We start from the raw sequence: 51,341 nt of genomic DNA on the forward strand, positions 1-51,341 counted from the left end.
GTCGGGGTGCCTCCGGGGAAGTCGGGCAGGTTCCAGCCGCCGCCGAGGATCCACTCCGCTCCGCTCTCCCGAGCCGCGTACCCGGCGACCGTCGCCAGGTGCTCGGCGGGCGACCCTCCCGCTCCGAGCCAGCAGCGCAGCAGCGCGGCGCCGCCCCAGACCGGGTGCACGTGGGCGTCCTGGAAGCCGGGGACGAGCATCCGGCCCTCGAGGTCGACCACCTCGGTGCGCGGCCCGATCAGGTCGGAGGCGTCGGCGCCGACCGCGACGATCCGCCCTCCGACGACAGCGACGCCGTGCGCTCGGGAGCGCACGGCGTCGGCGGTGAAGACGGCGCCGCCGGTCAGGACGAGATCGGCGGCGCGCACGGGTTCAGAAGCCCGCGGGAGCGAAGGCCTGCGTCATCTGGGAGAAGAGCGACACCGTCCAGCCGATCGCGATGAGGAACGACACGACCACGACGCCGAGGAAGACCCAGAGCGGGAGGAGTCCGCCGCCGGTCACGCGCTTCACGACCACGCTTCGGCCGATCACGTAGACGTAGGGAGCGGCGAGGAAGGCCCACGCCCAGTGGAACGGACGCTGCAGGCCGGCTCGCTTCAGCTGGCGCCAGTCGAGGAAGGCGAAGACGACCTCCGCCGCGTAGATCAGGAAGCCGACGACCTGGAGCACGCCGAGGCCGACGAGGTAGGCGGTCGACATCCCCATCGAGGAGCTCGGCCCGTAGGTCGAGGCCATCGACGAGTCGACGATCGCGCTCGGCGGGAGGAGGAAGATCGACAGCGCCGAGAGCAGCGGCAGGAGGACCACCACCCAGATCCACGGGGTGGACGTGACGATGCTCGTGTCGCGCTGCTGCACGAGTGCTCCGGGAGCCGCGGCGTAGGCCGGGTACTGCGGCTGCTGCTGGTTGTAAGGCTGTTGCTGCTGCTGGCCGTAGGGCTGCTGGCCGTACCCCTGCTGGCCGTACTGCTGGGGAGCCTGCTGGCCGGAGGGCTGCTGCGGCTGCGGCTGCTGGCCGTACCCCTGCTGGCCGTAGCCCTGCTGCCCGTAGCTCTGCTGCGGGTCGGCGGACGACGGCTGCTGCGGATACCGGCCCGAGGCCGACTGCCCGTAGCTCGTCGCCGCTCCGCTCGACGTCTCCCCGTAGGCGGGACGCTCGGCGGGCGGCGCGGGCGGAGTCGGTGCGGTCGGCGGAACGGGAGTCGCGGCGGCCTGCGCCGACCCGCTCTCGGCCGGGGCGGTGGGAGTGGCCGCCGGCGCGTCGCGGAGCGACTCCGTCCAGCCGGTCCCGTCCCACCAGCGCTGACGGGACGAGCCCGCCGGGTCCGGGTACCACCCGGCGCGGGGTCCGGAGGCCTCGCCGCCCGTGCTCGCGCCCTGGTCCGTGCCGGTTCCGTTGTCGTCCGTCATGGCGTCCTCCACTCCCCTCCGGGCGTCTGCCCGCGATCTCGGACCACCGTAGCGCCGCGACACGATGCATGGCCTGAGGGCGGGCTGATCGCGCGCTGTCCGAGCGCTGTCCGCACCGGCAGGCGTCGGAGGCCGTCGACCGCCAGGATGGACGCATGCCCCACCTCCTCCGAGCCCGCGCCGCCCTCTTCGACATGGACGGGACGCTCGTCGACTCGACGGCCGTCGTCGAGACCATCTGGGGTGCCTTCGCCGAGCGCTTCGCTCTCGACCACGACGCGGTGCTCGGCGCCGTTCACGGTGTCCGCGCCGCCGACAGCGTCCGCCGCTTCGCTCCGGCCGGCAGCGACGTCGACGCGATCGTCGCGGAGCTCGACGCATACGAGCTCGAGCACACCGAGGGCACCGTCGAGATCCCCGGCGCGACGGCGTTCCTCGCCTCACTCCCCCGCGAGCGCGTCGCCCTGGTCACGTCCGCGAGCCCGGCACTGGCGGCCGCCCGTCTGGCCGCGGCGGGCGTCCCCTCCCCCGACACCGTCGTCACCGCGCACGACGTCGCGAACGGCAAGCCTGCTCCCGACGGCTACCTCGCCGCCGCGGCCCTGCTCGGCGTCTCCCCCGAGGACGCGCTGGTGTTCGAGGACGCCGAGGCCGGCATCCGGGCGGGTCTGGACGCCGGCATGCGCGTCATCGTCGTCGGGAGCCACGAGAGTGCGAGCACCCGGGGGCTGCCCCGGATCGCGCACTACTCCGACGCGCACGCCGCGCTCGAGGGCGACGAGCTCGTCGTCACCCTCGGCGGGCCTCAGTAGCGGATCGCGTCGATCACCTTCACCCGCACGGCGACGATCGCCGGCACCAGGCCCGCGAGCGCGCCGACGAGGGTCGCCGCCCCGAGCCCGAGCAGCGCCGCCTCGGCCGGGAAAGGCGGGATGTCGGCGATCCCGTTGTCCTGCACGAAGGCCACCGTCCACGGGTTGGTGACGAGGATGACCGCGACCGTCACGCCGACCACTCCCGCGACGACGGTCGCCACGACGCTCTCCATCATGATCGAGAAGAAGATGCGGCCGGAGGAGGCGCCGAAGCTGCGTCGGATGCCGATCTCGCGGATCCGCTGCCGGACGGTGACCAGGGCGATGTTGAGCAGTCCGAGCGCGCCGAGCGCCAGCACCAGGCCCGCCACGCCGCCGATCACCCAGGTCAGCACGCCGAAGGGGTCGGAGTCGTAGACCAGGTAGTCCTGCCGGTCGACCGACACCTCGAAGTCGGATCCCAGGGCGCCGGCCACGTCGCGCTCCACCGCCGCGGCGAGGGGCTCGGCCAGGTCGAGCGGCACCCACATCTCGTAGTTCGGCACGCCCTGCCCGCCGTACTGCGGGTCGGCGTCGCGGGCGACCGCCGGGTAGGCGTCCGCGAGCATCATCATCGACGGATCCGTCTCGAACTGCGAGGAGGGAGTCACGCCGACCACCACGCCCGTGACGTCGCGCTCGGAGCCGAGCAGGGTGACCACCGGGTGGGTGCGCAGATCCGGGCTCCCGATCCGCTCCCAGAAGCGCTCGTTGACGACGAGTGCGGGAGCGAGGCGCTGGGAGTCGCGGGCGGTGAACCAGGAGCCGTCCACGATCTTCAGCCGGTGCATCTCGGCGAAGGGCTGGTCGACCGCCTGCACCGCGACGTCGACGGCGCCGTCGGCGAACTGAACGCGCGCGCTGCCGTAGGTCGAGCGGCTCGCGTAGGTGATGGAGTAGCGCTCGAGCGCACCGGTCCACGCGGCCTGGAGTGCGTCGGCATCCACCTCGGAGGTGCCGGTACCGGAGGGGTAGGCGGAGAGGAAGAGGCTCGCCGGGCGCCCGCTGGAGCGCTCGGCCTGCTCGATGCTGGCCTGGCGGGCGATGCCGCCGGCCGCGACGACCGCGGTCAGGGCGGCGACGGCCACCGCGACTCCGATCAGCGAGAGGAGCACGCGTCCGCGGTGGATCCGCAGCTCGGTCCACGCCTCGACGATCGCGCCGGCGATCCCGACGAGCGCGCGCATCAGAGGACCACCGCCTCGGCGACGGGGCCCGCATTCGCAGTCGAGCCCAGGCGGCCGTGGTCGAGCCGGTAGTGGCGCTCGGCCCGCGCCGCGATGGCCGGGTCGTGGGTGATGGTGACCAGCGCGGAGCCGGACTCGCGGGCGATCTCGTCGAGCAGGCCCATCACGCTCTCGCCGGTGTCGGTGTCGAGGGCGCCCGTCGGCTCGTCGGCGAGGATCAGCCGCGGTCGGCGCACCAGGGCGCGGGCGATCGCGATCCGCTGCTGCTCGCCGCCGGACATGCGCCCGGGCATCGAGTCCACGCGGTGCCCGAGGCCGACCCGCTCCAGCATCTCGGCCGCGAGGTCGCGGCGGCGCCAGAACTCCGATCCGGTCGCGTAGAGCAGCGGCGTCATCACGTTCTCGCGGGCGGTCCGCCCCTCCAGCAGGTTGAACTGCTGGAAGATGAAGCCGATGCTGCCGCCGCGGATGCGCGCGCGGGCCCGCGAGGACAGGGTCTCGGTGGGAGCGCCCTCGAGCAGCATCCGCCCCTCGGTGGGCTCGTCGATGAGTCCGAGGATGTTGAGCAGCGTCGACTTGCCGGAGCCGCTGCGCCCCACGACCGAGACGTGGTCGCCCTCGCCCACCTCGAGATCGACGCCGTCGAGGATCGTCAGCGGCGGTGCGTCGGGCAGCGGGACGACCTTGCGGATCCCCTCGAGCCGGAGGATCGTCACGAGCAGAAGACCGAGCCGTCGGGCTGCGCGATGCAGTCGCCGCCCAGCTGGACGTCGGGAGCAGCCTCCTCCGCGCCCGGCACGAACTGCAGGAGCTCGGCGCCCTCCTCCACTCCGCCGGTGATCTCGACGGAGCTGCCGTCGGTGAGTCCCAGCGTCACCGGGACCTCCTCGGTGCTGCCGTCGTCCGCCCGGCGGAACACGACGCCGGACTGGGCGGTGCCCTCGACCGCGGTGGTCGGCACGACGAGGACGTCCTCCGCCTTGCCTCCCGCGAGCGTCACCGAGGCGGCGAGCCCGGGGAACACGGTGACCTCCGTCGGCACCTGGCAGGTGAAGCTCGTGCCGGAGCCGCCGGTGGAGGTCCCGCCGCCGCCGTCCGTCGCGCCGCCGGTCGTGCCGCCCTCGCCGGCTCCGGCGAGAGGGGTGCTGATGGTGAGGTCGGTGCAGGTGAAGCCCGCGGGCCCGCCGGTGATCGCGACCTGCGCCTCCGTCGGCCGGTTCTGGATGCGGTAGAGCTGCTGCGCGTCGATCGTGCCGGTGACGGCGTAGCTCGGCGGCGCGACCTGTCCGGTCACCTCGCCGACCGTGACGGCCTGGTCGTGGATGACGCCGAGCGCGCTGAGGGTGCCGCCGGTCGCGGCGTAGACCCGCTCGAAGCGCACGGAGGGCTCCTGCTGGGTGAGGGTGACGGCGCCGTCCGGGCCGGTCGTCTCGACCGGGTCGCGCGGAGTCTCGACGCGGATGTCGTAGATGAGATCGCCCGACGCGACGGCCGCGCCCTGCTGCACGTAGACGTCGTCGACCGTTCCGGCCGCCGTCGCCTTGAGCGGCACGGCGGGGTCGGCGGCGACGGTGCCCTGGAGGGTGAGGTCGTTGGTGACCGTGCCGCGGGCGACCGTGACGGTCGGCTCGGTGATCTCACCGGTCGGCTGCGTCGGATCGGCCTCGGCCGCGCCGTCCGGGAAGAACGCGATCTTCACCAGGGCGATGCTCGCCGCTCCGATGATGACCATCCACACGATCGGGAACACCCAACGCCGAACCGCACCCATCAAGTCCCCCGACTCCGCTTCCAGAGCGCTCCGCCGTGGGGCGCCGGAGGCAGCCTATCCGGCGACGAGGTGGCGTCCCGGACCGTGGCGCGCCCGTCAGCCGACGAGCGCCGCGACGATCGAGGCGACGCGGCGCGCCCTCGTCTCGGCGGCCTTCGCGCCCTCGACCGACGTGACGTGGGCCTTCCGCGCGCTGGGCGAGAGCGCGGCGAAGCGCTCCGCAGCGCCCGCCGAGGCCAGCGCGGACGCCAGGTCCTCCGGCACGACGACCTCGCGCGGCACGGTGTCGAGCTCGATCACGACGTCGATCGCGTCACCGCCGGCGAGCTGCGTCTCGCGGCGCTTCTCGGCCGAGAACGGGATGAGCGCGCGTCCGCCCATCGCTCCGACCGTGCTGGTGAAGCGGTAGCCGTTCACCGTCACCGCGACGGCGGGACGCTTGCCGCCGCCGAGTGCCTCGAGGACCTCGGGCGGCACCTCGATGCCGGTGTTGTTGCCGATCCGGAAGAGCGTCGTCGTGAACTGCACGAGGCGATGATGGCACGGACTCCCGCGTGTCGCGCGGCCGATCGCCGGACTGACGCGGAGGGCCGTCGACTCGATCCTCGTCGACCTCCCGTTCACGGATCCGGAGCGCTCGAGGGCGATCTCCCCGGCGCTCGGCCGGACCCTGGATCCTCTGCTCAGCCCTGAATCCGCTGTTCAGCGACGACGCCGCCTGCTCCGTCGCCTCCGAGCACGTGTCCGCGATGCTCCTCCCGCCCCCCTCCTTCTCGACCTCCAGATCGAAGGAGATCGTCGACGCGCGCTCCCGGGTGCAGGGCCTCTTCGCGGTGAGCGTCGGCAGCAGGGAGGAGGTCGGCGAGGTGCTCGGGAACGGGCCGGCCTCCGGCGGCGCCGAGCCGGTCGCGGTGCAGGACCTCGGCTCCATGCGGGCGCGGCCTCGAGGACCCTGACGGGCACGTCCGGGAGTCCCTGTACATGAATTCGGCCGCGGCCGAGGCCGGTCCGCCCCGGGAGCGAGGGGTCGGTGCGCTCAGCAGGAGCGGGTGTCGGGGTCTCCGAGCGAGGAGCGCACGGCGTCGACCGTCATCCTGCCCTCGGGGTCGAGCCGGGCGAGCATGCGCGACATGATGTCGGCCAGCTGCGGGATCTGCTCGGCGTCGAGCGGATCGATGACGTCGGCCAGCACGGTCGCGACGTGACCGGGCGCCGTGTCGACGATCTTCTGGAGGCCGGCGTCGGTGAGCACCGCGTTCGTGGCGCGGCCGTCGGAGGCGCAGGGGCGGCGCTCGAGGTAGCCGCGGGCGACGAGGCGGGTCACCACGTGCGAGAGCCGGGGCAGGGTCGCGTTGGTGCGGGCGGCGAGCGTGGTCATCCGGAGGGCGCGGTCGGGCGCCTCGGACAGCATCGCCAGCGTCAGGTACTCGAAGTGCGTGAGCCCCGCGTCGCGCTGCAGCTGCGTGTCGAGGGCGCCCGGCAGCAGTTCCACGACCGCGATGAAGCGCAGCCAGGCGTCGAGCTGATCGGGCGTCAGCCAGCGTGTCTCGGGCGCACTCATCCCCCCACCCTACCCACTACTTGCCGCGACAAGTAAGTCCCCCCGCGCCTCGTTGAGCCGCGTCCCGGGGCTCCGTCGGGAGGCCGACCAGCGCCAGCCTGATCTCACCATCGTCGCGAGCACCGCCCCCGAGGCGAACCAGCGATCCGCGTGCGAGCGGATCGCTGTAGCCGAACGTCCCCCGCTCCACAGAACGCACCCCGTCGAGAAGCCGACCGCGCCCCGCCCGATCCACACCATCCCCGCGAGCAGCGCCCCCGAGGCGACCCAGCGATCCGCGTACCAGCGGATCGCTGCAGCCGAACGCACCCGGCCCTGCAGAACGCACCCCGTCGCGAAGCCGACCGCGCCACACAGAATCCACACCATCCCCGCGAGCACCGCCCCCGAGGCGACCCAGCGATCCGCGTACCAGCGGATCGCTGTAGCCGAACGCACCCCGCTCCTCAGAACGCACCCCGTCGAGAAGCCGACCGCGCCACGCCCGTCAGGGACGGGCGTGGAATCGACTACAGCACGTCGTCGCTCAGATCGATCGGGTTGCCGAAGCGGTGGTTCGTGATCGAGATCGCCTGCTCGCGGAGGAAGGGCAGCAGTTCGACGCGGCCGGCGGGGGTGACCGGGTCGGCGTAGACGGCGGTGTCGAGGGCGCCGCCGAGGGCTTCGGCGAGGGCGGTCGCGAGGGGGACGCGGGATCCGTCGGCGCGGGTGAGCGGGACCGGCGTGCCCGTGCTGCCGCGGGTCATGCCGGCGACGACGTCGGTGAAGGAGCCGGTCGAGTCGGACGATCGGCGGACGACGGCCTGCTGTCCGTGGGTCGGACTGCCGGGGGCCTGCGGGCCCGCGTAGCCGTCGACGCGGTCGGAGACGATGTCGCCGATGATGCGGATGCGCGGCGCCGTGATGCGGCCGGCCGCGGCGCGCTCGAGCCACTGGGCATCGGTCTCGACGACGATGCGCGGGACGAGGCCCGCCATCTCGGCGAGCTCGTCGCCGCCGAGCATCTCCTGCACCCGCGGCGGGAGCGGGAGGGACGTGGAGATGTCCATCCGGGAGCGGGTCAGCAGGCCCGCGGCGATGACGCGGAGGAGCTCTCCGAGGTCGCCGCCGTCGGCCAGGCGCAGCGCGATCGGCACGCGGAGGTAGCGGAACAGGTTCCGCTCGACGCCGACCTTCGAGATGTCGGTGACGACGCCGAACTCGGTCGCCCAGGCGAGCTGGTCGGAGAGGGCGGAGCGGCGGAGCAGGTCGAACTGCTCGAACCGGAGCGAGGACTGGGCCGCCTCGATGAACTGGCGCGCGCGGTCGTCGAGGCCGCGCAGGTGCAGCGTCGAGGAGGAGCGCGCGGGCGAGGGCTTCCAGGAGCCGAGGCCGATGAGGTGGTTGGGTCCGCCCGCCTTCGCGCCGCCGCCGACGGACGAGCGCTTCCATCCGCCGAAGGGCTGGCGCCGGACGATCGCTCCGGTGATGCCCCGGTTGACGTAGAGGTTGCCCGCCTCGACCGAGTCGATCCAGAGGGCGAGCTCGTCGGCGTGCAGGGAATGGAGCCCGGCCGTGAGCCCGTACTCGGTGCCGTTCTGCATCCGGACGGCGTCCTCGAGGGTCGCCGCGTGCATGATCCCGAGCACCGGGCCGAAGAACTCGGTGAGGTGGACGTAGCTGTCCTCGGTGACGCCCTCGCGGATCCCGGGTGACCAGAGCGTGCCGCTCTCGTCGAGGCGCTGCGGCTCGACGAGCCACGACTCGCCTCCGCCCAGCGTGGTGAGCGCGTGCAGGAGCTTGCCGGTGGGCTCCTCGATGAGCGGCCCCATCACCGCCGACGGGTCGTCGGGCCGGCCGACGCGGAGCGACGTGACGGCGTCGACCAGCTGGGCGCGGAAGCGCTTGGAGCGGGCGACCGAGCCGACCAGGATCACCAGGGAGGCGGCGGAGCACTTCTGGCCGGCGTGCCCGAAGGCGCTGCGGACGATGTCGGCGACGGCGAGGTCGTAGTCGGCGTGGGGAGTGACGATGATCGCGTTCTTGCCGCTGGTCTCGGCCTGCAGTGCGAGGCCGGGCCGCCAGGAGCGGAAGAGGCGGGCGGTCTCGTAGGAGCCGGTGAGCAGCACGCGGTCCACGAGGGGGTCGGTGATCAGCGCCCGTCCCAGCTCCTCCTCGTCGAGGTCGACCAGGGCGAGGAGCTCCTGCGGGACGCCCGCGTCCCAGAGCGCCTCGACGAGCACAGCCGCCGAGCGGCGGGCCTGGGGCGCCGGCTTCACCACGACTCCGGAGCCGGCGGCGAGCGCCGCGAGGATCGATCCGGCCGGGATGGCGACCGGGAAGTTCCACGGCGGAGCGACGACGGTGACCCGCGCGGGGACGAAGGTGGCCCCGGTGACGGCGTCGAGCTCGCGGGCGCGGGTGGCGTAGTAGTGGGCGAAGTCGATGGCCTCGGAGACCTCGGGGTCGGCCTCGGCGATCGTCTTGCCGGTCTCGGAGGCCATCACCTCGATCAGGCGGTCGCGGTTCGCGGCGAGGACGAGGCCGGCGCGGTCGAGCACGGCCGCTCGGTCGTAGCCCAGGCGCTCGCCCCAGCGCTCCGCGCGGCGGGACACCGTGCGCAGCACCTCCTGGAGCTCCGCCTCGGTGCTCACGCGTGCGGCGTCGGCCGTGCCCGCTCCGATGGTCGACCCGGCGATGCGCTCGGTGATCAGGCGCGCCCAGCGGCGGTTGCCGGGGAGGGCGGGGTCGGTGTCGGGCTCGTTGTGGAAGCCCGCGGTCGCGGCGGCGGCGCCGGAGCCGCGGCTGAGGCCGAGGACGGCCTGGGTCAGGCCCGCGGCGGCCGGGTCCTGCGCCCGCTCGCCGGCGCGGGCGTGCTCCTGCACGAGGCGGCGGCCGGAGCCGGAGGACCACTCCCGCAGGCGGTCCTGCGTGCGGTTCGGCGGCGGGACGGAGTCGTCGAGGGCCTCGAGCGAGGCGCGGAAGCGGCCGAGCTCCCGCTGCAGCACCTCCTCGTCGTCGAGGCGGAACGCGGCCGAGAGGAAGTTCTCGGGGCTGCTGTTCTCCTCGAGCCGGCGGATGAGGTACGAGATGGCCACGTCGAACTCGTGCGGGTGCACGACGGGCGTGTAGAGGAGGAGGCGTCCCACGTCCTCGCGGACGGCGCGCGCCTGCCCGGTCGCCATCCCGAGCAGCATCTCGATCTCGACCGCGCCGGTCACCCCGCGCTCGGTCGCCGTGAGCCACGCCCAGGCGAGGTCGAAGAGGTTGTGCCCGGCGACGCCCACGCGCACCGCGTCGACGCGCTCCGGCCGCAGTGCCCGGTCGAGCAGGCGCTTGTAGTTCGTGTCGGCCTCCACCTTGCTGCCGACCGTCGCGAGCGGCCAGTCGTGCAGGGCCGCGTCGACCCTCTCCATCGCGAGGTTCGCGCCCTTCACGACGCGCACCTTGATCGGGGCTCCGCCGCGGGCCCGGCGCTCCTGCGCCCACCCGGTCAGCTCGTCGAGCACGCGGACGGAGTCGGGCAGGTAGGCCTGCAGGACGATGCCCGCCTCGAGGTCGAGCATGCCCGGCTGCTCGAGGAGGCGCCGGAACACGGCGACCGTCAGGTCGAGGTCGCGGTACTCCTCCATGTCGAGGTTGATGAAGGTGGGGTCGGCTCCGGACGCGGCGGCCTGGTAGAGCGGGGTGAGACGCTCCACGACGCGGTCGACCTCCTCCTCGAAGGCCCACATCGACAGCTGGCTGACGACGCTCGAGACCTTGACGCTGACGTAGTCGACGTCCGGCCGCTCGAGCAGGCGGAGGGTCCCCTCGAGGCGGCGGCGGGCCTCGCGCTCGCCGAGCACGGCCTCGCCGAGGAGGTTGAGGTTGAGCCGGTCGCCGCCCTCGCGCAGCGCGGCGACGGCCGCACCGAGACGCGCCTCCGAGGCGTCGACCACGAGGTGCCCGACGAGGCGGCGGAGGACCCGGCGGGCCGCGGGCACGACCACCCAGGGCAGCACGGGGCCGACGGCGCCGCCGGTGCTGATCGCGGCGCGCAGGTAGGAGGGGAGGAAGGCGGGCGTCTTCGCGGTGAGCGCCGCGAGGTTCTCGGCCGCGACCGAGAGGTCCTCGGGCCGGGCGACGCCGTCGACGAACCCGACGGTGAAGTCGAGTCCGTTCGGGTCCTGGAGCACGCCCGCGAGCCGCTGGGCGGCGGGCTCGACCGGGAACTCGCCGCTGCGCGCGATCCAGCGGCGGACCAGGGACTCGACGCGCTCGATCATCGGGCGGTCGTCGACCTCGGGCTCGGCGGCGGCGGGCGCCGCGTGCTCCGACTCCGACGCGGCGTCGGGCCCGCGCACGACCTCGTCCTCAGCATCGCGCACGACCTCGTCCTCGGCATCGGGCTCGCTCACGGCCTCGTCCTGAGCGTCGCGCACGACCTCGTCCTCGTCCTGAACACCGGGCTCGCGCAGGTCCTCGTCCTCAGCGTCGGACTCCTGCTCGTCCTGAGGCTCGGCCGCGTCCTCGGACGCGGACTCCGGCGCCGGCACGACCTCGGCCCCGCTCACGGAGTCGCGCGCCTCACCGGCCTCGACCTCGTCGTCCGACCCCGTGCCGCCCTCCGGCGTCCGACCACCGATCGTCGCGTCGACCCCGCTCCGCACGGCCGCGTCGTCGGGGTCGCGCTCCGGGTCGCTGCCGGGCACACCTGGGGTCGTCGACTGCTGCATCCTCCGAGGCTAAGCCCGACCCGCCGCCCGGACGCGGCGTGACGCGGTGGTCGCGCCGACTCGCCCGCGAGCCGCCCCTGTGGAGGAGCGGATCAGTGCCGGCGGTGGTCCTGGATGGTCATCCGCGGGCCGTGCCGCGGCTTCCTCGCTCCGCTGCAGCCGATCAGCCGGATGACCCGCTGCCGGTGCCCGCGCCACGGCTCGAGGAGCTCGAGCATGCCGTCGTCGTCGACCCCGAGCCGGCCCGTGAGCGCGAAGCCGACGGCCGCGGCCAGGTGGTAGTCGCCCACGCTGACCGCGTCCGGATCTCCGTGGGCGCGCATCATCACCTCGGACGCCGTCCACGGCCCGATCCCCGGCACCGACTGCAGCCGGCGGGCGACCTCGTCGCCGCCCCGCCCGAGCGCGAGGGTCCGCTCGAGGCCGGAGGCGACGAGCGCGGCGGTGAGGACGGTCCGCGAGCGCCGCGGATCCACTCCCGCGCGGTGCCAGTCCCACGAGGGCACGCGCCGCCACTGCTGCGCGCTCGGAGCCACGTGCAGAGCGACCGGCCCCGGGGCGGGCTCCCCGTGGAGGCGCACCAGCACCCGGTAGGCGCGCCACGCCTCCGTGCTCGTGACCTTCTGCTCGAGGACCGACGGCGCGAGCATCTCGAACACCAGGTTCGCGCGCGTGAGGCGCAGGCCCGACGAGCGGCGGAGCACCTCGGCGAGCGGCGCGTGGGCCGACAGGTCGAGCCCGCTCCAGTCGTCGCCGTGGCCGAGGAGCTCGGGGACCGCGTCGATCAGCCACTCCGCTCCCCCGCCCCAGGCGCGCGCGTGGACCGCGCCGTCCACCGCCTGCCGCAGATGCAGGGTGCCCGGGCCGAGCGGCGTGCGGAACGCCCGCCAGAAGCCGGACGCGTCGAGGAGCATGGTCGGGTCGCCCGAGCCCCGCAGCAGCGTGCGGAGGGTGAGCGCGAGGCTCACCGGCTCCGCCGGCGCGTAGACCGTCGCCCAGGCGGGCTCCGGAGCAGGGGCGGGGATCGACACGCAGTGATGGTAACCGGCGGCTCCGACACCGGATCGGACGCTCCTCCGCAGAACCCCCATCCACGACGTGTTCGGAGCGACACGCCCGGCGGATTGGTTCAGACGGCGTGAACACATGCGCGGATCCGATCGCCCGTTTCCACTGGTCAGCAGGTCGATCCCGGGCGTAGCTTCGCGCTGTCGCGGCGGCGCTCCAGCCGCCCGGCACCCGCCTATCACTGGAGATGCGCACATGTTCGACACGACCTTCATCCGCAACGCGATCGTCAAGAGCTCTGAGACCGCTCTCGACCGTCGCCGCTTCTTCGAGGCCACCGGCGTCGCCGGCCTCGGCATCGGAGCCGCGGCCCTCGCCGCGCCCACCGCCTCCGCCGAGGAGGTCGCTGCCAGCGGCCCCAGCGACGCCTCGATCCTCAACTTCGCCCTCAACCTCGAGTACCTCGAGGCCGAGTTCTACCTCCGCGCCGTCTACGGCACCGGCCTCGGCGGCTCGGACGTGACCGGCAAGGGCACGCCCGGCGGCGTCATCGGCGGCCGCCCCGTCGACTTCAAGACCCCGTGGCTGAAGAGCTTCGCCACCGAGGTCGCGAACGACGAGAAGGCCCACGTGCAGTTCCTGCGGGCCGCGCTGGGCACCGCGAAGGTGGCCCGCCCGGCGATCAACCTGAAGGACAGCTTCAACTCCGCCGCCGTTGCGGCGGGGCTGATCAAGGCCGGTCAGTCGTTCGACCCGTTCGCGAGCGAGTCGAACTTCCTGCTCGGCGCCTTCGTCTTCGAGGACGTGGGAGTGACCGCCTACAAGGGCGCCGCCCCGCTCATCCAGTCGAAGACCTACCTCGACGCGGCCGCCGGCATCCTCGCGGTGGAGGCGTACCACGCGGGCGCGATCCGCTCGGCGATCTACGCCGCCGACCTGTCCGACTCGGCGAACAAGCTCTCCGACGCTCGCGACAGCCTCGACGGCAAGACCGACCTCGACCAGGGCGTCAAGGTCAACGGCCAGGCGAACATCGTCCCGACCGACGCCAGCTCGATCGCGTTCAGCCGCACCCCGGGCCAGGTCCTCAACATCGTGTACCTGAACCCCGCGGCCGGGACGCGCACCGGCGGATTCTTCCCCCGCGGCGTCAACGGCGAGCTCGTCACGACCTAGTCCCACCAGCACCGAGCACGACGACGGGCCCTTCCTCGAGGCGGCGAGGAGGGGCCCGTCGTCGTCCGCGTGCACATCCGTTCACCGGGTCCTCTAACCTGAGCGGGTGAAGATCGGGATCCTGACCTCCGGTGGCGACTGCCCCGGCCTCAACGCCGTCATCCGCGGTGCCGTCTACAAGGGCATCAAGGTCTACGACCAGGAGTTCGTGGGCTTCCGGAACGGCTGGCGCGGAGTGGTCGACGGCGACCTCCTGCCCCTGGGCCGCCCCGAGATCCAGGGCATCGCCAAGCAGGGCGGCACGATCATCGGCACCAGCCGGACGAACCCGTTCGAGGGCGAGAACGGCGGCCCCGAGAAGATCGCCGAGATGATGGACCGCAACGGCATCGACTCGATCATCGCGATCGGCGGCGAGGGCACCCTGGCCGCGGCCAAGCGCCTCACGGACGCGGGTCTCAAGATCGTCGGCGTCCCCAAGACCATCGACAACGACCTCGGCGCCACCGACTACACCTTCGGCTTCGACACCGCCGTCGGCATCGCGACCGACGCGATGGACCGCCTCCGCACCACCGGCGACTCGCACGGCCGCTGCATGGTCGCCGAGGTCATGGGCCGCCACGTCGGCTGGATCGCCCTGCACTCCGGCATGGCCGCGGGCGCCCACGTCATCCTCATCCCGGAGAAGCGCACCTCCCTCGACCAGATCGTCGAGTGGGTGCAGAGCGCGCAGGACCGCGGGCGCGCACCGCTCGTCGTGGTCGCCGAGGGCTTCTCGCTCGACACGATGGACGACGCCCACTCCGAGCGCGGCCTCGACGCCTTCGGCCGGCCCCGCCTCGGCGGCATCGGCGAGCTGCTGGCCCCGCTCATCGAGGAGCGCACCGGCATCGAGACCCGCGCCACGACGCTCGGCCACATCCAGCGCGGAGGCACGCCCACCGCGTTCGACCGCGTCCTCGCGACCCGCCTGGGCATGGCCGCCATCGACTCCGTCGTCGCCGAGCACTGGGGCCGCATGGTCGCCCTGCGCGGCACCGACATCTACCACGTGGACTTCGCCGAGGCGCTCGGCACCCTCAAGACGGTCCCGGACGCCCGCTACGAGGAGGCGCGCACCCTCTTCGGGTAGCGCGCGCTCCCCGCGGAGCGGGTCAGCCCTTCGCGCCGTCCGGCGTCGCCGTGGCGACGATCTGCGCCCGCGCGAGGGTGTGGAAGTGCGCGTTGAAGCCGAGGACCGCCGGCGTCGACTCCGGATCGAGGTCGAGCGACTCGACGTCGAGGGCGTGCACCACGAAGAAGTAGCGGTGCTCGCGGTCCGGCGGCGCCGCTCCGACGAACTGGCGCAGCCGCATCTCGTTGGGCAGCGTCTGCGCGCCCGCCGGGAGCAGCTCGAAGCCGGCGGCTCCGGCTCCCGTGGGGAGCTCCGTGGTGTCGGCCGGGAGGTTGTAGACGGCCCAGTGCCAGAAGCCGGAGCCGGTGGGCGCGTCGGGGTCGAACACCGTCACGGCGAAGCTCTTCGTCTCGGCGGGGGCTCCCGACCAGCGCAGGTGCGGCGAGACGTCCTCCCCGCCGGAGCCCTCGCCGTAGTGGCGGGCGGACAGGGGCGCACCGTCGGCGATGTCGTCGCTCTCGAGCGCGAAGGTCGGCACCTCGCCGAGGCGGGCGTAGGGGTCGTAGGTCCAGTCGGACATCCGGTTTCTCCGTTCGGGAAGGGCGGGCGGGGGCCCGCGCCCTCAGCCTAGGAACCCGGCGGTGCGCGCCGAAGGGCTTGCGGAGGGGGTCAGGACCCGAGATAGCGCCCGGGCCGGTGGTTGAACGCCAGGACCAGGTTGAGCACCACCACTCCCGCCGCCGAGATCAGCACGTTCAGCGGAGGCACCACCAGCAGCGCGGCCGCGACCACGCACGCGTCGAGCGCCATCATCACGTAGCCCGCCCGCCAGCCGAGCCGCTCCTGCGCGATCAGGGCGACGATGCTGAATCCGCCCAGGCTCGACCCGTGCCGGAAGAGGATCAGGAGGCCGATCCCCGCGAGCACGTCGCCCGTGAGGACGCCGTAGACGGGCTCGATCCGCAGCTCGCCGAACGCCAGCGGGTGCAGCCCCGCCAGGACCGAGACCAGCACGATCGAGAACATGGTCCGCAGCGTGAACCGCCAGCCCTTCTTCCACAGCGAGAGGGCGAGGAACGGCACATTGACCGTGACGAGGATGACGCCGAACGGGATGTCGAGCGGGTACCCCAGCAGCAGCGCGAGACCCGCGGTGCCGCCCGTGACCGCCTGGCTCGCGCGCAGCAGGTAGAGGCCGAGCGACACGACGAACGCACCGGTGACGAGACCGAAGACGTCCTCGAGGCGGGAGTGCGGCACGGGGGCGGAGGCGTCGGGCACCCGACGATGCTGCCACACGCCGCGCCCCGGTCCGGACGTCCTCGTAGGATGTGCCGGTGCTGCCGAAGATCCTGCTGTTCTACCGCTTCGTGCCGCTGGCCGACCCCGAGTCCGTGCGGCTGTGGCAGCGCGAGCTGTGCGAGTCGCTGGGCCTGCGCGGGCGCCTGCTGATCTCGGAGCACGGGGTGAACGGCACGCTGGGCGGCGGGATGGACGCCCTGAAGCGCTACGTCCGCCGCACCCGTGAGCACTCGGCCTTCCGCGGGCTCGAGGTGAAGTGGAGCGACGGCTCCGGGCTCGACGACGCTGGCCGCAGCCTCGACTTCCCCGGTCTCTCGGTGAAGGTGCGCGACGAGATCGTCTCGTTCGGCGCGCCCGACGAGCTGCGGGTCGACGCCGACGGGGTCGTCGGGACGGCGCCGCGGCTCGACCCGGACCAGCTGGACGCCCTGGTCGCCGAGCGCGACGACGTGGTGCTCTTCGACGGCCGCAACGCCTTCGAAGCCGAGATCGGCAGGTTCGAGGGGGCGATCGTGCCGGGGGTCTCCAGCACCCGCGAGTTCGTCGAGCAGCTCGACGCCGGCGTCTACGACCACCTCAAGGGCCGGCCCGTCGTCACGTACTGCACCGGCGGCATCCGCTGCGAGGTGCTGTCGAGCCTGATGACGGCGCGCGGCTTCGGCGAGGTGTACCAGCTCGACGGCGGCGTCGTCCGCTACGCCGAGGCGCGGCGCGACCGCGGGCTGTGGAAGGGGGCCCTGTACGTCTTCGACGGCCGCGGCTCCGTCTCCTTCTCCCCCGACGCCGAGGTGCTCGGCCGCTGCACCTCGTGCGCCGCGCCGACCAGCCGGATGCGCAACTGCACCGACCTCTCCTGCCGCGCCCAGCTCGTGGTGTGCGCGGACTGCGATGCGGCGGCCTGCGCCGCGCACGCGGGCCCTACGCTCGTGCCATGAGCATCGAAGCGCGCGGACGCACCCTCGTCGACCTCCACACCGCCCCCGAGCTGCTGCAGGTGGTGAACGTCTGGGACGTGATCAGCGCGACCACGATCGCCGCACTCCCGGAGACCCGGGCGCTCGCGACCGCCAGCCACTCCATCGCGGCGGCGTTCGGCTACGAGGACGGCGAGCGGATCCCGCTGGAGCTGCACCTGGGCATGATCGAGCGCATCGTCGCCGCCGTCGAGGTCCCGGTCTCGGCCGACCTCGAGGCGGGCTACGGCGACGCGGGCGAGACGGTCCGGCGCGCGATCGGGATCGGCGTCGTGGGCGCGAACCTCGAGGACCAGGCGAAGCCGCTCCCGGAGGCGCTGCGAGCGGTCGAGAAGGCCGTCGCCGCGGCCGAGGAGGAGGCGGTGCCCTTCGCGCTCAACGCCCGCACGGACGTGCTCCTCCGCGCCGGCGACCGCGACCGCGGCGAGGTCCTGGCCGACGCCGTCGAGCGCGGCCGCGCCTACCTCGACGCCGGCGCCACCTGCTTCTTCGTCCCCGGGCTGCTCCAGGACGCCGAGCTGGAGTCCCTCGTCGCCGCCCTCGGGCGGCAGCGCGTCAGCGTCATCGGCGTCCCCGGATCGCAGTCCCCCGCCCGCTTCGAGGAGCTCGGGCTGGCCCGCGTCTCCTACGGTCCGTGGACGCAGCGCGTCGCCCTGACGGCGCTCCAGGACGCGGCCGCCGCCCTCTACTCCGGCGGATCGCTCCCCGAGGGCACCCGGCCCCTGAACTGACCGCCCGGCCGCGGGCCCGCGGGCGTAGCGTGGGCCCATGTACCGAGCCATCGTCGTCGAGCGGCACTCCGACTCCGACACCGACACCCCCAACCGAGCCCGCCTCCTCGAGCGCGACGATCCCGACCGCTCGCACGGCGACGTGTCGATCGCCGTCGAGTACTCGAGCGTCAACTACAAGGACGCCCTGGCGCTGGCGGGGCGGCCCGGGATCGTGCGCCGCACCCCGCTCGTCGCCGGCATCGACCTGGTCGGCACCGTGGAGTACGCGGACGGCGAGGCGGGCGAGCGCTTCGACTCCGGCGACCGGGTGGTGCTCAACGGCGCCGGCCTCGGCGAGCGCCACGACGGCGGGCTCGCCGAGCGGGCGCGTGTCGACTCCGCGTCGCTGCTCCGGCTGCCCGGCGCGATCTCGGCGGCACGGGCCGGAGCGATCGGCACCGCGGGCTTCACGGCGATGCTGGCCGTGCTGGCGCTCGAGCGGCACGGCGTGCGGCCGGGCAGCGGTCCCGTCCTGGTGACGGGGGCCTCGGGAGGCGTGGGGTCGCTCGCCGTCGCGCTCCTGGCGCGCCTGGGCCACGAGGTCGTCGCCTCGACCGGCCGGCTCGGCGAGCACGGCGCTCTGCTCCAGCGCTTGGGCGCCTCCGACGTCATCGACCGCGCCGAGCTGCAGGAGGGCGGGAAGCCGCTGCAGTCCGAGCGCTGGGCGGGAGCGGTGGACTCCGCCGGCTCGCACACGCTCGCGAACGCCCTCGCGCAGACGCGGTGGGGCGGCACCGTGGCGGCGTGCGGTCTCGCGCAGGGCCCGGACCTGCCGGTGAGCGTGATGCCGTTCATCCTGCGCGGAGTGACGCTGGCCGGCATCAACTCGGTGGAGGCGCCGCGCAAGCTCCGCGAGGAGGCCTGGCGCCGCCTCGCTCACGACCTCGACCTGGAGCTGCTCGACGAGCTGACGACGACGGTGCCGCTCGGCGGGGCGGTCGACGCGGCCGAGGACGTGCTCGCGGGCCGCTCGCACGGTCGGACTGTGGTGGACGTCCGCGCCTGACGGTTCGGCCTCGCCGGAGGGCGTCCGCCCGCCTCGAGCGTGGAGGAGGGGGCGCCTGGGCCGGCGCTGCGGGGCGGCTGCTCGTGCGGCGGTGCGCTACTCCGCGGCCTCGGTGGCGCCGCTCGGCTCGGCCGACGCGTGACCGACGGAGGAGTCGGGGCGCGCGGAGCGGGGCTTCGCCGGCGTGCGGGGCTTCGGCGCGGGCTTCGCGGCCGGCCCCGGCTTCGCGGGGGCGGGCTCGGCGGACTCGGATCCGGCGGGCTTCGGCTCGGCGGGCTTCGATCCCGCGGACTTTTTCTCGGCGGGCTTCGGCTCCGCGGGCTTCGGCTCGGCGGGCTTCACCGGGGCTGCGGAGTCGATCGGCTCGGAGCCGATGACGTCCACGGGCGCGGACCCCCCGGACCCGGCCCGCGTGCTCGCGGCGGTCCGAGCACTCGTCTTCGGAGCGGCCTTCGGGCTCTTCGGAGCGGCCCCCGCTGCTGACTCCGTCGGAGCCGCGACGTCCTCCGCGGCGCCGTCCGCCTCCGGAGCCGCGGTCGCCGCTGTCGCCGCGCTCCCGCCGCTCGCCACCTCCTGACCCTCGACCACCGTCGCCGGACCCGCCGCCTCCGCGGCCACGGCCGCGGCCTCCGCCGCCTTCGCCTTCTTCTTCGCGCGCTTCTCCGCGGCGGCCGCCTGGGCCCGCTCCGCCTGCTCGGCGACCTCGGGGACGATCACGAGGTCGTCGGTCTCGATCACGGGGATCGCCGCGGTCGTCGTCCCCAGCTGGAGGGCCGCGATCAGCTCGGGAGCGTGCTTGGTGCTCACGATCAGGCGGGAGTAGTCCTCGTCGACCAGGTCGATCACGACGGCCGAGGCGGTGCGCTTGATCAGCAGGAAGTCCTTGCCGCCGTGGAACTTCCACGTGCCGGCCGCGAGCGTGAGCGGCACCGCGGTGCCCGGCGCGCGGATGCCCCGCACCCAGATCCAGGGGTCCTCGGTGACCGTCGCCGAGCGGATGCTCGACCGGTCGACGACGACGTCGCTGCGGTGGAACGCGAGCAGTCGCTCGGCCGCGGTGAGGCGGAGTTCGAGGCGGTCGGGGAGCACGGTCACGACGGGCATGCCTCTAGTCTGCCCCGCCGCCCGCCGCCGGGTCAGCGCCGGATCGCACAACGATGCCCCGCCGCCCGCGTGGGTGGCAGCATGGTCGGATGCCGATGGATCCGGACGAGGCGCGCCTCCTCGACGCGCTGCTGGCCGAGCGGCAGGCCGAGACGCGCGACGAGGCGGCCCGGCTCGAGGCCTCGCTGGCCGAGCTCCTGCGCGACCGTGCCGACGGCACCGCCGATGACGAGCACGACCCGGAGGGCACGCCGCTCTCGGCCGAGTGGTCGCGGATGGCCGGAGTCCGCGACGCTCTCGCCCGCACGGCGCGCGAGCTCGACGCCGCTCGCACCCGCCTCGGCACCGGCGGCTACGGGGACTGCGCCTCGTGCGGCCGCCCGATCGGAGCCGCCCGCCTCGCCGCCCGGCCCACGGCCGAGCTCTGCATCGACTGCGCCCGGCTGGCGGAGTCGCGCATCCGCTGACGCCCCGCGAGACGAGCCTGCGGCGAGCCCTCCGCCTGAAGGCCCCCACAGATCCCGGCGTGCGGAAACCCGGTTTCTCCTGCGAGCATTCACATCCGGTCGCGTCCCTCGAACAGGTCTGACGGACCACCCCTCCCCCCCCTGCTCGAAAGGCACTCCTGCGATGACCGAGACGTCGACCGCCCGATCGACCGGCGCCCCTCCCGCCCCCGACAAGCGCGCCTGGCGCTCGCTGATCGTCCTGCTCGCGGGCATGTTCATCGCCCTGCTCGACACGACCATCGTGAACGTGGCGCTGCCCACCATCCGCACCACGCTCGACGCCTCCGAGTCGACGCTCTCCTGGATCATCTCCGGCTACGCCCTCGCGTTCGGCCTCGCCCTGATCCCCGCCGGCCGCCTCGGCGACCGCTTCGGGCACAAGTGGGTCTTCGTCAGCGGCATCGCCCTCTTCACCGTCGCCAGCTTCGCGTGCGGACTGGCCGCGGACGACACCCAGCTCGTCATCGCCCGCATCGTGCAGGGCCTGGCGGGCGGCGTCTTCGTCCCGGCGGTCAACGCCTACATCCAGCTCCTCTTCCGCGGCCCCTCGCGCGGCAAGGCCTTCGCGGTGATGGGCGCGGTCCTCGGCGTCTCGTCGGCGCTCGGCCCGATCATCGGCGGCCTGATCATCCAGGCCTTCGGCGACGAGAACGGCTGGCGCCTGGTCTTCTGGGTGAACCTGCCCATCGGCGTCGCGACCCTGATCGCCGCCGCGGTCCTCCTCCCCGCCCGCCGCGACCTCGAGGCCGGCGACCGCGCCCCGAGCGGAGGCGTCGACTGGCTCGGCCTCGTGCTCGTCTCCGGCGGCCTGGTCGCCCTGCTCGTCCCGCTCATCCAGGGCGAGGACGAGGGCTGGCCGCTGTGGACCTTCCTCTCGATCGCCGGCGGTGTCCTGCTCCTCGCCGCGTTCGGCGCCTGGGAGGTCCTCCACGTCCGCCGCGGCCGCGCTCCCCTGGTGCCGCCGTCGCTGTTCCGCCACCCGGCCTTCACCGGAGGCGTGATCCTCGCGCTGGTCTACTTCGCGGCCTTCACGAGCATCTTCTTCACCATCTCGCTGCTCTGGCAGTCGGGCCTCGGCCACACCGCGCTCGAGTCGGGCCTGGTGTCGATCCCCTTCGCGATCGGCAGCATCATCAGCTCCTCGCAGAGCAACCGGATGACCGCGCGCCTGGGCCGCAACGTCCTGGTGATGGGCAGCGGACTCCTCGCCGTCGGGCTCGGCTGGGTCTGGCTGGTGCTGCTGACCGCGACCCCGGACTCGATCAGCAACTGGCAGCTCCTGCCGCCGCTGCTGATCGCGGGCCTCGGCAACGGCTTCTTCATCGCCCCGAACGTGCAGTTCATCGTCTCGACCGTCGACCCGCAGGACGCGGGCGCGGCGAGCGGCGTGATCTCGGCGATCCAGCGCATCGGCTCGGCCGTGGGCATCGCGGTCATCGGCAGCGTGCTGTTCGGGAGCCTCGTCATCACGGGTCCGGACACGGTCGCCTCGGGCTTCCTCGACGCCGCGGCTCCCGCGATGCTCCTCAGCACCCTGATGGCGGTCGCCGCCTTCGCGCTGGTGTTCGTGCTGCCGAAGTCGGTCTCGCGCCGGGGCTGAGGGCCCCTGCCCGGTCGCCGCACGCCGGCGGCCGGGCGCGCGAGGCGCCCGCCGCCCGGAGCTATGGTGCGGCGGGCGCCTCCCGACTGATCTGCGGGTGGCCCCGGAGCCTACGCCCGAGCGGCCGCCGCGGCCTTCGCCGCCGCCGGCAGTGCGTCCACGATCCGCCCGATCGCCGCGTCGTCGTGCGCGGCCGAGACGAACCAGGCCTCGTACACCGACGGCGGCAGCGAGACGCCCGCGTCGAGCATCGCGTGGAAGAACGCCGGGTAGCGGAACGACTCCTGCGCCTGGACCTCGGCGTAGTCGCGCACCGGCCGGCCCAGGTCCGTGAACATGAAGCTGAAGAGGCTCCCGGCCGTCTGCACAGTGTGCGCGACGCCCTCGGCCGTCAGCGCCGCCGACACCTCGCGCTGGAGAGTCAGCGCCGTGGCGTCCAGCGAGGCGTAGACCGCGTCGTCGGCCAGCTGCAGCGTCCGGATGCCCGCGGCCACCGCGACCGGGTTCCCGGAGAGGGTGCCCGCCTGGTACACCGGCCCGAGCGGCGCCAGGTGGTCCATGACGTCCGCACGGCCGCCGAGAGCCGCGACCGGCATCCCTCCGCCGATGACCTTGCCGAAGGTGTAGAGGTCGGCCCGGTACGGAGCCTCGGCGCCGCGGTTCTCGAGCCCCCACCAGCCGCCGGCGCTCACGCGGAAGCCGGTCAGCACCTCGTCGATGATCAGCAGCGATCCGTTCGCGTGCACGAGCTCGGCGAGGGCCGCGTTGAAGCCCGGGTCCGGAGCGACCACGCCCATGTTGGCGGCCGCGGCCTCGGTGATGACCGCCGCGATGTCGGCGCCACGCTCGGCCAGGACCGCGCGCACCGCCTCGAGGTCGTTGTACGGCAGCACGATCGTCTGGGCCGCGGTCGCGGCCGTGACGCCGGCGGAGGCGGGCAGCGAGAGGGTCGCGAGACCGGAGCCGGCATCGGCGAGCAGCCCGTCGGAGTGGCCGTGGTAGTGGCCGGAGAACTTGATCAGCAGGTCGCGGCCGGTGACGCCGCGGGCGAGGCGGATCGCCGTCATCGTCGCCTCGGTGCCGGTGGAGACCAGGCGGAGCTTCTCGATCGGCGAGACTCCCCCGGCCGTGATCCGCGCCTCGACCAGCTCGGCGAGATCCGTCTCGGCGGGAGTGGACGCGCCGAACGAGAGACCCCGGGCGGCCGCCTCCTGCACGGCCGCGACGACCTCGGGGTGCGCGTGCCCGAGGACGGCGGGGCCCCAGGAGCAGACGAGGTCGACGTACTCGCGCCCGTCCGCGTCCGTGATGTACGGGCCGGCGGCCGAGACCATGAAGCGCGGGGTCCCGCCGACCGAGCGGAACGCTCTGACGGGCGAGTTGACGCCTCCGGGGATCGCGTGCCGGGCACGCTCGTACAGGGTGTCGTTCGCCGAGGTGGTCACCTCTCCAGGGTACGCGCGCCGCCCGGCGCCCTCGCGCCGGAGGAGCGCTTTCGGACGAGATGCCGAGGCTCGCTCCCAGGAGGAGGAGCGGCTACTTCAGCAGGTCGCGAGCGATCTCGACGGCCCAGTAGGTGAGAACCGCATCGGCCCCCGCGCGGAGGATCCCCGTGACCGACTCCAGGATCGCCGGCTCGCGCGAGATCCAGCCGTTCGCGGCGGCGGCCTCGATCATCGCGTACTCCCCCGACACCTGGTACGCCCAGACCGGCACGTCCGAGACGGAGGCGACGTCCGAGAGCACGTCGAGGTAGCTCATGGCCGGCTTCACCATCACCACGTCGGCGCCCTCGGCGAGGTCGAGGGTCGCCTCGCGCAGGCCCTCGCGGCGGTTCGCCGGGTCCTGCTGGTAGGTGCGGCGATCGCCCTCGAGCGTGGACTGCACGGCCTCGCGGAACGGACCGTAGAAGCTGGAGGCGTACTTCGCCGAGTACGCGAGGATCGCGGTGTCCAGGTGCCCGGCGCCGTCGAGAGCGGCGCGGATCGCTCCGACCTGGCCGTCCATCATCCCCGAGAGCCCGAGCAGGTGGGAGCCGGCCTCGGCCTGGGCGAGCGCCATCTCCTCGTAGCGGAGGAGCGTGGCGTCGTTGTCGACGCGCCCGCGGTCGTCGAGCACACCGCAGTGGCCGTGGTCGGTGAACTCGTCCAGGCACAGGTCGGTCTGCACGACCAGCGCGTCGCCGACCTCCTCCACGACGACCCGCGTCCCGGCGTTGAGCACGCCGTCGGGGTCGGTCGCACCGGAGCCGACCGCGTCGCGCGTGGTCGGCACGCCGAACAGCATCACACCGCCGATCCCCGCCTCGGCCGCCTCCGTCACCGCTCCGCGGACGCTGTCCAGCGAGTGGTGCATCACCCCCGGCATCGACCCGATCGGCCGGGCCTCGGTGATCCCCTCGGCCACGAAGAGGGGCAGGATCAGCTGCGCCGGGTGGATGCGCGTCTCCTGGACGAGACGGCGGAGTGCGGGGGTCGTGCGGAGGCGGCGCGGGCGGATGGCAGTCATGTCCTCCAGCGTAATCCCGCCCCGCCGAGCACCTCCCGGGAGCGCGGACGCCCCACCCGGTGGAGGTGCTCCGGACGCAGGACCTCAGCCGAGAGGCGGGTCCCCGGCCTGTGGGGCGAGGCCCGCCCCTCCCGGCCGACGTCGCGCTGGGGAGGCGGCTCAGCGGGGAGCGCGCTCCGTGGCGACGGCGGCGACCGCGTCGATGAGGGAGGAGGCCGAGCGCTCGTCGGCGACGACGTCGACGCGCAGGCCGAAGGCGCGGGCGTCCTTCGCGGTCTGCGGGCCGATCGCGGCGACGAGGATCGACTCGGGCACCGGGCCGAGCTGCTTCTGGACCTGCTCCGCGACGCTGCCCGAGGTGACGAGGATCGCGTGCACGGCTCCGCCGGCGACATCCGCCACGACGCGCTCCTCCACCGGGACGCCGACCGTGCGGTAGGCGACCACGGAGCGCACGTCGTGCCCGATGCGGGTGAGGCCCTCGGTGAGCAGCGGCTTGGCGATCTCGGACCGCAGCGTCAGCACGCGCAGGGGGTGTCGGCCGCCGGTGGCCTCCTCCCACTCGGCCAGGAGGCCGCGGGCGGAGTTGTCCTCGGAGGGGACGAGGTCGACGGAGTACCCGGCGGCGACGAGCGCGGCCGCCGTGGTCTCGCCGACCGCCGCCACCTTGGTGCTCGCGGGCACGGTGGTGCGCAGGAGGGACAGGACGTCGACCGTGGTGGCGCTCGTGACGGTCATCCAGTCGAAGGCGCCGGCCTCGAGGTCGGCGAGGGCCTGCTCGAGCGCCGGGAAGTCGTCGGTCGGCGCGAAGTTGATCATCGGAGCGACGACGGGCGAGGCTCCCTTGGCACGGAGAGCGGCGGCGACACCGTCCCCCCACGGGCCTCCGCGGGGGACGAGGATGCGCCACCCCTGCAACGGCTTCTCCCACTGGGAGTAGGCGGCGGGGACGATCACGAAGGGGCTCCCAGGGGTGCGAGTTCGGCGGCACCCGCACCGAGAAGCGCGTCAGCGAGCAGAGAGCCGCAACGGAACGCGGCTTCGACGACGGGCAGTTCGCGACCACCATACTGCGGATCCGCCCGGTGTCGACCACCGCCGACCGAACCGTTATCGACCGGCTCCGCGACCTCCCGTGCGAGGGACGCCGTGCCGTCGACGGCGAAGACCACGCCGTGCAGGACCACGCGGTCCTCCTCGACGACCGCGGAGGCTCCGATCGGAGCGGCGCACCCGGCCTCGAGGGAGGCGAGGAGCGACCGCTCGGCCGTGATCGCCGCGCGGGTCGGCACGTGCTCGACCGCGGCGAGAGCGGCACGCAGCTCCTCCGACGGCTCCTCGTCGCGCACCTCGATGGCCAGCGCTCCCTGACCGGGGGCGTGCGGGGAGACGTCGAAGCCGAGCACCTCGGTGATCGCGTCGACCCGGCCGAGGCGGCGCAGGCCGGACAGGGCGAGCACGATCGCGTCCAGCGGCGAGTCGCTGCCGGGCAGCACCCTCCGGAGCCTGGTGTCGATGTTGCCGCGGATGTCCACGACCTCGAGGTCCGGACGGGCGGCCAGCAGCGCCGCGCGCCGGCGGGGCGAGCCCGTGCCCACGCGGGCGCCGACCGGCAGGGTCGCCAGGGTGAGCCCGTCGCGGGCGCAGAGCGCGTCGCGCGGGTCCTCCCGCTCGGGGACCGCTCCGAGCAGCAGGCCCTCCACCGGAGCGGTGGGCAGGTCCTTCAGCGAGTGCACGATCGCATCGCAGCGCCCGGCGAGCAGCGCGTCGCGCAGGGCGCTGACGAACACGCCGGTGCCGCCGAGGGAGGCGAGCGAGCCGCGCATGCGGTCGCCGTCCGACTCGATGCGCACCAGCTCCACGGGGACCCCCGCGGCGGCCGACATCAGATCGGCCGTCATCCGGGTCTGCGCCACCGCGAGCGCGCTCGCGCGGGTGCCGACTCTGATGCTCACGACAGACGACTCCTCATCACGGTGCGACCCCCGCCAGGGCGGGCTTGAACCCCGCTCGCACGTTCTCGCAGCAGCCGGGGCGGCAGACGTCGTACCAGGGGCCGAGCGCCGTCATCGAGGGCCGGTCCTCGGTCGGCACGCCGTTGACGCGCTCGAGGACCAGGTCGATCAGGCCGGAGACGTAGACCGGGTCCGTGCCGGGGGTCGCGACGCGGAGCGCGACGAGTCCGTGCTCCTCCGAGGTCTCGAGGGCCTCGTTGTCGAGGTCCCACATGACCTCCATGTGGTCGGACACGAAGCCGAGCGGGACGATCAGCAGCGCGCGGCGGCCGCGGGCCGGCAGCTCCGCGATGGCGTCGTTGATGTCCGGCTCGAGCCAGGGCTGGGTGGGCGGGCCGGAGCGCGACTGGTAGACCAGCTGCCAGGGCACGTCCTCGTCCGTGGCGGCGGCCATGACGACCTCGGCGACGGCGAGGTGCTGCGCCTCGTAGGCGCCGCCCGGTCCGAACTCGTGCACGTCGACGACGGTGCCGTCGTCGTGGCGCTCGTGGGGTCCGCTGCGCTCGGCGTCGGCCATGGGGATCGAGTGCGTCGAGAACAGCACCTCCACCTCGGACGTGACATCGAGGTCGGGCATCCGCTCGCGCAGCTCGTCGAGCCCGTCGTGGACGGCCTTGACGAACGGCATGACGAAGCCGGGGTGGTCGAAGAACTGGCGCACCTTGTCGATCCGCAGCTCGCCCTCGAGGCCGGTCGCGTCGAGCGCCGCCGCGTAGTCCTCGCGGTACTGCCTGCAGGACGAGAAGGAGGAGTACGCGCTGGTGGCGATGGCGAGCAGGTTGGTGAACCCGCGCTCCTTCGCCTCGGCGACGGCCTCGCTCATGTAGGGCGCCCAGTTGCGGTTGCCCCAGAGCACGGGGAGGTCGATGCCGCGGTTCGCGAGCTCGGCCTCGAGCGCCTTCTTCAACGCGCGGTTCTGCGCGTTGATCGGGCTGACGCCGCCGAAGTGGCGGTAGTGGTGGGCGACCTCCTCGAGGCGCTCCTCCGGGATGCCGCGGCCGCGGGTGACGTTGCGGAGGAACGGGATGACGTCGTCCTGACCCTCGGGCCCGCCGAAGCCGGCGAGGAGGATCGCGTCGTACGCCACGGGGACCTCGACGTGCTCGGGGCCGGACGCCGCCGCGGGGGTGGCCCCGCGGACGAGGATCGGCTCGCTGGTCGTGTCGCTCATCGGAGCACCTCGGCGATCTGGTCGGCGTCGATGCGCCGTCCTGTGTAGAAGGGGACTTCCTCGCGCACGTGGCGGCGGGCCTCGGTGGCGCGCAGGTCGCGCATGAGGTCGACGAGGTTGACGAGCTCCTCGTCCTCGAGGGCGAGGATCCACTCGTAGTCGCCGAGCGAGAACGAGGCGACCGTGTTGGTCAGGACGGAGCGGAACCGCGAGCCCTGGCGCCCGTGCTGGGCGAGCATCGCGCGACGCTCCTCCTCGGGGAGGATGTACCACTCGTAGGAGCGGACGAAGGGGTAGACCGTGAGCCAGCGGGCCGGCGCCTTCCCGCGCATGTAGGCGGGGAGGTGGTTCGAGCTGAACTCGGCGTCGCGGTGCACGCCCATCGCGTTCCACGTCGGCAGGAGGCCGACCAGCAGCTCCGTGCGCCGCAGCTCGCGGTAGGCCCGCTGCAGCTCCTCGGGCGCCGGGCCCGTGAGCCACAGCATGATGTCGGCGTCGGCGCGCAGGGCCGAGACGTCGTAGGTGCCGCGGACGGTCACGCCCTCGCCCTCGAGCTGGGCGACGAGGTGCTCGTACTGCTTCACCGCGGGATCCACGGCGTCGCTGGAGAGGGTGAACGGACGTGCGGGATCCCTGCGGAGAACCGCCCAGAGCGTGTATCCCAGGGCCTGATCGGAGTGATCCTGATCGGCGGGGGGCTGCGGCGCCGGAGCGGCGGCGCTCGTGTCGGGGGCGGACTGAACGGGACCCGCCGTGCCGGCGGTCTGATCGGTCATTGATCCATCATCCCTCCGCTCGTGCCGATGCACAAAAGCGGCGGGGGCTCTGGCGCCGGAGGGCCCGGGACGCTAGCGCCCCCGGCCCTCCGGCGCTCAGTCCTCGATGATCTGCTTCGCGACGCCCCAGACGACGAGGCCCACGGCGGCGGCGGCGCCGACCGCTCCGGCGATCAGCGCGGAGGGGTTCTGGCGGCGCACGACCTGGAGCTTGCGCTCGATCGTCCGCTGGGCGGTACGCACCTTGCGCGGCACGTTGACCTTGTACTCGATGGCGTCGAGGGTCGCGGCGAGCTCGGAGCGAGCGCGCTCGATGTCGGCCTTCAGCTGGCCGGGCTTCAGCTCCGCCGGGTCGACGAAGCGGGGCGTGGTGCTGCTGACGGATCGCTCAGTTGTCATAGCTGCCCACTCCCTTGAACGCCTGGACGTCCTTCTTGATGCTGTCGATCGAGTCCTGCGGCACCGGCGGCACGGCCTTCTTGATGGTGCGCACGCCGACGAGGGCGAGGATCACGGCCACCAGGAGGAAGAAGACCGTCACGATCAGCGCCGACAGCCAGGCCGGCAGCCAGGAGGCGATGCCGATGATCGCGAAGGCGACCAGCGTCGCCCACGCGGTCAGGAGGAGGAAGGCCGCGACCGCGAACAGGCCGACGGCCAGACCCGCGCTCTTCGCCTTGCCCGCCAGCTCGTTCTTCAGCGAGGCGACCTCGGCCTTGACGAGCTCGATCACGAGGCCGGGCAGGTCGCTGACCAGCTCTCCCAGTGATCGGGCGTTCTTGGGATTGCGTTCGTTCACCACGGGAGCTCCTCGAGGGTGGGACGTGCCGGCCGGCGCGCGCCTGGCACGGCCGGAGGGATGAGCACTAGGCCCTGCTGGTGGAGGTGGACGTCGTCGACCCGCCGGAGCCGGCCGACGCCGCGGCCTCGTCGACCTTCGAGGCCGCCTTGCGGGCGGCCGCCGACGCCTCCGCGTCGCTCGCTCCCTGGGCCTTCCTGCCGCCGGACACGGCCTTGACGACCACCGAGCGCACGACCTCGTACGCCTTGTCCGAGACGCTGCTCAGCTGGGTCTTCGCGGCACCGCCGACGGCGCCCGCGACGTCCTGCACCGGCTGGGTCCGCCAGAAGCGGCCTGCCGCCGAGGCGATCTGCTCGTACCGCTTGCGGCCGGCGCGTGCTCCCAGCACGTACCCGGCTGCGGCTCCTGCCACGAAAAGAATCTTGCCCTTCACGCCTACTCCTCGTCCTGGGTCGCTCTCGCGATCGTCCACGCGGTCGGTGACCACTCGTGCCGGGGCACGCCGCGCGCTCGCGCGGATGCCTGGGCCTAAGAGTAGCCGTCGGCGTCGTGGGCGTCGCTCGGCAGCCCGACTCCTTGACGCACCAGTCGGCGCCGGATAAGGGCGGCCGTCTCGGCGGCGTGCGGGAGCACCGAGGCGAGGCCCGTGCCCGCGATCCAGGTGCCGGTCACGGCGACTCCCTCGATCGGGAGGAGCGCCTCGCGGAACGCCTCCAGGTGCGCGCGGCGGCCGAGCGCCGCGGCGGGCCGGACGTTGGCCCAGCGCACCCGGGCGGAGTCGACGAGCGAGGCCGGATCGAGGGCGAGTCCGAGCAGCGTCGAGGCGTCGAGCAGGGCGATCGCCGCCGCCTCGGCATCGGTGCGCCCCTCGAGCGGCGGGCGCTCGCCCGGGCGCCCGTAGGAGAGGCGCAGCACGTGGCGCCCGGGAGGGAGGGAGGCGGCCAGCCAGTCCCACTTCGCGGTCGCGTGCGTGATCGCCTTGGCCGTGACGTCGGTGGCGGTGGGCGCCACGAGCACACCGGAGCCGCGGGGGGCTGCGTCCAGGCGGGCGTCGTCGAGGACGAGGGTCACCAGCTCGACGGAGTCGTGGGGCGCCTCGTCGGCGCGCTCCGCGACGGCGGGGGCGAGGCCGGCCAGCAGCGCCCGGGCGTCGCGCTCCGGCGTCGAGACGATCACCGCTCGGGCGCTCAGAGTGCCGTCGGCGAGGGTCAGGACGAAGTCCCCGTCGGAGCCCTCGAGCCGCTGCACGGAGGCGCCGGTGCGGATCTCGCCGGAGAGGTAGTCGATCCGCTGGACCAGCGCGGCGACCAGGCGGTGCATCCCGCCCTCGAGCCCGCGGACCGCGACTCCGGCCGGGAGGTTCGCGCGGAGGGCGGCCACTGCCCGGGCGAGGGAGCCCGCGCGGGTGAGCGCGCCGTTCAGTCCGGGTGCGGCCAGGTCGACGTCGATGTCGTCCGGCCGGCTCGAGTAGACGCCGGAGACGACCGGCGCGACCAGGTCCTCGAGCACGCGCTCGCCCATCCGGGTGCGCACCAGCTCGGCGAGGGAGTGCGCGCGGCCGATGCGCAGCACCGGCATCAGGGTGTCGAGCCAGGCGCGCCACGCGCCGCGGCGGCCGATCGCCCGCACGACGTCGGGGGCGAGCGGCGTGCCGGGGATGCCGAGGATGCCTGCCCGGGGCGACGGCACGGAGCGGCCGCCCGAGAGGTGCAGCCACGAGCCGTGCGTCCGGGGCTCGACGATCGACTCGGCGAGCGGGACGCCGTCGAGGGTCAGCGCGGCGAGCGCCCGCTCGACGTGGCCGCCGCGGGTGGCGAAGCTCTCGGCGCCCGCGTCGAGCGCGGCTCCGGCCAGGGCGAGCGGAGAGACGGAGCCGCCGACCCGCTCCCCCGCCTCGAGCACCACGACGCGCAGGCCGATGCGCAGGCACTCCGCGGCGGCGGCGAGCCCCGCCACTCCGCCGCCGACGACCGCGACGTCGTACGACGCGGCGTCGCGGGGGCGCTCCTCGCTCACGGCCGCCAGGCGTGCACGAACGCGACGAGGCGCGTGAGCACGTCGGGGTCGGTCTCGGGCGGTACGCCGTGGCCGAGGTTGAGCACGTGCGCGGGGGCGCTCAGGCCCCGGCGGAGCACGTCGTCGACGTGGGCCTCGAGGACCTCCCACGGCGCGGTCAGCAGCGCCGGGTCGACGTTGCCCTGCACCGGCACGAAGCCGCCGAGGCGGTGGTTGGCCTCGTCGAGCGGGATCCGGTAGTCGACGCCCACCACGTCGGCGCCGATGCCGTGCATCGCTCCGAGCAGCTCGCCGGTGCCGACGCCGAAGTGCACGATCGGGACGTTGCGGCGCGTCTCCCCGTGGTCGAACGCGAGGTCGCGCACGTGGACGAGGGCGCGCGCGGAGGCGGGAGCGACGTGGGTCGTGTAGTCCGAGAGCGAGAGCGCCCCGGCCCAGGAGTCGAAGAGCTGCGCGGCGCTGGCCCCGGCGAGCACCTGCGCCCGGAGGAAGCGGCCGGTGACCTCGGCGGTCCACTCCATCAGCTGAGCCCAGGCGGCGGGGTCGGCGTGCATCATCGTCCGCGCGCGCAGGTGGTCCTTGGACGGGCCGCCCTCCACCAGGTAGGCGGCCAGGGTGAAGGGAGCGCCGGCGAAGCCGATGAGCGGTGTGTCGCCGAGGCCCGCGACGGTGCGGCGCACGCCCTCGCGGATGGGCTCGAGCGTCTCGTCGAGCACGGACGGGTCGATCGAGGCGAGCTCGGCGACGTCGGCGGCCGTGCGCACCGGCTTCTCGAGCACCGGACCGCGCCCGGGGACGATGTCGACGCCGACGCCCGCGAGCCGCAGCGGGATCACGATGTCGCTGAAGAAGATGGCCGCGTCCACTCCGTGGCGCCGCACCGGCTGCAGAGTGATCTCGCTCGCCAGCGCCGGGTCGAGGCAGGCGTCGAGCATCTTCGTGTCGGTGCGCAGGGCCCGGTACTCCGGGAGGCTGCGGCCGGCCTGGCGCATGAACCAGACGGGCGTCCTCTCGCCCCGCTCGGAGCGGTAGGCGCGCAGGAGCAGCGAGTCGGCCGTGCGGCCGGCGGAGAGGGGGTGCAGCGGATCGAGCAGGCCGTCGGTGGGGGAGGTCACCGCGGCATTATTCCAGGCGCATCCGTGCATTCCTCCCCAGTCCGGGGACCCCGCCCCGCAGAGCGCGCGTAGACTGACGTGGTGCTTCTGTGTCTGACGGCGTCGCACAAGAACGCCAGCTTCGATCTCCTCGAGAAGCTCTCCGTCGACTCCTCCGCCGTGACCGCGGCCCTCTCCGAGGGGATCGACTTCGTCTCCGGAGCCGTCGTCGTCGCGACCTGCAACCGCTTCGAGGCCTACCTCGACATCGAGGAGCCGCTGACCGCCGCGCAGGCCGTCGCCGTCGAGGCCGCCACCGCCGCCGTCAGCGCCGCGACCGGCGTCGAGCAGGACGAGCTGCGCGGGAGCGTCGACGTCGTCTCGGGCGACCGGGTGGCCGAGCACCTCTTCGCCGTCTCCAGCGGGCTCGAGTCCGTCGTGGTCGGCGAGGGCGAGATCGCGGGCCAGGTCCGCCGCTCCCTCGAGGAGGCGCGCCGCCTCGGCACCACCTCCTCCGAGCTCGAGCGGCTGTTCCAGCGCGCCTCGCAGACCTCGCGCGGCATCAAGAACCGCACCGGCCTCGGCAGCGCCGGCCGCTCGATCGTGCGCCTCGCGCTCGACCTGGCCGCGAGCCGCGTCACCGACTGGCGGGCCGCCCGCGTCCTCCTCGTCGGCACCGGCAGCTACGCGCGGGCGACCGTCGCGGCCCTGCGCGACCGCGGAGTGGTGGACATCGCCGTGCACTCCCCCTCCGGCCGCGCCGAGGGCTTCGCCGCCCGCCGCTCGCTCCGGCCCATCGCCGCCGCCGATCTCGCGCTCGAGGCGGTCTCGGCCGACATCGTCATCACCTGCACGACGACCCAGGAGCCTGTGCTCGACGCCGCTCTGCTCGCCGCCGGGCGCCTCCAGGGCTTCTCCCGCGAGCGCCAGCTCGTGATCGACCTGGGCCTGCCGCGCAACGTCGCCTCCGACGTCACCTCGGTCGCCGGCGTCGAGCTCCTCGACCTCGAGACGATCAGCCTGCACGCGCCTCTCGACGTGCTCGACGCGTCGCAGCAGGCGCGCGCGCTCGTCGACAAGGCGGCCCGGAAGTTCTCGGACGTCGCCGACGAGAAGAGCCTCACTCCGGCCGTCGTCGCCCTGCGCGCCCACGTGTTCGACGCGCTCGACGCCGAGATCGAGCGGGCCCGCTCGCGCGGCGACGAGGACGGCCGCACCGAGCAGGCGCTCCGCCACCTCGCCGGCGTGCTGCTGCACACCCCGAGCGTCCGCGCCCGCGACTACGCGCGCGCCGGAGCGCAGGAGGCGTACCTCACCGGGCTCGAGGCGCTCTTCGGCATCGTGGTCCCGGCCGAGCCCGCCGCCGCGCACCCCGACGCGGACGCCGCCACCGCGTGAGCCTCCGGCTCCCCTTCGATGCGGAGCCGCTGCGCTCCGCGCCGCTGCTCACCGAGCGCCTGCTCCTGCGTCCCCTCGGACCGGAGGACGCCGAGGACCACGCGCGCTACCAGGGCGACGCCGACGCCGTCCGGTTCCTCCGCTGGCCGGTGCGCACCCCCGAGGAGTCGCGGGCGCACCTGCAGCGCCGCCTCCCCTCGACACGGCTCGCCGCCGACGGCGACGTGGCCGTGCTGGCGATCGTCCCCCGGGAGGGCGTCCTCGCCGGGCGGATGATCGGCGACCTCACGCTCATCGCGACGTCCGTCGAGCAGGAGGCGGTCGAGATCGGCTGGGTGCTGCACCCGGAGTCGCAGGGGCGCGGCTACGCGACCGAGGCCGCCCGGGCGCTGCTCGACCTCGCGTTCGACACCCTCGGCGCCCACCGCGTGATCGCGCAGCTCGACGCTCGGAACACCGCCTCCGCCCGCCTCTGCGAGCGCCTCGGGATGCGCCTCGAGGCGCATCACCGGGAGGACGAGTTCTGCAAGGGCGAGTGGACCTCGACCCTCGTCTTCGCCCTGCTCGCCCGCGAGCGCTGACCGCAGGGCCGGCTGGTCCGCGCCCTCCGGGACGCCGCCGGCCCGTCCGGTCGGCGGCGTCCCGGGAGGAGCGTCAGGCCCCGCGGAGCCCGGTGAAGAGGTACGACTCGAGCTGCTCGAGCGGGATGCGCTCCTGCTTCATCGTGTCGCGGTCGCGGACGGTCACGGCGTCGTCCTCGAGCGAGTCGAAGTCGACGGTCACGCAGTACGGGGTGCCGATCTCGTCCTGGCGGCGGTAGCGGCGGCCGATCGCTCCGGAGTCGTCGAAGTCGACGTTCCAGAGCTGGCGCAGCTGGTCGGCGACGCGGCGCGCGAGCGGCGAGAGGGCCTCGTTGCGCGAGAGCGGCAGCACGGCCACCTTCACCGGCGCCAGGCGCGGGTCGAGGTGCAGCACGGTCCGCGTCTCGACCTTGCCCTTGGCGTTCGGCGGCAGCTCCTGCTCCTCGTAGGCGTCGACGAGGAACGCCATGAGCGCGCGGGTGAGGCCGAACGACGGCTCGATCACGAACGGCACGTAGCGCTCGTTCTTGTTCTGGTCGAAGAACGAGAGGTCCTTGCCCGAGTGCTCGATGTGCGTCTTGAGGTCGTAGTCGGTGCGGTTCGCGACTCCCATCAGCTCGCCCCACTCGCCCGAGGCGAAGCTGAAGCGGTACTCGATGTCGACGGTGCGCTTGGAGTAGTGGGAGAGCTTGTCCTTCGGGTGCTCGTACTGCCGGATGTTCTCGGGGTTCATCCCGAGCCCGACGAACCAGTCCCAGGCGAGCTGCATCCAGGTCTCCTGCCACTCCTCGTCCGTGCCGGGCTCGACGAAGAACTCGAGCTCCATCTGCTCGAACTCGCGGGTGCGGAAGATGAAGTTGCCGGGGGTGATCTCGTTGCGGAACGCCTTGCCGATCTGGCCGATGCCGAAGGGCGGCTTGCGACGGGCGCTCTGCAGCACGTTCGCGAAGTTGGTGAAGATGCCCTGGGCGGTCTCGGGACGCAGGTAGTGCAGACCCGACTCGTCGTCGACGACGCCGAGGTAGGTCTTCATCAGGCCCGAGAACTGCTTGATCTCGGTCCACTGGCCGACCTTGTCGGGGTGCTCCGGGTCCGGGATGTCGGCGAGGCCGTTCACGGGCGGGTGGCCGTTGACCTCCTCGTACTTCTCGAAGAGGTGGTCGGCGCGGTAGCGCTTGTGGGTGATCAGCGACTCGGTCAGCGGGTCCGAGAAGACGCCGACGTGTCCCGAGGCGTGCCAGATCGCCGTGGGCAGGATGACCGCGGAGTCCAGGCCGACGACGTCGCCCCGGCCCTGCACGAAGGTCTTCCACCACTGGCGCTTGATGTTCTCCTTGAACTCCACGCCGAGCGGCCCGTAGTCCCACGCGGAGCGGGTGCCCCCGTAGATCTCACCCGAGGGGAAGACGAATCCCCTGTGCTGCGCGAGGGTGATGACTTTGTCGAGGGTGGTGGGTTCTGCCACGGGTTGCTCCTCAGCTGTTCGGGCGCACGGGGCCCCGGCGCGCGCCGGCTGCGCGCGTCCTTCTGGTGTGCCCCCATGGTAGCCGCGGGGGCGCCGCGACGGTCCGTCCGCGGCGGGCATGATGAGCGGATGAGCACCCTCCCGCCGATCGTCGTGTCCGCCGTCGCCGTCCTCCGCGACCGGCGCGTCCTGATGGTCACGGCGCGGGGCCGCGACGTCCTCTACCTCCCCGGCGGCAAGGTCGACGAGGGCGAGAGCGGGATCGAGGCGGCGGCCCGCGAGGCCCGCGAGGAGCTCGGCGCCGTCGCGCTCGGTCTCGAGCCCCTGTTCACCGTCCGCACCCAGGCGCACGGCGAGCCGGAGGGGCGGGAGGTCCACATGAGCGTCTTCGCCGCCGAGCTCGACCGGGAGGCGCGCCCGAGCGGCGAGGTCGACTCGCTGCACTGGGTCGACGGCTCCGATGCGGGCCGCTGCCCGCCCGCCGGGGTCGAGACCCTCCGGCTGCTGCGCGGTCTCGATCTCGTCGACTGACCCTCCGGCGCCGGGCCGACCGCGGGGCGGCTAGCCTCGTGGCGTGGAGACGAGACGGCGTGCACGGGACCGGTCGAGCGCGGAGGAGCCGGACCGGCTCGAGCCGGTGCGACTGGAGGCGGCCGTGCCGATCCTGCGGATCTTCTCGGTCGCCAAGGCGGGCGAGTTCTACGTCGACTACCTCGGCTTCGAGGTGGACTGGGAGCACCGCGCCGCGCTCGACGCCCCCCTCTACCTGCAGGTGTCGCGCTCTGGGCTCCGCCTGCACCTCAGCGAGCACCACCGCGACGGCAGTCCCGGCGCCGCGGTGCACGTCGCCCTCCGCGGTGTCCGCGAGCTGCACGCCGAGCTCGACGCGAAGGCGTACCCCTACCTCAACCCGCGGATCACCCGCACGCCGTTCGGCTTCGCGCTCGACGTGATCGATCCGTTCGGCAACCAGCTGCGCTTCGCGGAGCCGGCCCCGGTGCCGCGCCTGCCCTGATCGGTGCGCGGGCGGGTGCTTGTACAACCTGAGCGCCGACTGATCAACCGTTCACCGGCCGTCCATGCACTTCGGAGTCCCATCCTTTAGCGTGGCTCCGATGGCTTCACGGGGGACGATCGAGCGGCCGGACACGGCCCGGGCAACGGGACGGCAGCGCCGGCCGCGGCTCCGCTTCATGGAGGCCGCACCGCTGGCGACGGGCCTGCTGGGCTCGATCGCGATCCTCCTCGGCTCGCTCGGCGTGGGCTACCTGCCCGCCGGCTCGCCCATCCGCGACTGGCCTCTCGTCGCCTCGATCCGCGCCACGGGCTGGCTCACCGAGTCCAGCGGCGCCCTCGTCGTGGGCGGCGGGATGCTGCTGCTGATCGCGTGGCTCCGCCTGCGCACGGTCGCGCTCGCGGCGGGTCCCGGCTCCGTCCGCACCATCGTGGTGGCGGCCCTCGCCTGGACCGCTCCGCTCCTCGTGACGGTGCCGCTGTTCAGCCACGACATGTTCTCCTACGTGGCGCAGGGTCGCCTGATGACCCAGGGCATCGACCCCTACACCCACGGCGTCGCGACGCTCCCGGGCTGGTTCGACCTCGGCGTCGACCCGCTCTGGGCCGACACGCCCACGCCCTACGGGCCCCTCTACCTCCTGATCGAGCGCACCGCCGTGCAGTTCGCGGGCTACGGCGCACCGGAGCTCTCGATCGCGATGCTCCGCGCCGTGTCGGTCGCGGGCGTGGCCGTCATGGCCGTCTACGCGCTCCGCCTGGCGCGCCTGCGCGGCCTCTCGGTCCCGCTCACCGCCTGGACGATCGTCGCCAACCCGCTGACCCTCGTGCTCTTCGTCGTCGCCGGCCACAACGACTCCGTGATGCTGGCGCTCATCCTCGCGTCGCTCTACTACGCCCAGACCGACCGGCGCATCGCCGCCGTCGTGCTGATGGCCGGAGCGATCGCGATCAAGCCGATCGCCGTGATCGCGCTCCCCGTGCTCGCGCTCCTGTGGCTGCGCCACGACGCGACGTGGCGCGAGCGCACCCGCGGCTGGCTCTGGTCGGGCGCCGGAGCGCTCGGCCTCGTGGTCGCCGTCGGGCTGCTCGCGGGCGTCGGGGTCGGCTGGGTCGCGGCGATGGTCGTGCCCGGCTCGATCCTGCACTGGTACGCGCCGATGTCGTTCGTCACGGTCTCGGTCTCCCGCGCCGTCGAGTTCACCGGTCACGACCCCGCCGCGGCGATCGCCGTGGTCAAGATCCTCGCGCTCGGGCTCGCCGGCCTGATCGCCGCGCGCCTCATGCTGTCGCGGCGCTCCATCGATCCGCTCGCCCGCCTGTCCGGCGCGCTGCTCGCGTTCGTGACGGCGTCGACCGCCATCCACCCCTGGTACGCCCTCTGGATCCTGCCGATCGCCGCGCTCGCGCGCCCGTGGAGCCGCTCCCACGTGCATCTGGCGGTCTACGCGTCGATCTTCCTCATGTGCGTCACGCTCGCCGAGCCGGTCGACGGCGGAGGCGGCACGATGGACCAGATCCCGGCGCGGGTCGCGACGATCGCCGCGATCGCCGTGGTCGGGATGTACGTCCTCCTCGGCTACACGGACGAGGAGCGGGTCGAGGGCCTGCCCCTCGTGCGCGCGCTGCCGTTCGGCTCCGTGATCCTCGCCCGCCTCAGCGGCGGCCGCCTGGTCGACGCCCGGATGGCCGCGACCCGCCTGCGCGACTAGCCGGAGCCGCGGCTCAGGAGTCGGACTCGTCGCTCCGACGGCGAGTGCGGCGGTCGAGCGCGGCCTGCGCCGTCTCGGCGGCCGAGTCCGGGGAGCCGACCGGCCCGGTGGGACCGGCGAGGGTGCTCGAGAGCGACGACAGCCAGCCGGAGTCGTCGCGGCCGGCGTTCAGCGCATCCGAGAAGAGGGGGAGGTCGCTGCGGGTGGCGTGGATCGCGTACGACTCGCGGGAGAACCCGTTGTCGGGGACGACGGGCGTCCTGCGGGACGCGCGCGTGGCGTCCGGGGCCTGCTCCTGTCGCGAGGCGTCCGACGCCTGCTCCTGGGGGGCCTGCTCCTGGGCGGCCTGCTCCCGGCGGGCGTCGCGCTCGTCGCGCGGGGTGCTGCTGTCGTGGTCCACGGCGGTCCTCCTGCTCTCCGCCCCGAGCGGAGCGACGGGCGCCGCGGTGACGGGGCGGCGCCCGGTCAGGCTACCCCTCGTTCACGGCGTGGCGTCGTCGTCGGCCTCTGATCGTGGCGCGGGGCGCCAGACGACCAGCTCGGTCCGGCGCTGCGCGCGCGTGCCGTGGCGCAGAGTGACCACGTCCCCCTCGAGTCCGGCGGCGAACACGCGGCGGCCCGGCCGGTTCAGGAGCTCGTCGGCGAGGGCCGACTCCAGCTCGCGCACCCGCTGCGAGAGCGACTGCACCTGGTTCTCGAGCTGCAGGATGCGCGCGATGCCCTCGAGAGAGACGCCCTCGGAGGAGAGCCGCGCGACCTCGCGCAGCTGCACCACGTCGCGCATCGAGTAGCGGCGCGACTTGCCCGCGGTGCGGGTCGGGCTCACGAGCCCGAGCCGGTCGTACTGCCGCAGGGTCTGCGGGTGCATCCCCGCCAGATCGGCGGCGACGGCGATCGCGAAGACGGGCGTGTTCTCGTCCATGTCTCCTCCTCCGACCGGTCGCGCCGATCCGGTGCTAGTAGCGGGCCTTCTCCAGGATGTCCTCGCGCGGGTCCTCGTCCGGCTCGGCGGCGGCGTAGGCCTCGAGGGCCTCACGGGCGGCGGCGGACAGGTGGCTCGGGACGGCGACCTGCAGGACGGCGAGCAGGTCGCCCGTGCCCTTGGGGGTCGTGACGCCGCGGCCCTTGACGCGCAGGACGCGGCCGCTCGGGGTGCCTGCGGCGACCCGGAGCTTGACGGGCTCGCCGCCGAGGGTCGGCACCTCGATCGTCGCGCCGAAGACGGCCTCGACGAAGGTCACGGGGACCGTCACGCGCAGGTTCAGCCCGTCGCGCTCGAACACCGGATGCTTGCGCACCGAGACGGTGAGCACCAGGTCGCCGGGATCGCCGCCGTCCGGGCTGGGGCGGCCCTTGCCGCGGACGCGGATCTTCTGGTCGTCGGCCACGCCGGCGGGGATGCGCACCGAGAGGGTGCGCCCGTCGCCGGTCTGCAGCTGGACGGTGTCGCCCCGGGTCGCGGTGCGGAAGTCGATGGTGGTGCTGGCGGTGACGTCGGCGCCCTTCTGCGGGCCGCCGAAGCCGCGGTAGCCGCCGCTGGGCTGGCCGAAGCGGCTGCCTCCGCCGCCGAACATGCCGCCGAGGATGTCCTCGAAGCCGGGCGGCGGGCCCTGCTGGGTGCTGTAGGAGGTGCGCCCGCCCTGGCCGAACATGCCGCCGAAGACGTCGTCGAACCCTCCGGGCTGGCCGCCCGCGGTGAAGCGCGCTCCGCCGCCCATGGCGCGGATCTGGTCGTACTCCTTGCGCTGCTCGGCGTCCGAGAGCACGGTGTACGCCTCGCTGATCTCCTTGAAGCGCGCCTCGGCCTTCGCGTCCCCCGGGTTGGAGTCGGGGTGGAACTGGCGGGCGAGCTTGCGGTAGGTCTTCTTCAGGTCCGCGGCGGAGACGTCCTTGGACACGCCGAGGACCTTGTAGAAGTCCTTATCGAACCAATCCTGGCTGGCCATGTGCCTCTTCCTGTGTCGAATGCGGCGAGGGACCCCGCCCCGGTCCGGCAGCGTGCTGCCGAGCGGGGCGGGGTCCTCCGCGGTGGTGGTGCCGGTGGCGGGGTCAGTCGGCGGGGACTGCCACGACCACCTTGGCGGCCCGCAGCAGCGAGCCTCCGAGGTAGTAGCCCGCCTCGACGACGTCCGCGACCGTGGAGGTCTCGGCGCCGGGGGTGGGCTGCTGGAAGATCGCCTCGTGGATGTTCGGGTCGAACAGGTCGCCCACGGCGCCGGTCTTCACCAGGCCGAGCTTCTCCACTCCGCCGCGCAGCTTCTGCGCGATGGCCGTGAAGGGCCCGCCCTCGGCGAGGTCGCCGTGCTTCTCGGCGCGGTCGAGGTCGTCGAGCACGGGGAGGATGACCTTCACCGCGTCGCCGATCGCCCGCTCCTTGTCGACCTGGCGGTTCGCCTCGGTGCGCTTGCGGTAGTTCGCGTACTCCGCGGTCACCCGCTGGAGGTCGGCGAGGTGCTCGGCTGCGAGCGTCTCGGCGCTGGACTGTCCCGAGAGGAACGAGAGGTCGGCGTCCGAGAGGCTGGTCTCGACGTCGGGCCCCTCGGCCTCGATGAGGCCCTCCTGGTCCTGGGCGTCCTGCGCCGCCTCGGCTCCCGCCTCGCCGCCGGTGGCCGGCTGCTCCTCGGGGAGGTCCTGGGGCTCGTTCTCGGCTGCCATGGCTACTTCGTGTCCTTCGGCTCGTCCTCGTCGATGACCTCGGCGTCGACGATGTCCTCGTCGTCCTTCTTGTCACCGTCGGCCGGAGCGTCCGCGGGGGCGCTCTGCGCGGCCTGGTCCTGGGAGTAGATCGCCTGGCCGATCTTGGTCTGCGAGGCGTTGAGGGCGTCGAACGCGGTCTTGACGGCCGCGTCGTCGTCGCCGGCGAGCGCGGTCTTCAGCGCGTCGACGTCTCCCTGCACCTCGGACTTGACGTCCTCGGGCAGCTTGTCCTCGTTGTCCTTGATCAGCTTGTCGATCGAGTACGCCAGGGTCTCGGCGTTGTTGCGGATCTCGGCGGCCTCGCGGCGGGCCTTGTCCTCGGCGGCGTGCTCCTCGGCCTCGCGGACCATGCGGTCGATGTCGTCCTTGGGCAGCGACGAGCCGCCCGTGATCGTCATCGACTGCTCCTTGCCGGTGCCCTTGTCCTTCGCGGACACGTGGACGATGCCGTTGGCGTCGATGTCGAAGGTGACCTCGACCTGCGGGATGCCGCGCGGGGCCGGCGCGATGCCGGTCAGCTCGAACGTGCCCAGGTTCTTGTTGTCGCGGGTGAACTCGCGCTCGCCCTGGAAGACCTGGATCGCGACGGACGGCTGGTTGTCGTCGGCCGTGGTGAAGGTCTCGGACCTCTTGGTCGGGATCGCGGTGTTGCGCTCGATGAGCTTCGTCATGATCCCGCCCTTGGTCTCGATGCCCAGCGAGAGCGGGGTCACGTCGATCAGGAGGACGTCCTTGCGCTCGCCCTTGAGGACGCCGGCCTGCAGCGCGGCGCCGACGGCGACGACCTCGTCCGGGTTGACGCCCTTGTTGGGCTCCTTGCCGCCGGTGAGCTTCTTGACGAGCTCGGCCACCGCCGGCATGCGGGTCGAGCCGCCGACGAGGACCACGTGAGCGATGTCCTCGACCTTGACGCCCGCCTCGGCGATGACGTCGGTGAAGGGCTTGCGGGTGCGCTCGATCAGGTCGCTGGTGAGCTCCTCGAACTTGGCGCGGGTGAGCGTCTCGTCGAGGTTCGCCGGGCCGTTCTCGGTGAGCGAGAGGTAGGGCAGCTGGATGCTGGTCGAGGTGCTCGAGGAGAGCTCCTTCTTCGCCTGCTCCGCGGCCTCCTTGAGGCGCTGGCGAGCGATCTTGTCCTTCGAGACGTCGACGCCGGTCGAGTCCTTGAAGCGCTTGACCAGGTGGTCGACGACGCGCTGGTCCCAGTCGTCGCCGCCGAGGCGGTTGTCGCCCGAGGTCGCGCGGACCTGGATGGTCGAGAAGTCGTCGTCCTTGCCCACCTCGAGGAGGGAGACGTCGAACGTTCCGCCGCCGAGGTCGAAGACGAGGATGAGCTCGTCCTCCTTGCCCTTGTCGAGGCCGTAGGCCAGCGCGGCCGCGGTGGGCTCGTTGATGATGCGCAGGACGTTGAGTCCGGCGATCTCGCCGGCGTCCTTGGTCGCCTGGCGCTCGGCGTCGTTGAAGTAGGCCGGGACGGTGATGACCGCGTCGGTCACCTTGTCGCCCAGGTACTGCTCCGCGTCGCGCTTGAGCTTGCCCAGGATGCGGGCCGAGATCTCCTGCGGGGTGTACTTCTTGTCCTCGACGCCGAAGGTCCAGTCGGTGCCCATGTGGCGCTTGACCGACGCGATGGTGCGGTCGACGTTGGTGACGGCCTGGCGCTTCGCGGTCTCGCCGACGAGCACCTCCCCGTCCTTGGTGAACGCCACGACGGACGGCGTGGTGCGGAAGCCCTCGGCGTTGGCGATGACGGTGGGCTCGCCTCCCTCGAGGACGGCCACGACAGAGTTGGTGGTTCCCAGGTCGATGCCTACGGCACGGGACATATGCGTTGTTCTCCTTCGCGATCGGCGTCGCGCGGGCGGCTGCCGGTCAGTTGACGGGTGGTGCGGAATCCTCTGCGGGAGTTGAGCCCCGCACGCTCAAGTTTACGCATCCGTCGTCTCGCGTCAAGTCCGGAGGCGAGAAGTTGAGTCGCATCGGCTCAACTCTCAGACTCGCGGGTCCCGCAGCTTCCGGCCGTTCACCTCCTCCCCCTACGGTGGGCCCATGACGACGCGCACCGGCCGCTGGCCCGTCCTCGCCTGGGGCCTGTGGGACTGGGGCGGATCGGCCTTCAACGCGGTGGTGACCACCTTCGTCTTCACCGTCTACTTGACCACCGACGGGCTCTTCGGCACTTCGAGCGGAGTCTCGGCCGCGCTCGGCTGGTCCCTCGCCGGCGCCGGCGTGGTCGTCGCCGTGATCGCGCCGATCACCGGCCGACGGGCCGACCTCGGCGGGCGTCGCCGGCTCTGGCTGGGGATCCACTCCTCCGTCGTCGTCCTCTGCATCCTGCTGATGTTCCTCGTGCGCCCCGACCCGGCCCTCCTCTGGCTGGGACTCGGACTGCTCGCGGTCGGCACGGTCTTCTTCGAGTTCGCGAGCGTCAACTACAACGCGATGCTCCTCCAGGTCTCGACCCGGGCGACCATCGGCCGCGTCTCCGGCTTCGGCTGGGGCATGGGCTACGTGGGCGGGATCGTCCTGCTGCTGATCGTGTACTTCGGCTTCATCTCGCCCGAGGTCGGGCTCTTCGGAGTGACGGGTGACGACGGCCTCGACGTGCGCGTCTCGATCCTGGTCGCCGGCGTGTGGTTCGCCGTCTTCGCCCTGCCGGTGCTGGTCGCTGTGCCGGAGACGCCGGCACAGGCGAGCCGGGCGGAGCGCGTCGGCGTGATCGCCTCCTACCGCGCGCTCTTCGCGCAGGTCGCCGCCCTCTGGCGCGAGAGCCGCAGCACCGTGGCCTTCCTCATCGCCAGCGCGGTGTTCCGCGACGGGCTCACCGGGGTCTTCACCTTCGGCGGCGTGCTGGCGCAGGGCACCTTCGGCTTCGACGCCGGCGAGGTGATCCTGTTCGCCATCGCCGCGAACGTCGTGGCCGGAGTGGCGACCATCTCGGTCGGCGCGCTCGACGACCGCATCGGCCCCAAGGCCGTGATCGTCGCCTCGCTCATCGGCCTGGTCGTCTGCGGCACCGCCGTCTTCGTCCTGCACGACGGGGGGAGCACGGTGTTCTGGATCTTCGGCCTGCTGCTGTGCCTGTTCGTCGGCCCGGCGCAGTCGGCGAGCCGCAGCTACCTGGCCCGCCTCATCCCGGAGGGACGCGAGGGCGAGATCTTCGGCCTCTACGCGACCACCGGGCGGGCGGCCTCGTTCCTCGCGCCCGCCGCCTTCGCAGCCGCCGTCTCGATCGCCGCGGCCCTCTCGGGCAGCGGCGAGGCGAACGTGCAGTACTGGGGCATCCTCGGGCTCGTCCTCGTCCTCGCCGTGGGGCTGGTGCTGCTCCTGCCGGTGCGCCGCCCGCCGGCCACCGCCCCCGTCGTGCCGGAGCCGCGGCTCGCTCCGCCCGCCCGCCGGGACTGACGAGGCCCGGCCCGCGGGAGACGCGGGCGAGGCCCCTCCCCGCGCGCCATGGCCGAGGATCAGACCGTGGCGATCCAGAACACGATCAGCAGGAGCGTGACGAGGAAGCCGGTCAGGAAGTTCAGCGCGAGGAAGCGCTTCCAGCCCGCGTTCGCCCGCTCCGCCTCGGCGTCCTCGAGCGACCGGTACGGCCAGATGCTCACCGCGTACGGCACCGCGAGGATCGCCGCGAGGGTCCCCGGCCAGGGCAGCAGGAGCAGGAGCAGGCCGCTCGCGACGTAGGCGGCGATGGCGAAGCGCGTGGTCGCCTTCGCTCCGATCACGGTCGCGATCGAGCCGATGCCGCCCGCGCGGTCGGCCAGGATGTCCTGCACCGCGCCGAAGGCGTGGCTCGCGATCCCCCAGAGGAAGAACGCCACGAGGAGCGCCACCAGAGGTCCGGTGACCACGGTGCCCGCGAGGGCGATCCCGTAGACGGCCGGGCTGACGAAGTGGGTCGCCGAGGTCAGCGAGTCGACGAACGGGCGCTCCTTGAAGCGGAGCCCCGGCGCACTGTAGGCGATCACGGCGAAGACGCTGATCGCGAGGACCAGCCACGAGACCGGGGACCCGAGCAGCACGAGCGCCACCAGGAACGGCACGTTCGTGGCCACCGCCGCGATGAGCGTCGCTCGGTGCTCGCTCCGGTCGAGCACGGCGCCCTCGACGCCGCCCTTGCGGGGGTTCCGCAGGTCGGACTCGTAGTCGAAGACGTCGTTGATCCCGTACATCGCGAGGTTGTAGGGGATGAGGAAGTAGATCGTGCCGAGCACGAAGGCGAGGTCGATCTCGCGGGTGGTCAGCAGGTACGCCGCCGCGAACGGGTAGGCGGTGTTGACCCAGCTCAGCGGGCGGCTCGAGACGAACAGCGCGCGCAGCCGGTTCACGGCTCGCTCCGACGACGCGAGGGCAGGAGCACCCAGAGCGCCGGGAGGGCGAGGGCCGCGGCGATCGCGTAGGCGAAGTCCTCGATCGGAGCGACACCGATCCGGATGCCCGAGATCAGGTCGTCGTCGTAGGCGACCAGCAGGCCCACTCCGATCATGATGTTGTCGAACACGGCGGTCATCACCAGCAGCACGGCGAGGGTGCCGAGGACGGCGGGCAGGCGCAGGACGCGTCGGCGCAGCGCGAGCAGCAGCAGCACCAGCACCACCGCGAGGAACACGGCGTTGAGGAGGAGGTAGGTCACGCGCGCGCCTCCGCCCGCCGGGCGACCCGCTGCGAGAGGAAGCCGTGCACGTCCATCGTCAGGTAGCAGAGCAGGGTGAGGAAGAGGACCTCCTCGACCGGGAGCTCCGGCGCGATCTGCAGGCCGGTCATGTAGGAGGTCTCGCCGCGGAAGAAGACGCCCAGGCCGATCCCCACGAGGTCCCAGACCAGGAAGAACACGACTCCCATGGGCAGCACGATCGCCGCGCGTCGCGCGTCCGCCCAGAAGAACAGCCGGAAGCGGCGGTCGAGCACGATCATCCCGGTGATCGAGACGAGGAGCGCGAGCAGGTAGAGGATCCCCACGCCTACTCCCCCACGGCGACGGGCGCGACCGGAGCGGACGGCGCCTCCCGCACGGGCAGCGGCTCGGTCGACACGTCGCCGCGCACGCGCTTGAGCATGACCTCGGCGCTGATGATGCACATCGGCAGGCCGATGCCGGGGATCGTGGAGCTGCCGGCGAAGAGCAGTCCGTCGACGTGCCTGCTGACGTTCCCGGCGCGGAAGAAGGCGCTCTGCGAGAGGACGTGGGCCGGTCCGAGCATCGAGCCGCGCCAGGCGCCGAGGTCGCTCTCGAAGTCGGCCGGGCCGATGGTGCGGCGGACGACGATCCGCTCGGCCAGGTCGGTCGCGCCGGTCCAGGATGCGATCTGCGCGATGGCCTGGTCGGCGATGGCCTCGACGCGCGCGTCGCCCGCGCCGTCGACTCCGCCGTGGCCGATCGAGGTGTCGGCCGGGATCGGCACGAGCACGAACAGGTTCTCGTGCCCCTCCGGAGCCGTGCTCGCGTCGGTCGCGCTCGGGCGGCAGACGTAGATCGACGCGGGATCGGGGACGGTCGGGTGCTCGCCGAAGATCTTGTCGAAGTTGTCGCGCCAGTCCTTCGTGAAGAGCAGGGTGTGGTGCTCGAGCTCGGGCAGCTCCCCGCGCACGCCCAGGAGGACGAGGACGGCGCTCGGGCCGGGCTCGCGCTTCTCCCAGTAGGCGGGCGGGTAGGTCCGCAGCTCCTCGGGGAGGAGCGACTGCTCGGTGGTGAAGAGGTCGGAGGCGTTGACGACCAGGTCGGCGGGGATCCGCTCCGTGCCGTCGGGGCCCGTGAACTCGACTCCGACGACCTCGGCGCCGCGGCGTCGGCCGCGGGGCGAGCGGGCGGTGAGGATCCGCGTCGCGGGCGAGGACGTGCGGACGGTGACGCCGGCCTCCTCGGCGACGTCGGCGACCGCCTCGATCAGCTTCGTGAATCCGCCCATCGGGTAGAGCACGCCGTCGGCGAGGTCGAGGTGGCTCATCAGGTGGTACATGCTCGGCGCGGCGAACGGCGAGGAGCCGAGGAAGACGGCCGGGTAGCCGAGGATCTGGCGCAGCCGGTTGTCGGTGACCGCCGTCGCCGCGAACGTGTCGAGCGGCGTGAGCAGCAGGCGGCCGAGCCTCCCGGTCCGGCTGAGCACGTCGCGGCGCAGCAGCGGGAGGAAGGAGGAGAAGCTCGTGTAGAGGAAGCGGCGCTTGGCCATCTCGTAGGTGTCGCGCGCGGAGTCGAGGTACGCGCGCATCCGCTCGCCCGCTCCGGGCTCGATGCTCTCGAAGAGCGCGAGGTTCGACTCGAGGTCGGCGAGCACGTCGATCGGCTCGTCGACGCCCTCGCTGTAGACCCGGTAGCCGGGGTCGAGCGTGACGAGGTCGAGGCGCTCCTCGGCGCTGGTGCCCATCAGGCGGAAGAAGTGGTCGAACACCTCGGGCATCAGGTACCAGGAGGGACCGGTGTCGAAGCGGAAGCCCTCGTGCTCCCACGAGCCGGCGCGGCCGCCGACGGCCTCGCGCGCCTCCAGGAGGGTCACGTCGTAGCCGTCGCGCGCGAGCAGCGCGGCGGAGGCGAGCCCGCCGATCCCGCCGCCGATGACGACGGCGCGGTGCGGGCCGGTCCTCGAGCGGGTCGCGCGGACGGGGCCGGGGCCCAGGCGCGGGCCCAGCGTCGACACGGCCGCCTTCGCCGCGAGCGCCGCCTTGGCGGCCGTGGGCACGCTGACGCGGGCGCGGAGGAGCTCCTCGGCGGGCGTCGCGCGGATCCGGTCGGCCAGGGCGGTGAAGAGGGAGTGGGCCAGCAGGACCGCGCGCCGGCTGGAGCGCGGGAGCTCGGGCACGATGGCGGCGGCCTCGGCGAGGTCGTCGTCGAGGTCGGCGAGCAGCGAGGCCTTGTCGCGCTCGGAGAACGCCCGCGGGTCGACTCCGGGGAAGTAGCTGCGGCCGAGGCCGTCGACGTCGGCGGCGAGATCGCGGAGGAAGTTGACCTTCTGGAACGCGGCGCCCAGGCGGCGCGCTCCGGCCACGAGCCGCTCGCGGGCGGCCTCGGAGACGAGCCCCGCGTCCGGCGCCGCGAGGAACACGTGCAGGCACATCAGCCCGACGACCTCGGCGGAGCCGTAGACGTAGGCCTCGAAGGACTCGGGGGTGTGCTCGGTCTCGCGGAGGTCGGCGCGCATCGACGCGAAGAACGGCCGGGTGAGCTCGGTGCCGAATCCGGTCGCCCGCGCGGTCCGCGCGAAGGCGTGGATCACGAGGTTGGAGCTGTAGCCGGAGGCGAGCGCGCGCTCGGTCTCGGCCTCGAAGGCGTCGAGGGACTCCTCCACCGCGGCCCGGTCGAGACGGGCCTCCGCGGCGACGCCGTCGACGATCTCGTCGGCGACGCGCACGAGGGCGTAGACGTCCTCCACCCGCTCGCGGACGCCCGGAGCGAGCAGGCGCGTGGCCAGCCCGAAGGAGGTGGAGTAGCGGCGGATCACCTGCGCGGACGACTCGTGCGCGACGCGGTCGTACAGTTCGCTCTGGCGGCTCATCGTGCCACCGTACGGGGGCTCGGCCGGGCGGAGCGCATCGTCGCGCGCATCCGCGCGTGGCGGACAGCGCTCATCGGGTGCGCCCGACCACGCTGGCCACCAGCGGGCGGACCTCGTTGCGGAACGCCTCCGACACCGCGGGCGTCTCCAGAGCCGCCCAGGCGCGATCGGCGAACTGGTTCGCGAGCCCCTCGGCGTAGCTGCGGGCGCCGCACTCCTCGAGGATGCCGCGCACCTTCTCCGCGGTCTCGGGCGCGAGGTGCTCGTCGCCGATCAGCGCCTCGATGTCGGGCCAGCAGTCCGTGCCTGCCGCGTGGGCGATGAGGACGGTGCGCTTGCCCTCGCGGAGGTCGCCCAGCGTGGTCTTGCCGGTCTGCCCCTCCGAGCCGAAGACCCCGAGCAGGTCGTCGACTATCTGATAGGCGATGCCGATCCAGCGGCCGAACTCGCCGAGCGCGTCCACCGCGGCGTCCGAAGCCCCGGCGAGGATCGCTCCGGCCTGCAGCGGCGCCTCGAAGGAGTAGACGGCCGTCTTGAGGCGCTCCATCTCGAGCACCTCGTCGACCGAGGGCATGCCCGGCATGAGGGAGAAGTCCACGTCGGCCAGCTCGCCCGCGGCGGAGGCGAAGACGGCCTCGTCGAGCAGGGTGAGCAGGCGGGCCCGCACGCCGTCGGAGGCGCCGACGCCCTCGACGAGGCGGTGGGCGCCGGTGAGGGCGAGGTCCCCGGCGATCACGGCCACCGAGGTGCCGCGGTGCTCGGCGATCGGGATGGAGAGGCCCGCGGTCGTCGCCTCGTCGCGGTAGCTGCCCGAGACGTTCGGGCCGCCGCGGCGCACGAAGTCGCGGTCGATCACGTCGTCGTGCACGATCAGCGCGGTGTGCAGCAGCTCGAACGCCGCGCCGAGATGGGCGGCGGCCTCCGGATCCTGGCCGCCGTGGGCCTCGTACGCCGAGATCACCATCAGCGGACGGAAGCGCTTGCCGCCGCGGGTGTTGGCCTCCAGCGTCTGCCAGAGGGTCAGGTAGCGGGGTCCGAGACGCACCGCCCGGGACCTCGCCAACGAGAAGAACCTGTCCAGGACGGCATCGACGTGCTCCTGCCTCAACCGGGACAGAACCACGGGGTCGCGCGTATCCACGGGGGAAGGCTAACAAAGGGGAGAACCAGGACGATAAGCCGGCTGATGTGTTGCGGCGTGCTTGACTTGCGGGTATGACTTCGCCAGCCGCCACTGTGCAGACGGACCGGATCGAGCAGGTGGTCCTCCTCGACGAGGCCGGGAACGCCGTGGGGGTCGCCGACAAGGCGACCGTGCACGACACGGCCACTCCCCTGCACCTCGCGTTCTCCTGCCACGTCTTCTCCCCGGACGGCGCGCTTCTGGTGACCCGCCGCGCGCTGGAGAAGCGCACCTGGCCGGGCGTCTGGACCAACTCCTTCTGCGGGCACCCCGCCCCGGGCGAGCGGATCGAGGAAGCCGTCGTCCGCCGGGCCGAGCGCGAGCTCGGCGCCCGGCTGGCCACGCTGGAGGTCGCCCTGCCGGACTTCCGCTACCGCGCGGTCGACGCGTCCGGCGTCGTCGAGAACGAGATCTGCCCCGTCTACACGGCGACACTGTCGAGCCGCGACGCCCTCGATCCGCGCCTCGACGAGGTCATGGACTACGAGTGGGTCGATGCCGAGGCGACGCTCGCCGCCGTCCGCTCGACCCCCTGGGCGTTCTCCCCCTGGCTCGTGCTGCAGCTCCCCCGCCTGCTGGGCTGACCCCCGTGCCCTGATCCCTGCGCAGGCGTCAGTCGGTGTAGACGTCCGTGCGGTGGAAGCCGAGCGCCGACCGCGACGCGGTCGGACCGCGCTGGCCCTGGTACCGCGAGCTGTACTCCGCCGAGCCGTAGGGCTTCTCGGCGGGCGAGCTGAGGCGGAAGAAGCACATCTGGCCGATCTTCATCCCCGGCCAGAGCGTGATGGGGAGCGTCGCGACGTTGCTGAGCTCGAGGGTGACGTGGCCGGTGAAGCCCGGATCGATGAACCCGGCGGTCGAGTGGGTCAGCAGCCCGAGCCGTCCGAGCGAGCTCTTGCCCTCGAGGCGCGCCGCGATGTCGTCCGGCAGGGACACCTCCTCGTAGGTCGAGCCGAGCACGAACTCTCCCGGATGGAGGATGAACGGCTCGCCCTGGGGCGTCTCGACCAGGCGGGTCAGCTCGGGCTGGTCCTCGGCCGGATCGATGTAGGGGTAGCGGTGGTTGTCGAACAGCCGGAAGAAGCGGTCGAGGCGCACATCGACGGACGACGGCTGCAGCATCGACGGATCGTGCGGGGCGAGCCCCACGCGGCCGGAGGCGAGTTCGAGCGAGATGTCGCGGTCGGAGAGGAGCACGCTGCGATCCTAGGGCGTGGCGCGACCCGGGGGCATGGGCCGGCTCCGGGCCTTGCTACGATGTCCTGGTGCGCCCGAGCGGCGCCGCGCGAGTGTAGTTCAATGGTAGAACTTCTGCTTCCCAAGCAGATGGCGCGGGTTCGATTCCCGTCACTCGCTCTCCTCCCCCCCCC

50 protein-coding genes, 1 tRNA gene and 1 pseudogene (1 of these 52 running past the window's edge) are annotated in these 51,341 nt (G+C 73.2%); 17 read left to right on the forward strand and 35 right to left on the reverse strand.

The annotated features are described in order from the left end of the window. Together C5C39_RS05150 and C5C39_RS05155 are read right to left on the reverse strand one after the other, a co-directional pair. Window positions 1-368, reverse strand: partial view of an amidohydrolase gene (locus tag C5C39_RS05150; RefSeq protein ID WP_104352827.1) — the beginning only. The gene continues 1,297 nt to the left of window position 1, outside the view; the window shows 368 of its 1,665 coding nt (coding positions 1-368); it begins with the start codon at window positions 366-368; its stop codon lies off the left edge, out of view. A 4-nt stretch (window positions 369-372) separates the two neighbouring features. After that, window positions 373-1,413 (reverse strand): DUF2510 domain-containing protein, encoded by a 1,041-nt coding sequence (locus C5C39_RS05155; protein WP_146083876.1) that lies wholly within the window; start codon window positions 1,411-1,413, stop codon window positions 373-375. 155 nt (window positions 1,414-1,568) lie between these two features. Between C5C39_RS05155 and C5C39_RS05160 the strand changes: the two genes are divergently transcribed. Continuing rightward, window positions 1,569-2,225 (forward strand): HAD-IA family hydrolase, encoded by a 657-nt coding sequence (locus tag C5C39_RS05160; RefSeq protein ID WP_104226157.1) that lies wholly within the window; start codon window positions 1,569-1,571, stop codon window positions 2,223-2,225. On the opposite strand, the gene C5C39_RS05165 is transcribed toward C5C39_RS05160, so the two are convergent. The 4 genes from C5C39_RS05165 to C5C39_RS05180 all read right to left on the reverse strand — a co-directional run bounded on the left by C5C39_RS05165 (window position 2,219) and on the right by C5C39_RS05180 (window position 5,753). Next, window positions 2,219-3,454 carry an ABC transporter permease gene (locus C5C39_RS05165; RefSeq protein WP_104260405.1) on the reverse strand — a complete coding sequence of 412 codons (1,236 nt, stop codon included), beginning with the start codon at window positions 3,452-3,454 and terminating at the stop codon, window positions 2,219-2,221. The genes C5C39_RS05160 and C5C39_RS05165 overlap by 7 nt on opposite strands. Then, the gene (locus tag C5C39_RS05170) at window positions 3,454-4,170 is read right to left on the reverse strand and encodes an ABC transporter ATP-binding protein (RefSeq protein ID WP_104352829.1); all 717 of its coding nucleotides are present in this window, start codon (window positions 4,168-4,170) and stop codon (window positions 3,454-3,456) included. Before C5C39_RS05170 ends, C5C39_RS05165 begins: the two co-directional genes overlap by 1 nt. Then, window positions 4,167-5,186: an efflux RND transporter periplasmic adaptor subunit gene (locus tag C5C39_RS05175; RefSeq protein ID WP_104222862.1), complete on the reverse strand. Its 1,020-nt coding sequence runs from the start codon at window positions 5,184-5,186 to the stop codon at window positions 4,167-4,169. The genes C5C39_RS05170 and C5C39_RS05175 overlap by 4 nt, the downstream gene beginning before the upstream one ends. Window positions 5,187-5,321: 135 nt before the next feature. After that, window positions 5,322-5,753 (reverse strand): YdeI/OmpD-associated family protein, encoded by a 432-nt coding sequence (locus C5C39_RS05180; protein ID WP_104352830.1) that lies wholly within the window; start codon window positions 5,751-5,753, stop codon window positions 5,322-5,324. A 212-nt stretch (window positions 5,754-5,965) separates the two neighbouring features. Between C5C39_RS05180 and C5C39_RS17400 the strand changes: the two genes are divergently transcribed. Continuing rightward, entirely contained in the window at window positions 5,966-6,181 is a 216-nt protein-coding gene (locus C5C39_RS17400; protein WP_181136321.1) for a hypothetical protein, read from the forward strand. A gap of 80 nt (window positions 6,182-6,261) precedes the next feature. Here C5C39_RS17400 and C5C39_RS05190 read toward each other — a convergent pair whose 3' ends face one another. The 3 genes from C5C39_RS05190 to C5C39_RS05205 all read right to left on the reverse strand — a co-directional run bounded on the left by C5C39_RS05190 (window position 6,262) and on the right by C5C39_RS05205 (window position 12,514). Then, window positions 6,262-6,786 (reverse strand): MarR family winged helix-turn-helix transcriptional regulator, encoded by a 525-nt coding sequence (locus tag C5C39_RS05190; protein ID WP_104233099.1) that lies wholly within the window; start codon window positions 6,784-6,786, stop codon window positions 6,262-6,264. Between the two features lie 509 nt (window positions 6,787-7,295). Next, a complete protein-coding gene (locus C5C39_RS05200) occupies window positions 7,296-11,033 on the reverse strand; it encodes a proline dehydrogenase family protein (protein ID WP_104352844.1) in 3,738 nt (1,245 codons plus the stop codon). Between the two features lie 542 nt (window positions 11,034-11,575). Beyond that, window positions 11,576-12,514, reverse strand: a complete 939-nt coding sequence (locus C5C39_RS05205) for a DNA-3-methyladenine glycosylase (protein ID WP_258063215.1) — start codon at window positions 12,512-12,514, stop codon at window positions 11,576-11,578. Between the two features lie 232 nt (window positions 12,515-12,746). Here C5C39_RS05205 and C5C39_RS05210 point away from each other — a divergent pair, with 232 nt between their 5' ends. Together C5C39_RS05210 and C5C39_RS05215 are read left to right on the forward strand one after the other, a co-directional pair. Further along, the gene (locus C5C39_RS05210) at window positions 12,747-13,667 is read left to right on the forward strand and encodes a ferritin-like domain-containing protein (RefSeq protein WP_104323674.1); all 921 of its coding nucleotides are present in this window, start codon (window positions 12,747-12,749) and stop codon (window positions 13,665-13,667) included. Window positions 13,668-13,773: 106 nt separating this feature from the next. Next, on the forward strand, window positions 13,774-14,802 hold the full coding sequence (locus tag C5C39_RS05215; protein WP_104237632.1) for a 6-phosphofructokinase: 1,029 nt from the start codon (window positions 13,774-13,776) through the stop codon (window positions 14,800-14,802). A gap of 22 nt (window positions 14,803-14,824) precedes the next feature. Here C5C39_RS05215 and C5C39_RS05220 read toward each other — a convergent pair whose 3' ends face one another. Next, a complete protein-coding gene (locus C5C39_RS05220; RefSeq protein ID WP_104352832.1) occupies window positions 14,825-15,364 on the reverse strand; it encodes a YbhB/YbcL family Raf kinase inhibitor-like protein in 540 nt (179 codons plus the stop codon). 89 nt (window positions 15,365-15,453) lie between these two features. Next, the gene (locus C5C39_RS05225; RefSeq protein ID WP_244230588.1) at window positions 15,454-16,065 is read right to left on the reverse strand and encodes a YitT family protein; all 612 of its coding nucleotides are present in this window, start codon (window positions 16,063-16,065) and stop codon (window positions 15,454-15,456) included. Between the two features lie 56 nt (window positions 16,066-16,121). Between C5C39_RS05225 and C5C39_RS05230 the strand changes: the two genes are divergently transcribed. The 3 genes from C5C39_RS05230 to C5C39_RS05240 are packed head-to-tail and all read left to right on the forward strand — an operon-like array spanning window position 16,122 to window position 18,839. Then, on the forward strand, window positions 16,122-17,021 hold the full coding sequence (locus tag C5C39_RS05230) for a rhodanese-related sulfurtransferase (RefSeq protein WP_104237631.1): 900 nt from the start codon (window positions 16,122-16,124) through the stop codon (window positions 17,019-17,021). Then, window positions 17,018-17,791 (forward strand): isocitrate lyase/phosphoenolpyruvate mutase family protein, encoded by a 774-nt coding sequence (locus C5C39_RS05235; RefSeq protein ID WP_104352833.1) that lies wholly within the window; start codon window positions 17,018-17,020, stop codon window positions 17,789-17,791. The genes C5C39_RS05230 and C5C39_RS05235 overlap by 4 nt, the downstream gene beginning before the upstream one ends. 37 nt (window positions 17,792-17,828) lie before the next feature. Beyond that, window positions 17,829-18,839 (forward strand): MDR family oxidoreductase, encoded by a 1,011-nt coding sequence (locus C5C39_RS05240; protein ID WP_104226148.1) that lies wholly within the window; start codon window positions 17,829-17,831, stop codon window positions 18,837-18,839. A 96-nt stretch (window positions 18,840-18,935) separates the two neighbouring features. Here C5C39_RS05240 and C5C39_RS17935 read toward each other — a convergent pair whose 3' ends face one another. Then, complete coding sequence (locus tag C5C39_RS17935; RefSeq protein ID WP_308471208.1) at window positions 18,936-19,943, reverse strand: hypothetical protein; 1,008 nt, start codon at window positions 19,941-19,943, stop codon at window positions 18,936-18,938. 89 nt (window positions 19,944-20,032) lie between these two features. Here C5C39_RS17935 and C5C39_RS05250 point away from each other — a divergent pair, with 89 nt between their 5' ends. Both C5C39_RS05250 and C5C39_RS05255 read left to right on the forward strand, forming a co-directional pair. Continuing rightward, window positions 20,033-20,410, forward strand: a complete 378-nt coding sequence (locus C5C39_RS05250) for a TraR/DksA family transcriptional regulator (protein WP_258059381.1) — start codon at window positions 20,033-20,035, stop codon at window positions 20,408-20,410. A gap of 163 nt (window positions 20,411-20,573) precedes the next feature. After that, a complete protein-coding gene (locus tag C5C39_RS05255) occupies window positions 20,574-22,052 on the forward strand; it encodes an MFS transporter (RefSeq protein ID WP_104257675.1) in 1,479 nt (492 codons plus the stop codon). Between the two features lie 110 nt (window positions 22,053-22,162). On the opposite strand, the gene hemL is transcribed toward C5C39_RS05255, so the two are convergent. The 11 genes from hemL to hemE form a co-directional block, all read right to left on the reverse strand. After that, window positions 22,163-23,497 carry a glutamate-1-semialdehyde 2,1-aminomutase gene (hemL, locus tag C5C39_RS05260; protein WP_104352834.1) on the reverse strand — a complete coding sequence of 445 codons (1,335 nt, stop codon included), beginning with the start codon at window positions 23,495-23,497 and terminating at the stop codon, window positions 22,163-22,165. A gap of 91 nt (window positions 23,498-23,588) precedes the next feature. Next, window positions 23,589-24,560, reverse strand: coding sequence for a porphobilinogen synthase (hemB, locus tag C5C39_RS05265; protein ID WP_104222875.1), 972 nt, complete (start codon window positions 24,558-24,560; stop codon window positions 23,589-23,591). A gap of 159 nt (window positions 24,561-24,719) precedes the next feature. Further along, window positions 24,720-25,514 carry a uroporphyrinogen-III synthase gene (locus C5C39_RS05270; RefSeq protein WP_104222950.1) on the reverse strand — a complete coding sequence of 265 codons (795 nt, stop codon included), beginning with the start codon at window positions 25,512-25,514 and terminating at the stop codon, window positions 24,720-24,722. Continuing rightward, entirely contained in the window at window positions 25,514-26,515 is a 1,002-nt protein-coding gene (gene hemC, locus C5C39_RS05275) for a hydroxymethylbilane synthase (RefSeq protein ID WP_104352835.1), read from the reverse strand. Before hemC ends, C5C39_RS05270 begins: the two co-directional genes overlap by 1 nt. Window positions 26,516-26,531: 16 nt before the next feature. Continuing rightward, window positions 26,532-27,746, reverse strand: a complete 1,215-nt coding sequence (locus tag C5C39_RS05280; protein ID WP_104226143.1) for a ferrochelatase — start codon at window positions 27,744-27,746, stop codon at window positions 26,532-26,534. Next, window positions 27,743-28,522, reverse strand: coding sequence for a hydrogen peroxide-dependent heme synthase (hemQ, locus tag C5C39_RS05285; RefSeq protein ID WP_104233087.1), 780 nt, complete (start codon window positions 28,520-28,522; stop codon window positions 27,743-27,745). Before hemQ ends, C5C39_RS05280 begins: the two co-directional genes overlap by 4 nt. 96 nt (window positions 28,523-28,618) lie before the next feature. Next, window positions 28,619-28,921 carry a DUF3618 domain-containing protein gene (locus C5C39_RS05290; protein ID WP_104222879.1) on the reverse strand — a complete coding sequence of 101 codons (303 nt, stop codon included), beginning with the start codon at window positions 28,919-28,921 and terminating at the stop codon, window positions 28,619-28,621. After that, complete coding sequence (locus tag C5C39_RS05295; protein ID WP_244229489.1) at window positions 28,911-29,321, reverse strand: phage holin family protein; 411 nt, start codon at window positions 29,319-29,321, stop codon at window positions 28,911-28,913. The genes C5C39_RS05290 and C5C39_RS05295 overlap by 11 nt, the downstream gene beginning before the upstream one ends. Window positions 29,322-29,388: 67 nt before the next feature. Beyond that, window positions 29,389-29,736 carry a YtxH domain-containing protein gene (locus C5C39_RS05300; protein ID WP_146076886.1) on the reverse strand — a complete coding sequence of 116 codons (348 nt, stop codon included), beginning with the start codon at window positions 29,734-29,736 and terminating at the stop codon, window positions 29,389-29,391. 116 nt (window positions 29,737-29,852) lie between these two features. Further along, a complete protein-coding gene (locus C5C39_RS05305; protein ID WP_258061392.1) occupies window positions 29,853-31,340 on the reverse strand; it encodes an NAD(P)/FAD-dependent oxidoreductase in 1,488 nt (495 codons plus the stop codon). Beyond that, complete coding sequence (hemE, locus tag C5C39_RS05310) at window positions 31,337-32,485, reverse strand: uroporphyrinogen decarboxylase (protein ID WP_104255341.1); 1,149 nt, start codon at window positions 32,483-32,485, stop codon at window positions 31,337-31,339. The genes C5C39_RS05305 and hemE overlap by 4 nt, the downstream gene beginning before the upstream one ends. 51 nt (window positions 32,486-32,536) lie before the next feature. Here hemE and C5C39_RS05315 point away from each other — a divergent pair, with 51 nt between their 5' ends. Together C5C39_RS05315 and C5C39_RS05320 are read left to right on the forward strand one after the other, a co-directional pair. Next, window positions 32,537-33,832, forward strand: a complete 1,296-nt coding sequence (locus C5C39_RS05315) for a glutamyl-tRNA reductase (RefSeq protein WP_104352845.1) — start codon at window positions 32,537-32,539, stop codon at window positions 33,830-33,832. Next, window positions 33,829-34,413: a GNAT family N-acetyltransferase gene (locus tag C5C39_RS05320; RefSeq protein WP_258064111.1), complete on the forward strand. Its 585-nt coding sequence runs from the start codon at window positions 33,829-33,831 to the stop codon at window positions 34,411-34,413. Before C5C39_RS05315 ends, C5C39_RS05320 begins: the two co-directional genes overlap by 4 nt. 73 nt (window positions 34,414-34,486) lie before the next feature. On the opposite strand, the gene C5C39_RS05325 is transcribed toward C5C39_RS05320, so the two are convergent. Further along, window positions 34,487-35,878, reverse strand: coding sequence for a glycine--tRNA ligase (locus C5C39_RS05325; protein ID WP_104226140.1), 1,392 nt, complete (start codon window positions 35,876-35,878; stop codon window positions 34,487-34,489). Window positions 35,879-36,007: 129 nt separating this feature from the next. Between C5C39_RS05325 and C5C39_RS05330 the strand changes: the two genes are divergently transcribed. From C5C39_RS05330 to mptB, 3 genes are all read left to right on the forward strand, one after another. After that, window positions 36,008-36,409: an NUDIX domain-containing protein gene (locus C5C39_RS05330; protein ID WP_104350429.1), complete on the forward strand. Its 402-nt coding sequence runs from the start codon at window positions 36,008-36,010 to the stop codon at window positions 36,407-36,409. Window positions 36,410-36,452: 43 nt separating this feature from the next. Next, complete coding sequence (locus tag C5C39_RS05335; protein ID WP_208543318.1) at window positions 36,453-36,893, forward strand: glyoxalase superfamily protein; 441 nt, start codon at window positions 36,453-36,455, stop codon at window positions 36,891-36,893. 100 nt (window positions 36,894-36,993) lie between these two features. After that, a complete protein-coding gene (gene mptB / locus C5C39_RS05340; protein ID WP_146083877.1) occupies window positions 36,994-38,604 on the forward strand; it encodes a polyprenol phosphomannose-dependent alpha 1,6 mannosyltransferase MptB in 1,611 nt (536 codons plus the stop codon). 13 nt (window positions 38,605-38,617) lie between these two features. Here mptB and C5C39_RS05345 read toward each other — a convergent pair whose 3' ends face one another. The 5 genes from C5C39_RS05345 to dnaK all read right to left on the reverse strand — a co-directional run bounded on the left by C5C39_RS05345 (window position 38,618) and on the right by dnaK (window position 43,124). Further along, window positions 38,618-39,004: a hypothetical protein gene (locus tag C5C39_RS05345; RefSeq protein WP_104292209.1), complete on the reverse strand. Its 387-nt coding sequence runs from the start codon at window positions 39,002-39,004 to the stop codon at window positions 38,618-38,620. Window positions 39,005-39,085: 81 nt separating this feature from the next. After that, on the reverse strand, window positions 39,086-39,526 hold the full coding sequence (locus C5C39_RS05350; protein WP_104295254.1) for a heat shock protein transcriptional repressor HspR: 441 nt from the start codon (window positions 39,524-39,526) through the stop codon (window positions 39,086-39,088). A 34-nt stretch (window positions 39,527-39,560) separates the two neighbouring features. Then, window positions 39,561-40,550 (reverse strand): DnaJ C-terminal domain-containing protein, encoded by a 990-nt coding sequence (locus C5C39_RS05355; RefSeq protein WP_104222888.1) that lies wholly within the window; start codon window positions 40,548-40,550, stop codon window positions 39,561-39,563. Between the two features lie 103 nt (window positions 40,551-40,653). Next, on the reverse strand, window positions 40,654-41,259 hold the full coding sequence (locus tag C5C39_RS05360) for a nucleotide exchange factor GrpE (RefSeq protein ID WP_104222889.1): 606 nt from the start codon (window positions 41,257-41,259) through the stop codon (window positions 40,654-40,656). A 2-nt stretch (window positions 41,260-41,261) separates the two neighbouring features. Beyond that, complete coding sequence (gene dnaK / locus C5C39_RS05365) at window positions 41,262-43,124, reverse strand: molecular chaperone DnaK (protein WP_104222890.1); 1,863 nt, start codon at window positions 43,122-43,124, stop codon at window positions 41,262-41,264. Window positions 43,125-43,257: 133 nt separating this feature from the next. Between dnaK and C5C39_RS05370 the strand changes: the two are divergent. Next, window positions 43,258-44,703, forward strand: a pseudogene (locus tag C5C39_RS05370) (MFS transporter); the annotation flags it as partial. 59 nt (window positions 44,704-44,762) lie between these two features. Here C5C39_RS05370 and C5C39_RS05375 read toward each other — a convergent pair. The 5 genes from C5C39_RS05375 to C5C39_RS05395 form a co-directional block, all read right to left on the reverse strand. Beyond that, on the reverse strand, window positions 44,763-45,629 hold the full coding sequence (locus C5C39_RS05375; RefSeq protein ID WP_104222892.1) for a prenyltransferase: 867 nt from the start codon (window positions 45,627-45,629) through the stop codon (window positions 44,763-44,765). Then, a complete protein-coding gene (locus tag C5C39_RS05380; RefSeq protein WP_104222893.1) occupies window positions 45,626-45,934 on the reverse strand; it encodes a lycopene cyclase domain-containing protein in 309 nt (102 codons plus the stop codon). The genes C5C39_RS05375 and C5C39_RS05380 overlap by 4 nt, the downstream gene beginning before the upstream one ends. Further along, the gene (locus C5C39_RS05385) at window positions 45,931-46,260 is read right to left on the reverse strand and encodes a lycopene cyclase domain-containing protein (protein ID WP_104352838.1); all 330 of its coding nucleotides are present in this window, start codon (window positions 46,258-46,260) and stop codon (window positions 45,931-45,933) included. Before C5C39_RS05385 ends, C5C39_RS05380 begins: the two co-directional genes overlap by 4 nt. A 2-nt stretch (window positions 46,261-46,262) precedes the next feature. After that, on the reverse strand, window positions 46,263-48,788 hold the full coding sequence (gene crtI / locus C5C39_RS05390; protein WP_104352839.1) for a phytoene desaturase family protein: 2,526 nt from the start codon (window positions 48,786-48,788) through the stop codon (window positions 46,263-46,265). Between the two features lie 70 nt (window positions 48,789-48,858). Beyond that, entirely contained in the window at window positions 48,859-49,833 is a 975-nt protein-coding gene (locus tag C5C39_RS05395; protein WP_244229492.1) for a polyprenyl synthetase family protein, read from the reverse strand. A 170-nt stretch (window positions 49,834-50,003) separates the two neighbouring features. On the opposite strand from C5C39_RS05395, the gene idi reads away from it, so the two are divergent. Beyond that, a complete protein-coding gene (gene idi / locus C5C39_RS05400; protein ID WP_104352840.1) occupies window positions 50,004-50,555 on the forward strand; it encodes an isopentenyl-diphosphate Delta-isomerase in 552 nt (183 codons plus the stop codon). Between the two features lie 28 nt (window positions 50,556-50,583). Here the strand turns inward: idi and dcd are convergent, their stop codons facing one another. Next, window positions 50,584-51,168, reverse strand: coding sequence for a dCTP deaminase (dcd, locus tag C5C39_RS05405; protein WP_104246931.1), 585 nt, complete (start codon window positions 51,166-51,168; stop codon window positions 50,584-50,586). Window positions 51,169-51,256: 88 nt separating this feature from the next. Here dcd and C5C39_RS05410 point away from each other — a divergent pair. Then, a tRNA-Gly gene (locus tag C5C39_RS05410) sits at window positions 51,257-51,327 on the forward strand. Window positions 51,328-51,341 lie beyond the last annotated feature (14 nt).

This window comes from Rathayibacter sp. AY1F3 (genome assembly GCF_002931975.1).
Classification (GTDB): domain Bacteria; phylum Actinomycetota; class Actinomycetes; order Actinomycetales; family Microbacteriaceae; genus Rathayibacter.

What these genes read in the sequence shown, in the direction of transcription:
- C5C39_RS05155 (WP_146083876.1), bottom strand. Translation starts at nt 1,413, where the DNA reads ATGACGGACGACAACGGAACCGGCACGGACCAGGGCGCGAGCACGGGC.
- C5C39_RS05160 (WP_104226157.1), top strand. Translation starts at nt 1,569, where the DNA reads ATGCCCCACCTCCTCCGAGCCCGCGCCGCCCTCTTCGACATGGACGGG.
- C5C39_RS05165 (WP_104260405.1), bottom strand. Translation starts at nt 3,454, where the DNA reads ATGCGCGCGCTCGTCGGGATCGCCGGCGCGATCGTCGAGGCGTGGACC.
- C5C39_RS05175 (WP_104222862.1), bottom strand. Translation starts at nt 5,186, where the DNA reads ATGGTCATCATCGGAGCGGCGAGCATCGCCCTGGTGAAGATCGCGTTC.
- C5C39_RS05190 (WP_104233099.1), bottom strand. Translation starts at nt 6,786, where the DNA reads ATGAGTGCGCCCGAGACACGCTGGCTGACGCCCGATCAGCTCGACGCC.
- C5C39_RS05200 (WP_104352844.1), bottom strand. Translation starts at nt 11,033, where the DNA reads ATGATCGAGCGCGTCGAGTCCCTGGTCCGCCGCTGGATCGCGCGCAGC.
- C5C39_RS05210 (WP_104323674.1), top strand. Translation starts at nt 12,747, where the DNA reads ATGTTCGACACGACCTTCATCCGCAACGCGATCGTCAAGAGCTCTGAG.
- C5C39_RS05220 (WP_104352832.1), bottom strand. Translation starts at nt 15,364, where the DNA reads ATGTCCGACTGGACCTACGACCCCTACGCCCGCCTCGGCGAGGTGCCG.
- C5C39_RS05235 (WP_104352833.1), top strand. Translation starts at nt 17,018, where the DNA reads ATGAGCATCGAAGCGCGCGGACGCACCCTCGTCGACCTCCACACCGCC.
- C5C39_RS05240 (WP_104226148.1), top strand. Translation starts at nt 17,829, where the DNA reads ATGTACCGAGCCATCGTCGTCGAGCGGCACTCCGACTCCGACACCGAC.
- C5C39_RS17935 (WP_308471208.1), bottom strand. Translation starts at nt 19,943, where the DNA reads ATGCCCGTCGTGACCGTGCTCCCCGACCGCCTCGAACTCCGCCTCACC.
- C5C39_RS05250 (WP_258059381.1), top strand. Translation starts at nt 20,033, where the DNA reads ATGCCGATGGATCCGGACGAGGCGCGCCTCCTCGACGCGCTGCTGGCC.
- C5C39_RS05255 (WP_104257675.1), top strand. Translation starts at nt 20,574, where the DNA reads ATGACCGAGACGTCGACCGCCCGATCGACCGGCGCCCCTCCCGCCCCC.
- hemB (WP_104222875.1), bottom strand. Translation starts at nt 24,560, where the DNA reads ATGACTGCCATCCGCCCGCGCCGCCTCCGCACGACCCCCGCACTCCGC.
- C5C39_RS05280 (WP_104226143.1), bottom strand. Translation starts at nt 27,746, where the DNA reads ATGAGCGACACGACCAGCGAGCCGATCCTCGTCCGCGGGGCCACCCCC.
- hemQ (WP_104233087.1), bottom strand. Translation starts at nt 28,522, where the DNA reads ATGACCGATCAGACCGCCGGCACGGCGGGTCCCGTTCAGTCCGCCCCC.
- C5C39_RS05290 (WP_104222879.1), bottom strand. Translation starts at nt 28,921, where the DNA reads ATGACAACTGAGCGATCCGTCAGCAGCACCACGCCCCGCTTCGTCGAC.
- hemE (WP_104255341.1), bottom strand. Translation starts at nt 32,485, where the DNA reads ATGCACGGATGCGCCTGGAATAATGCCGCGGTGACCTCCCCCACCGAC.
- C5C39_RS05330 (WP_104350429.1), top strand. Translation starts at nt 36,008, where the DNA reads ATGAGCACCCTCCCGCCGATCGTCGTGTCCGCCGTCGCCGTCCTCCGC.
- mptB (WP_146083877.1), top strand. Translation starts at nt 36,994, where the DNA reads ATGGCTTCACGGGGGACGATCGAGCGGCCGGACACGGCCCGGGCAACG.
- C5C39_RS05350 (WP_104295254.1), bottom strand. Translation starts at nt 39,526, where the DNA reads ATGGACGAGAACACGCCCGTCTTCGCGATCGCCGTCGCCGCCGATCTG.
- C5C39_RS05355 (WP_104222888.1), bottom strand. Translation starts at nt 40,550, where the DNA reads ATGGCCAGCCAGGATTGGTTCGATAAGGACTTCTACAAGGTCCTCGGC.
- C5C39_RS05360 (WP_104222889.1), bottom strand. Translation starts at nt 41,259, where the DNA reads ATGGCAGCCGAGAACGAGCCCCAGGACCTCCCCGAGGAGCAGCCGGCC.
- dnaK (WP_104222890.1), bottom strand. Translation starts at nt 43,124, where the DNA reads ATGTCCCGTGCCGTAGGCATCGACCTGGGAACCACCAACTCTGTCGTG.
- crtI (WP_104352839.1), bottom strand. Translation starts at nt 48,788, where the DNA reads ATGAGCCGCCAGAGCGAACTGTACGACCGCGTCGCGCACGAGTCGTCC.
- idi (WP_104352840.1), top strand. Translation starts at nt 50,004, where the DNA reads ATGACTTCGCCAGCCGCCACTGTGCAGACGGACCGGATCGAGCAGGTG.